This window comes from Stenotrophomonas sp. 86156_Sma (genome assembly GCF_056481625.1).
The window spans coordinates 380001-436940 of sequence record NZ_CM151157.1 but is presented as its reverse complement, the minus strand read 5'-3'; the positions used below and the strand labels follow the sequence as shown (position 1 = coordinate 436940).

At 66.0% G+C, this 56940-nt stretch carries 51 protein-coding genes and 3 rRNA genes (2 of these 54 running past the window's edge); 19 read left to right on the top strand and 35 right to left on the bottom strand.

Annotation, left to right across the window (positions count from 1 at the left end):
- The 9 genes from hglS to ACZK33_RS01905 all read right to left on the bottom strand — a co-directional run.
- On the bottom strand, positions 1 to 626 hold the beginning of the coding sequence (hglS, locus tag ACZK33_RS01945) for a 2-oxoadipate dioxygenase/decarboxylase HglS (RefSeq protein WP_478454040.1). Its footprint begins 739 nt before the window's first position; 626 of the gene's 1365 nt are visible here — the first part of the coding sequence; its start codon is at positions 624 to 626; the stop codon falls past the left edge of the window.
- A 165-nt stretch (positions 627 to 791) separates the two neighbouring features.
- A complete protein-coding gene (locus ACZK33_RS01940) occupies positions 792 to 1280 on the bottom strand; it encodes a hypothetical protein (RefSeq protein ID WP_329811098.1) in 489 nt (162 codons plus the stop codon).
- A 31-nt stretch (positions 1281 to 1311) separates the two neighbouring features.
- Positions 1312 to 2064 (bottom strand): HAD family hydrolase, encoded by a 753-nt coding sequence (locus ACZK33_RS01935; RefSeq protein WP_049412263.1) that lies wholly within the window; start codon positions 2062 to 2064, stop codon positions 1312 to 1314.
- 95 nt (positions 2065 to 2159) lie between these two features.
- Positions 2160 to 2570, bottom strand: coding sequence for an EF-hand domain-containing protein (locus ACZK33_RS01930; RefSeq protein WP_004139214.1), 411 nt, complete (start codon positions 2568 to 2570; stop codon positions 2160 to 2162).
- A 232-nt stretch (positions 2571 to 2802) separates the two neighbouring features.
- On the bottom strand, positions 2803 to 3174 hold the full coding sequence (locus ACZK33_RS01925; protein ID WP_032968343.1) for a hypothetical protein: 372 nt from the start codon (positions 3172 to 3174) through the stop codon (positions 2803 to 2805).
- 210 nt (positions 3175 to 3384) lie between these two features.
- Positions 3385 to 4098, bottom strand: coding sequence for a M15 family metallopeptidase (locus ACZK33_RS01920; protein WP_423174666.1), 714 nt, complete (start codon positions 4096 to 4098; stop codon positions 3385 to 3387).
- Positions 4031 to 5584, bottom strand: coding sequence for a serine hydrolase domain-containing protein (locus ACZK33_RS01915; protein WP_423174667.1), 1554 nt, complete (start codon positions 5582 to 5584; stop codon positions 4031 to 4033). The genes ACZK33_RS01920 and ACZK33_RS01915 overlap by 68 nt, the downstream gene beginning before the upstream one ends.
- Before the next feature lie 55 nt (positions 5585 to 5639).
- The gene (locus tag ACZK33_RS01910; protein WP_423174668.1) at positions 5640 to 8663 is read right to left on the bottom strand and encodes a TonB-dependent receptor; all 3024 of its coding nucleotides are present in this window, start codon (positions 8661 to 8663) and stop codon (positions 5640 to 5642) included.
- A 51-nt stretch (positions 8664 to 8714) separates the two neighbouring features.
- Positions 8715 to 10205 carry a transglutaminase-like domain-containing protein gene (locus tag ACZK33_RS01905; protein WP_423174669.1) on the bottom strand — a complete coding sequence of 497 codons (1491 nt, stop codon included), beginning with the start codon at positions 10203 to 10205 and terminating at the stop codon, positions 8715 to 8717.
- Between the two features lie 132 nt (positions 10206 to 10337).
- On the opposite strand from ACZK33_RS01905, the gene ACZK33_RS01900 reads away from it, so the two are divergent.
- From ACZK33_RS01900 to ACZK33_RS01875, 6 genes are all read left to right on the top strand, one after another.
- Positions 10338 to 11774, top strand: a complete 1437-nt coding sequence (locus ACZK33_RS01900) for a C40 family peptidase (RefSeq protein WP_423174670.1) — start codon at positions 10338 to 10340, stop codon at positions 11772 to 11774.
- Positions 11775 to 12869 (top strand): dipeptide epimerase, encoded by a 1095-nt coding sequence (locus ACZK33_RS01895; RefSeq protein WP_110710846.1) that lies wholly within the window; start codon positions 11775 to 11777, stop codon positions 12867 to 12869.
- 361 nt (positions 12870 to 13230) lie between these two features.
- Entirely contained in the window at positions 13231 to 14079 is an 849-nt protein-coding gene (locus ACZK33_RS01890) for a MurR/RpiR family transcriptional regulator (RefSeq protein WP_423174671.1), read from the top strand.
- Between the two features lie 15 nt (positions 14080 to 14094).
- The gene (locus ACZK33_RS01885) at positions 14095 to 14856 is read left to right on the top strand and encodes a L,D-transpeptidase family protein (protein WP_423174672.1); all 762 of its coding nucleotides are present in this window, start codon (positions 14095 to 14097) and stop codon (positions 14854 to 14856) included.
- Complete coding sequence (locus ACZK33_RS01880) at positions 14853 to 16154, top strand: APC family permease (RefSeq protein WP_043400011.1); 1302 nt, start codon at positions 14853 to 14855, stop codon at positions 16152 to 16154. The genes ACZK33_RS01885 and ACZK33_RS01880 overlap by 4 nt, the downstream gene beginning before the upstream one ends.
- Positions 16155 to 16264: 110 nt before the next feature.
- On the top strand, positions 16265 to 16594 hold the full coding sequence (locus ACZK33_RS01875; RefSeq protein ID WP_423174673.1) for a hypothetical protein: 330 nt from the start codon (positions 16265 to 16267) through the stop codon (positions 16592 to 16594).
- 52 nt (positions 16595 to 16646) lie between these two features.
- On the opposite strand, the gene yiaA is transcribed toward ACZK33_RS01875, so the two are convergent.
- Entirely contained in the window at positions 16647 to 17099 is a 453-nt protein-coding gene (gene yiaA / locus ACZK33_RS01870; protein ID WP_423174674.1) for an inner membrane protein YiaA, read from the bottom strand.
- Positions 17100 to 17269: 170 nt separating this feature from the next.
- Here yiaA and ACZK33_RS01865 point away from each other — a divergent pair, with 170 nt between their 5' ends.
- A complete protein-coding gene (locus ACZK33_RS01865; protein ID WP_423174675.1) occupies positions 17270 to 18436 on the top strand; it encodes a PQQ-dependent sugar dehydrogenase in 1167 nt (388 codons plus the stop codon).
- Between the two features lie 117 nt (positions 18437 to 18553).
- Here the strand turns inward: ACZK33_RS01865 and ACZK33_RS01860 are convergent, their stop codons facing one another.
- The 4 genes from ACZK33_RS01860 to folB all read right to left on the bottom strand — a co-directional run bounded on the left by ACZK33_RS01860 (position 18554) and on the right by folB (position 23218).
- Positions 18554 to 19096 (bottom strand): hypothetical protein, encoded by a 543-nt coding sequence (locus ACZK33_RS01860; RefSeq protein ID WP_423174676.1) that lies wholly within the window; start codon positions 19094 to 19096, stop codon positions 18554 to 18556.
- A gap of 131 nt (positions 19097 to 19227) precedes the next feature.
- On the bottom strand, positions 19228 to 21402 hold the full coding sequence (locus tag ACZK33_RS01855; RefSeq protein WP_423174677.1) for a glycoside hydrolase family 3 N-terminal domain-containing protein: 2175 nt from the start codon (positions 21400 to 21402) through the stop codon (positions 19228 to 19230).
- A 128-nt stretch (positions 21403 to 21530) separates the two neighbouring features.
- Positions 21531 to 22802 (bottom strand): mechanosensitive ion channel family protein, encoded by a 1272-nt coding sequence (locus tag ACZK33_RS01850; RefSeq protein ID WP_423174678.1) that lies wholly within the window; start codon positions 22800 to 22802, stop codon positions 21531 to 21533.
- A gap of 62 nt (positions 22803 to 22864) precedes the next feature.
- Positions 22865 to 23218 (bottom strand): dihydroneopterin aldolase, encoded by a 354-nt coding sequence (gene folB, locus ACZK33_RS01845; protein ID WP_025878255.1) that lies wholly within the window; start codon positions 23216 to 23218, stop codon positions 22865 to 22867.
- A gap of 309 nt (positions 23219 to 23527) precedes the next feature.
- On the opposite strand from folB, the gene ACZK33_RS01840 reads away from it, so the two are divergent.
- Positions 23528 to 24238 (top strand): hypothetical protein, encoded by a 711-nt coding sequence (locus tag ACZK33_RS01840; protein ID WP_317608643.1) that lies wholly within the window; start codon positions 23528 to 23530, stop codon positions 24236 to 24238.
- A gap of 141 nt (positions 24239 to 24379) precedes the next feature.
- Here ACZK33_RS01840 and tsaD read toward each other — a convergent pair whose 3' ends face one another.
- Positions 24380 to 25405, bottom strand: coding sequence for a tRNA (adenosine(37)-N6)-threonylcarbamoyltransferase complex transferase subunit TsaD (gene tsaD / locus ACZK33_RS01835; RefSeq protein ID WP_049421188.1), 1026 nt, complete (start codon positions 25403 to 25405; stop codon positions 24380 to 24382).
- 166 nt (positions 25406 to 25571) lie between these two features.
- On the opposite strand from tsaD, the gene rpsU reads away from it, so the two are divergent.
- The 6 genes from rpsU to ACZK33_RS01805 all read left to right on the top strand — a co-directional run bounded on the left by rpsU (position 25572) and on the right by ACZK33_RS01805 (position 30718).
- Entirely contained in the window at positions 25572 to 25787 is a 216-nt protein-coding gene (gene rpsU, locus ACZK33_RS01830) for a 30S ribosomal protein S21 (protein WP_002808376.1), read from the top strand.
- Between the two features lie 133 nt (positions 25788 to 25920).
- Positions 25921 to 26364, top strand: coding sequence for a GatB/YqeY domain-containing protein (locus ACZK33_RS01825; RefSeq protein ID WP_005415013.1), 444 nt, complete (start codon positions 25921 to 25923; stop codon positions 26362 to 26364).
- A gap of 104 nt (positions 26365 to 26468) precedes the next feature.
- On the top strand, positions 26469 to 27389 hold the full coding sequence (locus ACZK33_RS01820; protein WP_005415012.1) for a YihY/virulence factor BrkB family protein: 921 nt from the start codon (positions 26469 to 26471) through the stop codon (positions 27387 to 27389).
- Positions 27390 to 27450: 61 nt separating this feature from the next.
- Complete coding sequence (dnaG, locus tag ACZK33_RS01815) at positions 27451 to 29190, top strand: DNA primase (protein ID WP_423174679.1); 1740 nt, start codon at positions 27451 to 27453, stop codon at positions 29188 to 29190.
- A 27-nt stretch (positions 29191 to 29217) separates the two neighbouring features.
- On the top strand, positions 29218 to 29718 hold the full coding sequence (locus ACZK33_RS01810; RefSeq protein WP_134951714.1) for a protein tyrosine phosphatase family protein: 501 nt from the start codon (positions 29218 to 29220) through the stop codon (positions 29716 to 29718).
- 28 nt (positions 29719 to 29746) lie between these two features.
- Positions 29747 to 30718 carry a bile acid:sodium symporter family protein gene (locus ACZK33_RS01805; protein WP_293796594.1) on the top strand — a complete coding sequence of 324 codons (972 nt, stop codon included), beginning with the start codon at positions 29747 to 29749 and terminating at the stop codon, positions 30716 to 30718.
- Between the two features lie 117 nt (positions 30719 to 30835).
- Here the strand turns inward: ACZK33_RS01805 and ACZK33_RS01800 are convergent, their stop codons facing one another.
- The 6 genes from ACZK33_RS01800 to ACZK33_RS01775 all read right to left on the bottom strand — a co-directional run bounded on the left by ACZK33_RS01800 (position 30836) and on the right by ACZK33_RS01775 (position 36683).
- Positions 30836 to 31579, bottom strand: coding sequence for a hypothetical protein (locus ACZK33_RS01800; protein ID WP_423174680.1), 744 nt, complete (start codon positions 31577 to 31579; stop codon positions 30836 to 30838).
- 677 nt (positions 31580 to 32256) lie between these two features.
- Positions 32257 to 33063 carry a calcium-binding protein gene (locus ACZK33_RS01795; RefSeq protein WP_423174681.1) on the bottom strand — a complete coding sequence of 269 codons (807 nt, stop codon included), beginning with the start codon at positions 33061 to 33063 and terminating at the stop codon, positions 32257 to 32259.
- Between the two features lie 152 nt (positions 33064 to 33215).
- On the bottom strand, positions 33216 to 34109 hold the full coding sequence (cyoE, locus tag ACZK33_RS01790; RefSeq protein ID WP_423174682.1) for a heme o synthase: 894 nt from the start codon (positions 34107 to 34109) through the stop codon (positions 33216 to 33218).
- Positions 34110 to 34113: 4 nt separating this feature from the next.
- Positions 34114 to 35277, bottom strand: a complete 1164-nt coding sequence (locus ACZK33_RS01785) for a COX15/CtaA family protein (RefSeq protein ID WP_032129725.1) — start codon at positions 35275 to 35277, stop codon at positions 34114 to 34116.
- A 10-nt stretch (positions 35278 to 35287) separates the two neighbouring features.
- Positions 35288 to 35857: a hypothetical protein gene (locus tag ACZK33_RS01780; protein ID WP_032129724.1), complete on the bottom strand. Its 570-nt coding sequence runs from the start codon at positions 35855 to 35857 to the stop codon at positions 35288 to 35290.
- A 109-nt stretch (positions 35858 to 35966) separates the two neighbouring features.
- Positions 35967 to 36683, bottom strand: coding sequence for an SURF1 family protein (locus tag ACZK33_RS01775; RefSeq protein ID WP_125895788.1), 717 nt, complete (start codon positions 36681 to 36683; stop codon positions 35967 to 35969).
- Between the two features lie 57 nt (positions 36684 to 36740).
- On the opposite strand from ACZK33_RS01775, the gene ACZK33_RS01770 reads away from it, so the two are divergent.
- Positions 36741 to 36959 carry a twin transmembrane helix small protein gene (locus tag ACZK33_RS01770; RefSeq protein WP_010484233.1) on the top strand — a complete coding sequence of 73 codons (219 nt, stop codon included), beginning with the start codon at positions 36741 to 36743 and terminating at the stop codon, positions 36957 to 36959.
- Positions 36960 to 36979: 20 nt separating this feature from the next.
- On the opposite strand, the gene ACZK33_RS01765 is transcribed toward ACZK33_RS01770, so the two are convergent.
- From ACZK33_RS01765 to ACZK33_RS01740, 6 genes are read right to left on the bottom strand one after another with little or no spacing between them, the layout of a single operon-like run.
- The gene (locus ACZK33_RS01765) at positions 36980 to 37855 is read right to left on the bottom strand and encodes a cytochrome c oxidase subunit 3 (protein ID WP_005412024.1); all 876 of its coding nucleotides are present in this window, start codon (positions 37853 to 37855) and stop codon (positions 36980 to 36982) included.
- 14 nt (positions 37856 to 37869) lie between these two features.
- Positions 37870 to 38460: a cytochrome c oxidase assembly protein gene (locus tag ACZK33_RS01760; RefSeq protein ID WP_180868821.1), complete on the bottom strand. Its 591-nt coding sequence runs from the start codon at positions 38458 to 38460 to the stop codon at positions 37870 to 37872.
- Positions 38457 to 38657: a hypothetical protein gene (locus ACZK33_RS01755; RefSeq protein ID WP_478454030.1), complete on the bottom strand. Its 201-nt coding sequence runs from the start codon at positions 38655 to 38657 to the stop codon at positions 38457 to 38459. The genes ACZK33_RS01760 and ACZK33_RS01755 overlap by 4 nt, the downstream gene beginning before the upstream one ends.
- An 8-nt stretch (positions 38658 to 38665) precedes the next feature.
- A complete protein-coding gene (gene ctaD, locus ACZK33_RS01750) occupies positions 38666 to 40273 on the bottom strand; it encodes a cytochrome c oxidase subunit I (protein ID WP_004153896.1) in 1608 nt (535 codons plus the stop codon).
- A 59-nt stretch (positions 40274 to 40332) separates the two neighbouring features.
- Entirely contained in the window at positions 40333 to 41295 is a 963-nt protein-coding gene (coxB, locus tag ACZK33_RS01745) for a cytochrome c oxidase subunit II (RefSeq protein WP_189720468.1), read from the bottom strand.
- An 11-nt stretch (positions 41296 to 41306) separates the two neighbouring features.
- Positions 41307 to 41783 (bottom strand): DUF2244 domain-containing protein, encoded by a 477-nt coding sequence (locus tag ACZK33_RS01740; protein WP_004153894.1) that lies wholly within the window; start codon positions 41781 to 41783, stop codon positions 41307 to 41309.
- A gap of 274 nt (positions 41784 to 42057) precedes the next feature.
- On the opposite strand from ACZK33_RS01740, the gene putA reads away from it, so the two are divergent.
- Complete coding sequence (gene putA / locus ACZK33_RS01735; RefSeq protein WP_423174684.1) at positions 42058 to 45276, top strand: bifunctional proline dehydrogenase/L-glutamate gamma-semialdehyde dehydrogenase PutA; 3219 nt, start codon at positions 42058 to 42060, stop codon at positions 45274 to 45276.
- A 119-nt stretch (positions 45277 to 45395) separates the two neighbouring features.
- On the opposite strand, the gene ACZK33_RS01730 is transcribed toward putA, so the two are convergent.
- The 3 genes from ACZK33_RS01730 to ACZK33_RS01720 all read right to left on the bottom strand — a co-directional run bounded on the left by ACZK33_RS01730 (position 45396) and on the right by ACZK33_RS01720 (position 48564).
- Positions 45396 to 46469, bottom strand: coding sequence for an AAA family ATPase (locus ACZK33_RS01730; RefSeq protein WP_478454027.1), 1074 nt, complete (start codon positions 46467 to 46469; stop codon positions 45396 to 45398).
- Complete coding sequence (gene pnuC / locus ACZK33_RS01725; protein ID WP_049421201.1) at positions 46456 to 47055, bottom strand: nicotinamide riboside transporter PnuC; 600 nt, start codon at positions 47053 to 47055, stop codon at positions 46456 to 46458. The genes ACZK33_RS01730 and pnuC overlap by 14 nt, the downstream gene beginning before the upstream one ends.
- Before the next feature lie 141 nt (positions 47056 to 47196).
- The gene (locus tag ACZK33_RS01720) at positions 47197 to 48564 is read right to left on the bottom strand and encodes an outer membrane protein transport protein (RefSeq protein WP_182267109.1); all 1368 of its coding nucleotides are present in this window, start codon (positions 48562 to 48564) and stop codon (positions 47197 to 47199) included.
- Between the two features lie 226 nt (positions 48565 to 48790).
- Between ACZK33_RS01720 and ACZK33_RS01715 the strand changes: the two genes are divergently transcribed.
- Positions 48791 to 49483, top strand: coding sequence for a rhomboid family intramembrane serine protease (locus ACZK33_RS01715; RefSeq protein ID WP_019662230.1), 693 nt, complete (start codon positions 48791 to 48793; stop codon positions 49481 to 49483).
- 83 nt (positions 49484 to 49566) lie between these two features.
- Here ACZK33_RS01715 and ACZK33_RS01710 read toward each other — a convergent pair whose 3' ends face one another.
- Positions 49567 to 51063, bottom strand: a complete 1497-nt coding sequence (locus ACZK33_RS01710) for a S41 family peptidase (RefSeq protein ID WP_478454024.1) — start codon at positions 51061 to 51063, stop codon at positions 49567 to 49569.
- Between the two features lie 108 nt (positions 51064 to 51171).
- On the bottom strand, positions 51172 to 52470 hold the full coding sequence (locus ACZK33_RS01705; protein WP_010484243.1) for a murein hydrolase activator EnvC family protein: 1299 nt from the start codon (positions 52468 to 52470) through the stop codon (positions 51172 to 51174).
- A gap of 95 nt (positions 52471 to 52565) precedes the next feature.
- Between ACZK33_RS01705 and ACZK33_RS01700 the strand changes: the two genes are divergently transcribed.
- On the top strand, positions 52566 to 53228 hold the full coding sequence (locus ACZK33_RS01700) for a DUF4097 family beta strand repeat-containing protein (RefSeq protein ID WP_032129713.1): 663 nt from the start codon (positions 52566 to 52568) through the stop codon (positions 53226 to 53228).
- Positions 53229 to 53314: 86 nt separating this feature from the next.
- Positions 53315 to 55030, top strand: a complete 1716-nt coding sequence (locus tag ACZK33_RS01695) for a M28 family metallopeptidase (protein ID WP_049421206.1) — start codon at positions 53315 to 53317, stop codon at positions 55028 to 55030.
- A gap of 264 nt (positions 55031 to 55294) precedes the next feature.
- Here the strand turns inward: ACZK33_RS01695 and rrf (ACZK33_RS01690) are convergent.
- From rrf (ACZK33_RS01690) to ACZK33_RS01680, 3 genes are all read right to left on the bottom strand, one after another.
- Positions 55295 to 55409, bottom strand: a 5S ribosomal RNA gene (rrf, locus tag ACZK33_RS01690).
- 133 nt (positions 55410 to 55542) lie between these two features.
- A 5S ribosomal RNA gene (gene rrf / locus ACZK33_RS01685) occupies positions 55543 to 55657 on the bottom strand.
- A 127-nt stretch (positions 55658 to 55784) separates the two neighbouring features.
- Positions 55785 to 56940: ribosomal RNA gene (locus tag ACZK33_RS01680) — 23S ribosomal RNA — on the bottom strand; it runs 1724 nt beyond the window's last position.

Here is a 56940-nt window from a genome sequence, read left to right as displayed (position 1 = left end):
TGCGCGTTGTGCAGCGCGTGGTAGGTCGGCAGATCGACGGTGGCATCGCCGTGCCAGCGGAAGGTTTCCAGTGCTTCATCGACGAAGCGCCCGGCGTCGGCCTGCGACAGGCCACCGTCACGCTCGGCCTGATCGATCAGCGCCAGTGCGCCGTCGGTGAAGATGCGGCGGCGAGCAAGGATCTTCGCCGATTCGGCACGCAGCGCTTCGTCTTCGATCAGCTCCAGGCGCAGTAGCGAGGTGAACACGCGGAACGGATTCTGCGCCAGCGCGGCGCCGGTGAGCGGGCGGAACGCGGTGGAATGCACCGGCACGCCGGCCACAGACAGGTCGTAGTAACCAACCGGGTACATGCCCATCACCGCGAACAGGCGGCGCAGCGTGGCCAGTTCCTGCACGGTGCCGACCCGGATCGCGCCGTGGCGCTCTTCATCCAGGCGCGCGCGCTCGTCGTTGCGCTGCAGCTGCGCGGCCAGCGCAGGGTCCTGGTCAAGCACCTGCGCGTTGATCCGCTCCACCAGTTCCACCAGCGTGCCGTACAGCGGCACTTCGGTGCGGTACATGCGGGACATGGCCTGCGCGAACAGGCGGCGGATCACATCAGGCGAAACGAAAGAGGCGCTCATCAGTCACTCGATTACGGGAACGGGGAACAGCTCGAACCCGTATTGTCGCCGGAGCGCAGGGCCGCGGCGATATGCAGAGCAACATGAAGGAAATCGGTAGTGCCGGCCGCTGGCCGGCAACCTCGGGATGCCTGGAAGGGTGCAGTTGCCGGCCAGCGGGCGGCACTACCGCTTGAGCTGGCGCCTCAGGGTGGCATCCAGGGTGATCGGCCGGTCCCAGTGCTGGTAGCTGGCCACGATGGCGTGGCGCAGCGCGCGGTAGTGCAGGTTGTCCGGCTTGGTCGGCATGCGCTTCACCACCGCCTCCCAGCCGCCCTCCGGGTCCTGGCTGAAGGCGCGCACGCTGTCGCGGCAGGTCTGGCCGCTGGCCTTGGCCCAGAAGCAGGCGAAGTAGATATCCCCGGCCTGCCAGCCATGGGTGGTGAACAGCGCGCTGATGTAACCGCGCGGCACCTCGGCATAGCGCGACACTTCGTCGAGGAAGGCGTCGGGGTAGCGTTCGGCGTAGTGGTTGATGTCCTGCAGCTGGGCATCGACCCAGCGGTCACCGGTTTCCACCGTGTAGGCCGCCGAACGCTCGGCGGTCTGCTGGGCCAGCACGGTGGCCGGCACCAGCAGCAAGGACAACAACAGTGCGCGCAGTCGGACGTTCATGCCCCGATTCTGCCGCAGCCGCCGGGTCCTGTCAGGCCGCCGCAGCCGCCTTGGCCTCGATCGCCGCCAGTGCGGCCGGCCAGTCGTGGGCGGTATCGGCGGTGACCATGCGCGGTTCATCGTCGGCCACGCCGTGCTGGGTCTCGTGGGCCCAGGTCACCGCGTACGGGGTATGCACGCCCCAGCCACCCAAGGTCACCACCGGCTCGATGTCCGAACGCAGCGAGTTGCCGACCATCACGAAGCGCTGCATCGGCAGGTCAAACTCGGCCAGCACGCGGGCGTAGGTTTCCGGGTCCTTCTCGGAGACGATCTCGATGCGCGGGAACAACTCGGCCAGGTTGGCGACCTTGATCTTGGCTTCCTGGTGGAACAGGTCGCCCTTGGTGATCAGCACCACCGGGTAGTGCTCGGCGATGGCCGCCACTGCTTCACGCACGCCGTCGATCAGTTCGACCGGGTGGCGCAGGGTGTCGTGGCCGATGTCCAGGATGCGCTGGATGTCCTTGGCCTCGATGCGCTGGCCGGTGATGTCGATGGCCGCTTCGATCATCGACAGCGTCATGCTCTTCACGCCGTAACCGAAGGTGCCCAGGTGGCGCTGCTGCACTTCCAGCAGGTGGCGCGCGGTCTGCGTGTCATGCACGTCGACGTAGCGCGACAGCAGGTCAAGATAATCCTGCTCGGCCTTGCGGTAGTAGTCCTCGCTCTTCCACAGCGTATCGTCACCGTCAAAACCGACCAGGCCGATGGCGCGCGACGGCGCAGGCGTGGGGGTGTTCATCGCACAAGGATACAGGGGTGCTGGTGACGATAAAAACCCGGGCGGCCGCAGCCGCCCGGGTCCCCATGCACCGGTCTTCCCGAATCAGGCGTGGATCAGCGGCCCTGCGCCGCGCCGGCACCTGCACCGGCCTGCTGGGCGGCCACGTAGGCCTTGTACTCATCGGCGCTCAGCTCGCCGTCCTTGTTGGTATCGGCCTGGTCGAACACCTGGGCCAGGCCTGCGTTCACCTGCGCCTCGGTCTTGCTGATGGTGCCGTTGCCATCGGTATCGATGCTGGCCCAGGTCTGGCCACCGCCATTGGCCTGTGCCGAAGCCGCTGCGGCCGCGTTGGTCGCCTGGTCAGCCGCCTGCCCTGCCTGTGCCGCCGACTGCTGCGCCTGCGCGGCCTCGTTCTGTGCCTGCGCGGCCTGCTGCTTGGCCGACTGGGCCATCGCCGGAATGGCCAGCACGCTGCCGGCGGCGACGATCAGGGCGATCAGGGGCTTGCGGTTGCGAATAGTCATCAGGGGTGTCTCCTACCAATTGGGTGGTGTTGCGCGGCGTGTTGTCTCCGCACGGCACCTACCCTGCCACCGCTTTTCTGAATCGATTTTGCCCCGCGACCGGCGTCAACACGCACGATTAACCACTCACCTCCACGCATGCTTTAGCGCGGTGGTTAGCAGCAAGTGAGCAGCTCATAAGATGCGCATTCAGCGCTGCCGGATTTAACCGGCAGCGAACGAAAAACCTGCGTCAGTCGACGTTCTGAGCCGATGACCGCGAACTGAACACCACCCAGCCGAGGGCAACACCAGCGAGCGCGCCGGCGATTTCCAGCACCACGCGGCTGCCGAGTTCGTTCGGATCGTGGATGGTGGCGAGGAAAAGGCGCGCATACAGGGGCGACTCCAGACGCACGATGCCCATGTAGAACAGCTTCCAGGCATCGATGCCGGCGGAGATGATCACGGCGATGACACACGACCAGCCGATGGCGTGGCCGACCGTCCAGTGCAGCAACCGGCACAACTGCGACCACAGGAAGTACACCAGCAGGCCGACCAGCAGGGCGATGGCGCCGGCTTCCAGGGTGCCGAGCAGGCCGAAGTGCAGGGGAAGGTTCATCGGGTGGGCAGGGATGAAGAGGCGGCCAGTGTAAGGGATCTGCCTCGGACCCAATCCGTTAGCCCCGGTAGATCCACGCCATGCGTGGATGAATCCCCATCGAAATCGAATACTCCGATGATTGAACGAAGAGCATCCACGCATGGTGTGGATCTACCGTGTCGACCAAGGTCGACACCTACCAACAGCAGCGCCCCTCTGCCGATGTCCCTACCGCACGGGGACGTCGTATGCGGTGCCCGGGTCCGGTTCGGGCTGCAGGGTGTAGTGCCACCACTCCTGCGGATAGTTCACGAAGCCCCGCCGCGCCATCGCGCGCACCAGCTGCTGGCGATTGGCCTGTTGTGCATCGCTCAATCCGCTTGTCTGCGTGTGCGCACGAGGGCCGAAGAAATCGAAATCCGTCCCCATGTCCAGCGGCGTGCAGGTACCGCTGCGGCAATCGAACAGACCGAGGTCGACGGTGGCACCGCGGCTATGGCCGGAGCGCTCGGCGATGTAGCCGTCGGCCAGCAGCCGTGGCTTGTCCAGATCCGGGTACTGCAGAGCCTTGCGCGAGCGCTCGCGCGGATCGTTCACCCAGGCCATGAAGGCCTGCACCGAGCGCACCGGCCGGTAGCAGTCGTAGAGGCGCAGGCCAAAGCCATCCGCGCGCAGGTCCTGTTCCACCTGTGCCAGTGCCTTCGCCACCGGCGCCAGCAGGTAACAGGACGGCGCCTCGTAACCCGGCACGCGCGCGCCGGTGAAGTTGTTGGCGCCGGCGTAGCGGATGTCCATCTCGATGCCTGGCGACAACGTGCGGATCTCCACGAATCCGGCGCTGGCGGCATCGGTGGCCGGTGAAACACGCGGCGGCTCAGCGGCGCTGGCGCTCGCTGCCAGGGCAGTCGCCAGTACGAGTGAAATGCAGGTCCTGGAAGTCATAGCTGAAGTCGATGTCCGGATCGATGGCACGCAGGTCCAGTGTGGGCGGTGCACCGTCACCGGGCTGCAGCCAGGCCTGTGCGTCTTCGCCCAGCGTATCCCAGCGCAGCAGCCAACGCCCCTGCAACTGCAGCACCGTGGCCTGCAGCCGGGGCGACTTGTCCACGCTGAAGCGCAGGCCGTCCTTGCCCGGGCACAGCGAGGCCGGGCCCAGCCACGTATCCATGTAGCGGCCCTGCCAGCGCTGCAGATCGGAAGCCGTGAGTCGCTGTGCATCCGAAGTCACAGGTCGCTGATGCCCGGTTGCCGCACGAGCGGCCTGGTCCGCCTGCAGTTCGGTCAGGTACTCCATCGCCGGACGCGCATCGTCGGGTGTGGTGAAGCGCTTCAGCGCGGCCTGCATCAGCGCGGTACGCGCATCCTCGCCTTCACCGTTGATCAGCATCACCACACCCACCTTCCGGTCGGGCAGCAGCGCCAGCGACGAGTACATGCCCGACAGCGTGCCGGTATGCGCTACCTTCCACTGCCCGTCCATGTCCGACACACGCCACCCATAGCCATAGCCGTAGAAATGCGCGTTGTCCCAGCGCCGCTGGCGTTCACCCAACGGCATCGGCATGTGCAGGGTCCACAGCGTGCGCCGCTGCTCGCTGCCCAGCCAGTCCGGCACCAGCGCAGGATCCAGCAGCACCTGCATCCAGCGCGTCATGTCGCGCAGTGAACAGCGGATGCCGCCTGCCGCCATCGAGGTCAGGTTCGGGCTGATCGCACCGTCTGCGTTCACAACCTCATGGCGATCACCGCGCCAGGCGTGCGGCTGCGCCACGTTGCCCACGCGCTTCACCGACCACGCCCCTACCTGGCAGCGCGTCATGCCGAGTGGTTCGAACACCTGTTCGCGCATCAACTGGTCGTACGGCTTGCCAGCGGCCGCAGCGGCCACCTCACCGGCCACCACATACATCAGGTTGTCGTAGGCATAACGGCTGCGGAAACTGCTGACCGGCTTCAGGTGTGCCAGCCCGGCGATGATGTCGGCACGGGAGAACGTGTTCGGTTCCGGCCACAGCATCAGGTCACCGGCACCCAGGCCGAGACCGCTGTTGTGGATCAGCAGGTCGCGCACCTGCATCTGCTGGCTCACCCATGCGTCATGCATGCGGAAGCCCGGCAGATGCCGCTGCACCGGATCATCCCAGCGCAGCTTGCCCTGCTGCACCAGCCGCGCCAGCAACGCGCCGGTCATCGCCTTGCTGTTGGAGGCGATCTTGAACAGCGTGTCCTCGTCGATGCGGCCGCCATCGCCACGCTTACCTTCAGCATGGCGATAGACCACCTGTCCGTTCTCGACCACCGCCATCGCAAGCCCGGGGAGATGTTCGGCGCGAACCACGGCGGCGACATCGGCATCAATTGAAGCGGTGTCGATCGCCGATGCGGAGGGTGCGGCCAGTGCCGCTGCGAGGATCAGCAGATGATGCATGCACGCTTCCCTTCCAATGCCCGCGCCGCCCACACAGACGGCACGGGATGCAGCCTCAGAAATTCCAGGTCACCACCAACTGTGTATAACGCGGAGCCTGCCAGCGCGTCCCGGTGGCGAACGTCGCCTCGCGGTACTGGCCGGGTTGCGCTTCATAGCGCTGGTGCACATTGATGGTCTTCTGATTGTTGAACAGGTTGTAGACCGACAGCCGTGCGCTGAGGTCGATGCCCTCCACCGGCAAACGCCACGTCACATTGGCGCCCATGGTCCACGTCCATGGCAGGCGACCGAACGCGCCGCGCGGACTGTACTCGAACTGTCGCTGGTTGTATGGGCCGGAGCAGTTGGCCACGCACAGCCAACCGGTGCCACCGCCACTACCTTCACTGGAGGTACTGCCACCGGCGATGGAGTCGTTTGGCCACATCACGCCATACGCAGTGATCGGGCCACCGGACTGCACCTGCAACGTGGTGCCGAAGGACCATTGCTTGTTCAGTGCGTACGCAGCTCGCAGCTTGAACTGGTGGCGGAAGTCGTTGAACAGTACGCCGTAGCGCTCGTTGGTGGCGGGGTGGTCCCAGAACTGGACCATGCCGGTATCACCGTAGTTGGTATCGGAGTTCACCGGCCCTTCGAAGTTGCCCTCGCTCTTGGACCACAGATAGGACGCATTGAACATCCACTTTTCGTCCCACGCGCGGTCGATCTGGAACTCCAGCGCCTTGTAGGTGCGCTTGGGCTTGGAGTAACCGATCACCTCGCCGCTGCCGCCCTTGCGATAGCCGCTGTTGGCGGTATCGATGGTGATCCAGCCCTCGTTGGCACAACCGATGCTCTTGTCGCCCCAGATCGTCAGGCTTTCGCCCGGATTGGCGATCGGCCACAGCGTGCTTGGGGTCGGGCCGCACGGGGTGTAGTTGATGCGGATGTCATCCAGGGCGCGGGTCATGCGCCGGTAGGTGGCATTGACACCCCACGACCAGGCTTGGTTGATCATGTTCTGGAAGCCGAGGATGTACTCGTCCTGGTAGACCGCCTTGAGATCGCGGTCCACGCTCTGGCGCAGGTCGGCACCGCCGGTGTTCATGCGGGTGTCGGTCGGCCCGATCTGCTGGCCGACGATCGGTGCCATGTACGGCGAGCCTGTCGGCGAGCTCTTCTGCTCCCAGCCGTTGAGCACGTAATAGCTGTATTCGTCGGTGAGACCACCGGCGAAGTTCACGTTGATGTTGTTGGTAACCGGCAGGTAGTAGCGGCCGGCGTTGCCGAAGAGCTTGGTGCTGCCATCACCGCGCATGTCCCACGAGAAGCCCACACGCGGCGCGACCAGGTCGTCCATCTTGATGAACGCCTTGCCGGCGGCGGTGCGGTTTTCGAAACGGTCCCAGCGCACGCCGAGGTTGAGCATCAGGTTCGGAGTGATGTTCCAGATGTCTTCCACGTAGAAGGCATTGGCTTCAGTCTCGAACGTGCCTCCCGACTTGCGGTTGCGCGCACGCAGCATTTCGGTAACGCCTGCTGGCACGTAGGCATTGGCACCGTCCCAGACTTCATCGCCAGGTCGCGCTACGTAGGCCGTGTAGCTCAACTCGGTCGGACCGGGGTAGCGGGTGGACTGCTTTGTGGTCATCAGCTCACGGTCGACACCGAAGCGTAGCAGGTGATCACCCAGCTGCCATTCGAAGTCCAGTCGCGCCACGTCACGGGTATCGTCACGCTCGGCCACTGCCGTGCCGGTGGGGTGGCAGCCTGCGCGCAGGCCCTGCAGCTTGCCCAGGCGCGGGCCGTAGGTGCTGTCGGTGAACACCGGGCTGCACGCCTGATCCAGCGACGAATTGGTGAACGCACGCTGGTTGTTCTGGCCGACCATGGCGCGGGCGGTGAAGTTCTGGCCGAAGTGGCCGGTATAGGTGGCCGACCAGTTGCGACCACCCGTCTCGGTGACCGAATCACCGCCCCATGCACCGAGCTGGTCTGCGTTCCAGTTGTAGCCATACGAGGCGTTGGTGACGTCACCTTCGTCGGAGAACGCCAGCAGCGCCAGGCTGTGGTTGTCGTTGATGTTCCAGTCCAGCTTGGTGCCCCAGAAGCCGTTGCCGGAATCATTCTTGAACCAGGTACTGCCATCGGACGAGGTGTTGTGCCCTTTGTCACTGCGGTCTTCGTACATCGCGAACAGGAACAGCTTGTCCTTGATGATCGGACCGGAGCCCCACACGTTGGTCTTCAGGAAGGAGTTGTTGTCGCGGCTGCCATACGAATGCGGGGTTCCATCACGATGGAAGTGGTCGCCGCCGCTGGAGCGCCATGCACTGGGCTCAGCGGTGACTTCCACGCCGCCTTCGAACTCGTTGCTGCCCGAACGGGTCACCGCATTGATCACGCCACCGGTGGAGCGGCCGAACTCGACCGAGTATCCGCCGGTCTTGACCTGAAACTCCTTGAAGAAGGCGAACGGCGCGGTACTGAAGCCGCGACGGGTGTACATGTCGGTGACATTCAGGCCATTGATGAAGACGGCATTTTCAGCCACCGACGAGCCGGCGAAGGACAAGCCACCAAAGGACGAGTTGCCGCCGACCACGCCAGGCGCCATCAGTGCGACCGCAGACAGGTCCTGCGCCACAGGAAGGCGCGAGATTTCCTGTCGATTGATGTTGAAGGATGTTTCGGTGGAATAGACATCCACGCGATTGACCACGCGTGTGCCGACCACCTGCAGTGCATCGAGATTGGTGACGCCGCCGCCGCTTGCCAGATTGACCGTGGTGGTGCCGCCGATCGCGACGCTGACAGCAACCTGATCACCCAGCTTCTGGCCATCACGGCTGAGCTGCAACTGGTAGTCGCCCACCGGTAGCTGGCCAAGGCGATAGCTGCCATCGGCACCGACCGTGACAGAGCGGGTCAGGCCCGTGCTGTTGCTGACCACGGTCACCTGATCACCGGCGGTGGCGCGGCCCGCCACCGCGCCGCTCACGTTCTGCGCCATTGCGGTGCCGGGCAGCATCACGCCCAGACACGCCCCGAGGGCGACGCACAACGCCGCCCGCTTGATGCTGTAAGCCTTCATCCCCTGCTCTCTCCTGCAAGAATTGAATGGTGTGGAGTGCGATGTGTCGCGCTAGCGTTGCCCGGCTGGCAGTACCCGCCACTGGAAGTCGTAGCTCCATTGGTCGAAGTACAGGTTGCCGCCTGCCCACTCGGCCTCGCCGCGCTGCGAGTCGACCGTTTCCGAGCGGAAGTGCTGCTTGGCCGGCGCGAAGCGCTGGCCGAAATCGTCGTTGAAGGCGATGCGGTAGCCGTCGAGGCCACCCAGGTAGAAATCGCGCAGGGCAGGCACGTCGCTGGCCAGCGCGCCGGTGGTCACATCCATCGGCAGCCAGCCATACGGCGCCAGGTAGACCTGCCCCCAGTCATGCAGGTTGTTGTAGCCGCTGCCATCGTCGGAGAACACCATGCCCGACTGCCAGCGCGCGGGAATGCCGTTCATGCGCAGCAGCGCGATCAGCAACAGCGTCTGCTGGCCGCAGTCGGCATGTCCGGCACGCAGCGCGTAATCGCTGATGTTGCTGATCGTGGAGTATTCGCGCGCACCGGCCCATGGAATGCGATCCACGGCAGCAAACAGCTTGCGCACCACTTCATACGGGCGGGTTTCCCCCTGCAGCACCTGGTCGGAGAACAGCTTCAGTGCCGGCGTGAATCGCACGTGCGGCGGCTGCTCGGCCAGGTAGGGTTTCAGCGCCGGATCGGCCGGTGTCGGCTGCACCTTGGCCGGATCGATCGCGGTATGCCGGGCCAGGATCGTGACCGCGTAGCGGACCTCGAAGCGGGTCGGCTGCCCGGCCACCGCTTTGGCTTCCAGATAGGCCGTGCGCTGCAGGGTGCTGGCTGGCGCCACGCGCGCCTTGCCCGGGGTGCTGCCCAGCCACTGCACCTGCTCCTGCTGGCCGGGTATCTCGCGCGGGTACGGAATCCAGGCGCGTACGGTCTCGCCGGCCGGCACCGCATCGGCTTTCACCGTGAGCGACTGGGTGAATTCAATGCGCTGCGGCAGTACCGACGCTTGGCCACTTTGTTCCGCTGCGGCAAGCACGCGCGCGTGGTGCGCGTTGAGCACCTCGTTCGGGCCCGGCGGCGACATCGGTGCATCCGCGCGGCGGCGTGCGCGTGCCTCATCGCTGAGCAGGAACAGGTTCGACGGTGCGCGCTTGAAGTACCAGCGCGTGCCATCGATGTCGAGGTGTTCGATCAGTCCAAGCTGGTCCCAGCGTGCGAATTCCTCGTCGGTCAGGTCGGGAATCCAGCGGCGCACGGCAGACTTTGCGGCGGTTTCGTCGAGGGAAAAATCCAGGCGGATGCGGCGCATGCGTTCTTCCTGGAACGCGATGTCGTCGAAACTGACGCCAGGCTCCGCCGCGTCCGCAGCCGACCAGGTGTTCAGTTCGCTGCCGGCTTCGGAGAACCGTCCCGCGTCGATCATCTGCACGACCCGCGCAAACTGGATGGCCGAGGGTGGCGGCTCCGCTCCCGCCGACCACGCCCACAGCAGCAGCGCGGCACACAGGCCGGCAGTGGCAGGCAGACGTGGTTTGCGAACGGCAGGATCCACAGCGACACTTCCCCAGCGCGGGTGGTAACGGCTGTGTAACACGGGCCGGGATGCCGGTCAATAATTTATTCTTGATTTCGGTGCCAAAAGGAATAAATATTCCAACAGGCATTCGAGGAGGGTGTGCAGCGCATGATCCTGGCTTCCCGCGAACGGCATCGGCATTGGCCACGCCGCTTGACCCTGGCCCTGTGCCTGCTGGCCGCACCGGCCTTTGCACAGGCGGCCCCGCCGCCCGACCCGGGCGCGCCGCTGCCCTATGTGATCGGCCTGCACGAGGCCTACCTCACCCCGCAGTACTGGACCGCGCGCCTGGACAACGCAGACGTGCCGATCCTGGACCGCAGCCAGATCGAGGCACAGAACGCACGGATGCGCTCACAGGACAGCCACATCCAGGACATCGCCGCACTGCCCGAGCAGCTTGATGCGGCGGCGGTGCGTGCCAGCATCACCGCGCTGTCGAGCTGGCCCACCCGCACTCTGTACAACGACAAGGGCCAGGCCATTGCGCCGGCACTGCGCAGCGCGACTGAAGCCAATCTGGGCCTGCAGTCCATTCCCGCGCAGACGACACCGCAATATGGGCTGGTGGTGAAGCGCGCGGCGCTGCGCACCTTCCCCACCCGCGAGCGCGTCTTCAGCAGCATCGGCGACACCGACATCGATCGCTTCCAGGAATCGGCGCTGTTCCCCGGCGACAAGGTTGCCGTGGTCCATCGTAGCGCCGACGGCCGCTGGCTGTTCGTGCACAGCGAGCGCTACAGCGCATGGATCGAGGCCGATGCCATCGCCAGCGGCGACAAAGCCACCGTGCTCGGCTACGGCGCGAAGGGACCGTACCGGATCGTCACCGGCGCCACCGCACAGACCGCCTACACCCCGGAAGAACCGCGCGTCTCGCGCCTGCAGCTGGACATGGGCGTGCGCCTGCCGGTGCTGGCCGACTGGCCGGCGTCAGAGCCGGTGAACGGCCAGCAGGCGCACGCCTCGTGGGTGGTGCAGTTGCCGGTACGCGAAGCCGATGGCCGGTTGAAGCTGGTGCCGGCGCTGCTGCCGCGCTCGCAGGACACCGCCGCTGACTACCTGCCGCTGACCCCACGCCTGCTGCTGCAGCAGGCCTTCAAGTTCCTCGGCGAGCGCTACGGTTGGGGCCACGACTACGACACCCGCGACTGCAGCGGTTTCGTTTCCGAGATCTACCGCAGCTTCGGCGTGCTCCTACCGCGCAATACCAGCGCGCAGGCGGTCAGCCCGGCGCTGGACCGCGTGCCATTCACCGGCAAGGACGGCAAGGCCGTGCGCGACCGCGCCGTCACCGACCTGCAGGTGGGCGACCTGGTCTACATCCCCGGCCACGTGATGATGGCCATCGGCCACGTCGACGGCCGCACCTGGGTCATCCACGATACGGCGGGCGGCAGCTGGTTTGGTGCTGACGGCACGCGCGTGCAGGCCCACCTCAATGGTGTTTCGGTCACCCCGCTGGAGCCGATGATGGCCAGCGACAGCGTCCGCTACATCGACCGCATCACCAACATCCAACGCCTGCGTGCCAAGACCCCCTGAATGAAGATCACTGCCATCGAACTGGGCATGCTGCGCGTGCCGCTGAAAACACCGTTCAAGACTGCCCTGCGCACGGTGGAAACCGTGGAAGACGTGGTGGTGCTGATCCGCACCGACACGGGCAACACCGGCTACGGTGAAGCCCCGGCCACGGCGGTGATCACCGGCGATACGCACGGCTCGATCATCGAAGCGATCCGTCACTTCATCGCGCCGCGCCTGATCGGCCAGGACGTGGCCAACCTCAATCGCCTGTGCGGTCTGGTGCAGACCGCGATGGAGCGCAACACCAGCGCCAAGGCGGCGGTGGAGATCGCGCTGTACGACCTGTGGGCACAGCTGCATGGCGCGCCGCTGTACCAGATGCTGGGCGGCGGCGACCCGGTGATCACCACCGACATCACCATCAGCGTGGACTACATCGACAAGATGGTGGCCGATTCGCTGTCGGCGATCGAACGCGGCTTCGAGTCGCTGAAGATCAAGGTCGGCAAGGACATCGGTCTGGACATCGAACGGGTCAAGGCGATCCACGCCGCCGTGGAAGGCCGCGCCCTGCTTCGGCTGGACGCCAACCAGGGCTGGACCGCCAAGCAGGCCGTGCACGCAATGCGCACGCTGGAAGAAGCCGGCGTGGTGCTGGAACTGCTGGAGCAGCCGGTAAAGGCGGCCGACATCAGTGGCCTGAAGTACGTGACCGACCGCGTCAACACGCCGGTGATGGCCGACGAAAGCGTGTTCAGCCCGAGCCAGGTGATGGACCTGATCCAGCAGCGCGCGGCCGACATCATCAACATCAAGCTGATGAAGACCGGCGGCCTGTCCAACGCGATCCGCATTGCCGACATCGCCGGCATCTACGGCGTGCCCTGCATGATCGGCTGCATGATCGAATCCAGCATCAGCGTGGCTGCGGCGGTGCACCTGGCGGTGGCCAAGAGCGATGTGATCACCAAGGTCGACCTCGACGGCCCCTCGCTGGGCCAGTTCGACCCGGTCAGTGGCGGCGTGCACTTCAACGAATCGGAGATCAGCATCAGCGACGTGCCGGGGCTGGGCATCACCGAAGTGCGCGGGCTGGAGATGCTGGGTTGATCTCTGCCTTGCGGCTGGCCTGGCGTACAACTGACTTTGGGTCGGGCGTTACTTTTCTTTTCGCGAAAAGAAAAGTAACCAAAAGAAACGCTCCGCCGGCCGCGAGCCGGCGTGCTGCGCACGTCGGTGCCCTGTGCTCCTCGGTCCGGCGAGGGACGGCGCGGAACTCGCTGCGCTCAGACACCCGCGCCTCTTCGCCCTCGCCGGACCTGCGGTGCTCGGCTCGCTTGAAGGCGGACTCAACGTCAAAGGCGATAACTGCACTCCGTATCCCCTTCGCGGCTGGCACGCGCGCGACCCATTCCATGAAACGCTCTACGCTGCCAACCGCAGCGCGCCTACATATGCCCGGACTCCCCGCATGCCGCCCCTGCTGAAGATCCGTTCCGAGCGCGGGCAGATGTCGGCCATCGAGCGTCGCATCGCCGACTTCATCCTCGACAACGCTCACCTGCTGCGCGACTACTCGTCCCAGCAGCTGGCCAACGCGTTGGGCATCAGCCAGTCCAGCGTGGTGAAGTTCAGCCAGAAGCTCGGCTTCAAGGGCTACCCGGACCTGAAGTACTCGATCGGCCAGGATGTGGCTCGCGCCGGTGCCGATCCGCAGCAGGCGCCCAGCGAACCCGACAGCGGCGATGACTACCTGCGCCTGGGCGAGGCCCTGCGCCGCAGCAAGGCACAAGCCGAGGAGGAAACCCGCCAGGCCAATCCACGCGGGGAAATCGAGCGCATCGTGCAGCTGATCGACGGCGCGCCGAAGCTGTTCGTGTACGGCCTGGGTGATGACGGCCTGTACGCGCGTGAGTTCGCCATGCGATTGTCGCTGCTCGGCCTGCTGGTGGTGCCGCATACCGACCCGATCCTGATGCTGGCCAACCTGTCGGCGGCACGCCCGGGTGACGTGCTGTTGATGTTCTCCGAGTTCGGCAACCTGCCCCAGCTTTCGCAGCTGTCGCGCCAGTTCCAGGACATGGGTGGCAAGGTGATTTCCATCACCCGCCACACCGCCAACCCGCTGCGCGCGCATGCTGATGCAACACTGGTGGTGTGTGCGCACGACCGCACGCCGCAGGTCGCGCAGCTGCTGTACCGTAGCGCCATGCACGCGCTGCTCGATTTCCTGTTCGTGCTGCTCTGCCACGCCAATCCGGACCGCCAGCAGCAGCTCGCGGTGAACCTGGAGCGGATCGACCACCTGCTGGATTCCTGACCGGAGCGCACGTTGATGAAATCGCTGGTCCGCCTTGCCACCACTGCCGTGCTGCTTTCTGCAGCGATATCCGCCCACGCCGCGCCGCTGGATGGTGCGCGCCAGCTGATCGTGGTCACCAGCGAAAGCTGGGGCAGCACCGAGGGGCAACTGCAGGCCTATGTGCGCGATGGCAACGGCTGGCATGCGCATGGGCAGGCGTTCCCGGTGGCGCTCGGCCGTACCGGCAGCGCGTGGGGCCTGGGCCTGCATCCGGCACAGGGCGAAGGCCCGCAGAAGCAGGAAGGCGATGGCCGCAGCCCGGCCGGCGTGTTCGCGCTCGGCAGCGCCTTCGGCTATGCCATCACCCGCCCCGGCACCGCGATGGCCTACCAGCCCATGCTTGAAAGCAGCTACTGCATGGATGTGCCCGGCTCTCCGTTCTACAACCGCATCGTGGATGAAAAGAAGGTCGGCAGTGCAGCGGTCAAGGGCTCCACCGAGCCGATGCGGCTGGACCTGCACAACCAGGGCGACGTGCGCTACCGGGAAGGCTTCGTCATCGCCCACAACCCGGACAACCAGCCCGGCAAGGGCAGCTGCATCTTCGCCCACCTGTGGCGCCAGCCCGGCGAGGCCACGGCCGGCTGCACCGCCATGCCGCAGCCACGCATGCAGGCGCTGCTTGACTGGCTGCGGCCGCAGGATACGCCGCGCTTCGTGCTGCTGCCGCGCGCCGAGTACACGCGCCTGCAGGCCCAGTGGCAGCTGCCCGCACTGAGCGGAGACGCCCGTTGAGCGCGCAGGACGAACCGCAGCTGCAGCGCGCGGTCAGCCGCTGGCAGATCGTCGGCCTGTCGATCAACGATGTGATCGGCAGCGGCATCTACCTGCTGCCGGCCGCCACCGTCGCCCTGCTCGGCCCCTTCAGCCTGTGGGGCGTGGTCGCCGCCGGCATCGTCGTTGCCCTGCTGGTGCTGTGCTACGCGCAGGCCGCCAGCTACTTCGATGAACCCGGTGGCAGCTACCTGTATGCCCGTGAGGCGTTCGGGCGATTCGCCGGGTTCGAGATCGGCTGGATGATCTGGTTGACCCGCATCAGCTCGGCGGCCGCATTGAGCAATGCACTGGCCGATGCGGTCGCGCGCTTCTGGCCGTGGGCCGGCGCCGGCATGGGCCGCATCGCAGTGATCGTGGTGTCGCTGGGCTTCCTCACCGGCGTCAACATCATCGGCGTGCGCTCGGCCGCGCGCACCGGCGTGGTGCTGGTGATCGGCAAGATGCTGCCGCTGCTGCTGTTCGTGGCCATCGGTGCGTTCTACATCGATCCGCAGCTGGCCTTCTCCGGCCAGCGCCCGGACCCGCATGACCTGCAGCGCATGGGCGAAGCCGCCTTGCTGCTGCTGTACGCCTACGCCGGCTTCGAGAACATTCCGGCGGCCGCCGGCGAGTACCGTAATCCGCGCCGCGATATTCCATTCGCCCTGATCACCATGATCATCACCGTCACCGTCATCTATGGAGCGGTGCAGGTGGTGGCGCAGGGCACGCTGGCCGGGCTGTCCAGTTCGGCCACGCCGCTGGCCGACGCCGCCGCAGGCTTCGGTGGTGAGGCACTCGCGCTGATCCTGACCGTGGGCGCGACCATTTCCATCCTCGGCACCAACAGCAACACGATGATGATGGGCCCGCGCTTCCTGTTCGCGCTGGCGCGCGATGGCTACGGGCCGAAGATCCTGGCGCAGGTGCATCCGCGCTTCCATACGCCGGCCGCATCGATCCTGTGCCAGGGCCTGATCGCACTCGGCCTGGCGCTGTCCGGTTCGTTCGTGCAGCTGGCGCTGCTGTCGATGACCACGCGCCTGTTCGCCTACATCGGTACTGCCGCTGCAGTACTGGTGCTGGCCAAGCGCTATGCCGACCGCCCTGGTGCGTTGAAGCTGCCGGGCGGCCCACTGATTCCGGTATTGGCGCTGCTGCTATGTGTTGCCCTGTTCGCCAGTGCGAGCTGGCAGAACATTGCCGCTGCACTGGTCGCGTTTGCCATCGGCGCGGTGATCTACAAGCTGCCGCGCAAGGATGCCGACGCCGGGTGAGCGGAGCGCCGGGCCATGCCCGGCGGATTGATCTGGCGATCACGCTGCCGGACCGGGCCATTAACCACCGCACAGGCACGATCAGGCTTCGTCAACAACGGAGCCCTTCCATGGCCGAATACCAGATCCCCGGCCGCGTGCCGGATGACAGCACGCCGCGTGATGCAATCTCCAACTTCTGGCGCGAGCGCTATACCTCTGAACCGTACTATGACGATCAGCTGTTCTTCGACGACTACGAACCGGCCTACCGTATTGGCCACTCGGCCCGCGCGCAGGACATGATCCGCGCCTACGAGGAAGTGGAAGGCGAGCTGGAATCACGCTGGGCCAGCGAACGTGGCAAGAGCCGGCTGGAGTGGGCGCAGGCCCGCAATGCCGTTCGCCGAGGCTGGGAGGAAGCGCAGCAGGTGGAACCTCGCCTGGTACGCGGCCCCTGACGGACCCGTTATGCGGCAACGCCGGGGATGGCCCGGCGCTACCGTTGCTGCATCATTCCTGTTCCGGCAGCGGCGGCACGGCCGTGCTGCGCTTGCCTTCAGCGCCACCGGCGGCGATCAGGTCGCGGGTGTTCTTCTGCACCGCCACCGCACCGAACAGCGACAGCGCGTAGGCCATGCCGTAGAAGCCCTTCTCGCTCGACGCCAGGGTGGCATTCCACAGCCCGACCAGCAGCAGCATCAGCGCCGACAGCAGCGCGAACCAGCACAGCGCGTAGTACAGGCCACTGACCGGAATGCCCTCGACGCGGTCGCGCACGCTCTTCTGCAGCGACACCGCCGCGAACAGGCCGAACAGCAGCAGTGTCAGGTAGTAGCCCTTCTCGTTGAGCGCCATCGTGGCGTTGAACAGGCCGATCAGGTAGGCCGCCGCACCCAGCAGCAAGGCCACCCACGAGGCGGCGATGAAGGCAGTGGACGGCTTGTGGGGCATGGCTGTGCTCATTGCAGATCCTTGGCAGGCAGAGGCGGGCACGCTTTGCCCGGGCGTGCCCACCCTAGACGATCCCGCTGCCGCCGCACAGGGGGCGCGGGACCTTCGGGCCACGACGATGACCGTGCAAGTGGTATACAAGGGAGGGCCTGGCCATCCGCATCCCCGCCCTGGAGATACCCATGACCCGCATACCCCTGCTGCTCGCCCTCGGCCTGGTGCCGATCCTCGCCACCTCCGCCTGCAACGCCGCCGACCCGGCCGCCAGCGGCACCCAGGCCACGGCCACGGCATCCACCGCCGCCGATCAACGCCCGTTCACCGCCACCGAGGTCAGCCGCTTCGACCAGCCGTGGGCAATGACCTTCCTGCCCGATGGCAGCCTGCTGGTCACCGAAAAGCGCGGCAAGCTGCAGCATCTGGACCTGGCCAGCGGCCAGAAACACGAGATCACCGGCGTTCCGAAGGTCGCCTACGGTGGCCAGGGTGGTTTCGGTGACGTGATCCTGCACCCGCAGTTCGCAAGCAACCACGTGATCTATCTCAGCTATGCCGAGGAAGGCACGCTGGACACCCGTGGCGCTGCCGTCGCACGCGCCACGCTGGCGCTGGATGCCAAGGGTGGCGGTGAGCTGAAGGACCTGAAGGTGATCTGGCGACAGACGCCCAAGGTCAGTGGCGAGGGCCACTACGGCCACCGCCTCGTCTTCGGCCCGGACGGCAAGCTGTGGATCAGTTCCAGCGAGCGCCAGAAGTTCGATCCGGCGCAGGACATGGGCGGCAATCTCGGCAAGATCATCCGCCTCAACGACGACGGCAGCCTGCCCGCCGACAACCCGTTCGCCTCGCAGGGCGGTGTTGCTGCGCAGGTGTGGTCGCTGGGCCACCGCAACATCCTCGGCATGGCCTTCGACGCCAACGGCAAGCTGTGGGCGCACGAGATGGGCCCAGCCGGCGGCGACGAACTGAACCTGATCGTGCGCGGCGCCAACTACGGCTACCCGATCGTCTCCAACGGCAACCACTACGACGGCCGCCCGATTCCCGACCACGATACCCGGCCGGAATTCGCCGCCCCGAAGGTGACCTGGACGCCGGTGATCTCGCCGGCCGGCTTCGTGATCTACAGCGGCACCCTGTTCCCGCAGTGGAAGGGCAGCGGCTTCATCGGTGGCCTGTCCTCCACCTCGCTGGTGCGCGTGGCCTTCGATGGTGACAGCGCGCGCGAAGCCGAACGCTTCAACATGGGCGAGCGCATCCGCGAAGTGGAACAGGGCCCGGATGGCGCGCTGTGGCTGCTGGAAGACGGCAGCAAGGCGCGCCTGCTGAAGCTCACCCCGAAGACCTGATGTACTGGTAGTGCCGGCCGCTGGCCGGCACCCTGGGTTCTTCCGGCATCCTGCGGTTGCCGGCCAGCGGCCGGCACTACCCATACGAAGCGGCCCCGCACGCGGGGCCGTTCGCATTCATTGAATGGTGATGACCTTCACCTCGGTCTTCGTGCAAGCCTGGTCCAGGCACTGCCCGTTCAGCCACACCTGGCCATCGCCGCTCATCACGCCCTGCTGGTTGACGAACACCTTGCCGAAGTCCTGTTCGGACACCGCCTTGACCACCGCCGGGGTGATGATCTGCTCGTAGTTGCGCTGGAACTCACCGGGGCCGGTGATCTTCCTTCCGTTAGCGATATTCAGCGGGAAGCGCACTTCCTCCACCACCGCAGCGCGATCACCGCCGACCACCGCGGTCTTGAACGCGTTGAACACCTTCTCGTACTGCGCGGCGTCGCCGAGCAGCGTCTCAATGCGTGCACGCGCGTCTTCCGCGGGCGCATCCGTCGGTGCGGCGCCGGCCGGCTCGGCAGCAGCCTTCGCCGGTTCAGCCGCAGGCGTTGCCGCAGCACTGGCCTCCATCGGCGGCGGTGCGTCCACCGCAGGCTCGGCCGGCGGTGCCGGATGCGAACAGGCCGCCAGCAACAGGGCGGGAATCAACACAGCGATCGTGCGCATGCGCGGGCATCCATCGGTTCAAGAACACCGATGGTAGCGCCGCCCCAGTGAGGACAACAAAAAAGGGGACGGAGGGGATTAAGTCGTTAGTGGCACAAACGACTTAATCCCCTCCGTCCCCTTTTTCTCGATCAGGCCTTCAGCAGCTCGAACTGCACGGCTTCGCCTGCTGCCGACGAGGCGCAGACCCACAGGTCGAACTGGCCCGGCTCGGCACGCAGCACGCCGTCGCGGCCGGTGAACGCCAGCTGCTCGCGGGTCAGGGTGAACACCACTTCGGTCGACTCGCCCGGCTGCAGCGCCACTTTGCGGAAGTCCTTCAGTTCGCGCACCGGACGTACGCGGCTGGCCACGCGGTCGTGGATGTACAGCTGCACAACTTCCTCGCCGGCCACGTCGCCGCTGTTGGTGAGCGTGGTGGTGATGGTCAGGGTGTCGTCCCAGCCGAGCTGGCCCGCACTCAACTGCGGCACGCCATAGGCGAAGGTGGTGTAGCCGATGCCATGCCCGAACGGGTACAGCGGCTCGTTCGGAATCTCGCGCCAGCGGGCCTTGAACTCCGACATGGTCGGCAGTTCCGGGCGGCCGGTGCGCGGGTGATTGTAGAAGTACGGCTGCTGGCCGGACACCTGCGGGAAGCTGACCGGCAGGCGGCCGGACGGGCTGTAGTCACCGAACAGCACATCGGCCACGGCATGGCCGGTCTGGGTGCCCAGGTACCAGGTCACCGCCACGGCCTGTGCATTGCGCACCGCGCCCTGCAGCGCCAGCGCGCGGCCATTGCGCAGCAGCACCACCAGCGGCTTGCCGGTCATCGCCACTGCCTCGGCCAGCGCCTGCTGTGCCGGCGGCAGGGTGATCTCCACGCGCGACTGCGCTTCACCGCTGTAACGCTGCGGTTCGCCCAGCGCCAGCACCACCACATCGGCGCGCAGCGCGGCGGCCACGGCCGCTTCGGTACCGCCCGGAATCGCGGCTTCCAGATCGCAACCCGGCACGATTTCCAGTAGCGCTTCATCGCCGATGGCGGCGCGCACGCCGGTTTCCAGATCCACGTAGCGCTGCTTGTCGCCGAACAGCGTCCAGCAGCCTTCGATGTTTTCGCGGTCCTGCACGAACGGGCCGATCAGCGCGATCTTCTGCCCACTCTTCTGCAACGGCAGCACGTTGTCGCGGTTGTTCAGCAGCACGATCGAACGACGCGCGGCATCGCGCGACAGCGCGTCATGTGCGGCAATGTGCGAGGTATCGGCTTCGCGCGCCGGGTCCAGCGAACGGTACGGGTCGTCGAACAGGCCGATGGTTTCCTTCAGCCACAGGATGCGGCGCACGCCTTCATCCAGCACCGCCATCGGCACCTCGCCGCTCTCGACCAGGCCCGGCAGGTGCTCGGCGTAGAAGCCGCTCTGCATGCTCAGGTCGAGGCCGGCGGTGAACGCCTTGGCGGTGGCATCGCGGTCGTCGGCGGCATAACCGTGCGCGACCAGTTCCATGTCGGCGGTGTAATCGGAGATCACCACGCCCGGGAACTTCCACTCACCGCGCAGGATGTCGGTCAGCAGTTCGGCGTTGGCGCTGGCCGGCACGCCGTTGATGTCGTTGAACGAGGACATCACGGTGATCGCGCCCGCATCGAAGGCGGCCTTGAACGGCGGCAGGTGCACGTCGCGCAGGGTCTGCGGCGAGATGTCCACCATGTTGTATTCCATGCCCGCCATCACCGCGCCATAGGCGGCGAAGTGCTTCGGCGTGGCCAGCAGCGAATCGGCAGCGCGCAGGTCGCTGCCCTGGAAGCCGCGCACGCGGGCGGCGGCGAACGCACACCCCAGCACCACGTCCTCACCGGCACCTTCGGCACCACGGCCCCAGCGCTGGTCGCGGGCGATGTCCACGGCCGGCGCATAGGTCCAGTGCAGGCCAGCAGCGGTGGCTTCGATGGCGGTGGCGCGTGCGGTGCGCTCGGCCAGCGCCGGTTCGAAGCTGGCGGCCTCGCCCAGCGGGATCGGGAACACGGTGCGCATGCCGTGGATGACGTCGGCGGCCAGGATCACCGGAATGCCCAGGCGGCTCTCTTCGGTGGCGACCTGCTGGATGCGGCGGCCCAGCTCGGCGCCCACGCCATTGAACAGCGAGCCGACCTTGCCCTCGCGCACCTGCTGCAGCACCTGGTCGGCATTGCGCACATTGGCTTCCGGGTTCACGTCCGGGGCGAACGGGCGGACCATGTCCGCGAAGACACCCAGCTGGCCGACCTTTTCCTCGACGGTCATCTGGGCAATGAGGGATTCGATGCGATCGGAGGCCACCGGCAGTCCTTGATGAAAACGTTTACAAGCCCGGCATTCTAGCGATCCCGGGCGATTTGGCGAGAGGTTTCTTCATTCAGTTTCAGCCACCAGCGGGGTCCGTATGGCCCCGCCAGGGGCACCGCAGCTTACTCCGAGCCGGCCAACTGGCGCTGCCCGGCCATCAACATGGCGTCGCTGGAGGCCTGGAACACGCGCAGGCCGAAGGCCGGCAGGATCGCCAGCAGGTGGTCGAAGATGTCCGACTGCACCGCCTCGTACTCGCCCCAGGCGGTGCTGCGGGTGAAGCAGTACAGCTCCAGCGGCAGGCCTTCGGTGGTCGGCTGCAGCTGCCGTACCAGCAGGGTCATGTCGGTATGGATGCCCGGGTGGTTGCGCAGGTAGCGCTCCACATAGGCCCGGAAGGTACCCAGGTTGGTCACCCGGCGGCTGTTGACCTCGGCCACGCCCTGTTCGCGCAGGCGCCCGTTCCACTGGCCAAGCTCCTGCTCCTTGGCCTGCAGGTAATCCCGCAGCAGCGCGACCTGGCCAAGGAAGGCCAGGTCGCCCTCGTCCAGGAAGCCGACACTGTGCTGGTCCAGATACAGCGCGCGCTTGATGCGGCGGCCACCGGCCTCCTGCATGCCGCGCCAGTTCTTGAACGACTCGGTCACCAGCTTCTTGGTCGGGATGGTGGTGATGGTCTTGTCGAAGTTCTGCACCGTGACGGTATGCAGCGCGATATCGATGACGTCACCATCGGCGTTCTGGCTGGGCATTTCGATCCAGTCGCCGATGCGCACACGGCCATCGCCACTGATCTGCACACTGGCCACCAACGACAGGATGGTGTCCTGGAAAATCAGCATCAGCACCGCCGTGGCCGCCCCCAGGCCGGTCACCAACGGCCCCAGTTTCACCCCCAGCAGCGTGGCGATGATGGACAGGCCGGCGGCCACGAACACCACGATCTTGACCACCTGCAGGTAGCCCTTGATCGGCTTGTTGCGCGCATCGGGCTTGCGCTCGTACAGGCTGTTGGCCGCGTCCAGCGCATGTGAGAACGCCATCGACACCGTCAGTACGGCCCATACGATGCACAGCTTGATGATGACGTTGACCAAGCCGGGTGGCAGGTCGGGAATGAGGGTGATGCCCGAGGCGATCACCTGGCTGGGCACCACGTTGGACAGGCGTGAAATGACCCGCATCAAGTGGCTGCCGCGCCCGGACTCGGCGCCCGGCAGGCGCTGCAGCAGGCGCCGCAGGCCACGCACCAGGATGCGCTTGGTCACCCAGTTGGCCAGGCCCGCTGCGATCAGCAGGGCTGAGATCATCAACGCCAGGTAGGCGCCGGGATAGGGTTCCAGTGTGTTCTGCAGCTTTTCCAGCCACTGTACCGCCACCACCGCGTCCACCATCAGTTGTCTCCTTGCGTTGTCGTTGTTGTTGGGGGTGCCGGCCAGCGGCCGGCACTACCGGATCAGTCCCGCGAGCGCTCGATGATCACGCCCACCGCGCGCGCGCCACGCACCGCGCCCGGCTTGCTCAGCTTCAGGCGCAGCCACTTCACGTCGAATTCGTCCAGCACGATCTGTGCGCAGCGCTCGGCCAGGGTTTCCACCAGGCCGAATTCCGACTCGCGCACGAACTGCTCCAGGCGCTTGCTCACCGCCTTGTAGTTCAGGGTATGGGCGATGTCGTCGGAGGCCGCGGGACGACGGTTGTCAAAGCCCATTTCCAGGTCGAACACCAGGTCCTGGCGGATCCGTCGTTCCCAATCGTAGATACCGATCAGGGCGTCGATCGTCAGCCCCTCGATGAAAACCTTGTCCATTGCGCTTAACCAGCCCGAATACAGGGGGCCATGGTAACGGCACGACGGTGAGCCTGCCCGGAACGGGCGGTGGGTGGCCGGCAGGAACGCGGCTCCAGAAAAGACAAAGGGCCCTGCTAGCGGGGCCCTTTGGTACCGCTCAACGTCCCCAGGGGAAGCTGGAATTCAGCCGCGAGTCCCGGAGCACACGCCGCAAGGTTAGGAGTGCCCCCCTGACCAGTCAATTGGCAAATGCGTCACGGCAGACGACCGGGTGAAAAACCGAGCCGATCCACGAAAGAACACTGACGATCATGATGCCGTTTTCTGATGTTCCTGCATCGTTCCCAGGGTCAAGGTGAAACCACGTTCCCTGGGAGTGAGTTGATGAAGGAAAGCAGGATCCTGCAGGCAGCTCTATCCAGGCAGAGATGGTCGACCTACGAGCGCATCGCTTCTCGTTGCGTAGCCGATCCAGCCACGCTCTATGCCTGGAACATGCAGATGTGTGCTGCTCTCCTGCCACCGTTGCACATCTGTGAAGTCGTGATCCGCAATGCAGCAGCTACGGCGCTGGTGCATCGCTATGGTCGATGCTGGCCCTGGCATCCAGCGCTGCTGCGCAGCCTTCCTGCCGAAGGCGCCCTTGCCTCGCTATGCGATGTCCGCGGCAGCGCCGGAGCTCCACGGGATGTACCGGAGGTCATCGCCAAACTGCGATTCGGCTTCTGGCAGCAATTGTTCGCTCGACGGTTCGAGCATTCGATCTGGGCCGGGACCATGGGCCTGGCGCTGCCACACGCACCCTCGGTGCCGCTGTCCGTCCTGCGTCGGTCCATCCATGCCGACCTCGACCGCATCCGCCTCCTGCGCAATCGGATCGCCCACCACGAACCCATCCTGGAACGCGACATCGGTGCCGACCTGGCGGCGATCGGACGGCTGATCCACGCCCGCTGCCCGCATACGCTGGGCTGGCTGCAGCGCCATGAGCGGGCGACAACGGTGTTGGCGGCGTCGCCGTTGGCAGGGCGTCCGTAATGTGTAGCCGGGCGTGGCCCGGCGCTACGGAGGCCTGCCTGTAGAGTCGAGCTTGCTCGACTGCTCTGTGTTCGTCATTGCGCCCAGTCGAGCAAGCTCGACTCTACAAACGCCGATCGAGCGGTTCGCGCGGCCGGGGGCTCAGACCGCAGGCAGGGTCGCCATGTCCCAGCGCGGGGTGACCTCGACCTTTGGCGGGCTGTGCTGGCCAGCCTGCAGGCGCAGCGCGCCGGCGAAGGCGATCATCGCGCCGTTGTCGGTGCACAGTGCCGGCCGCGGGAAGCAGGCACGGCCGCCGAGACGCTCGGCCATCTGCTGCAGGCGGGCGCGCAGACGCTTGTTGGCGCCGACACCGCCGGCCACCACGATCACGTTGGTGCCGGCCGCTTCCAGCGCGCGCTCGCATTTGATCGACAGAGTCTCGACCACGGCGTCTTCGAAGCCCCGAGCGATGTCGGCGCGGGTCTGTTCGCTCTGGTCACTGTCGCGCCAGGCCATCAGGACCTGGGTCTTCAGGCCGGAGAAGCTGAAATCCAACCCCGGGCGGTCGGTCATCGGCCGCGCGAAGCGGTAGACACCCGGCGTGCCCTGCTCGGCCAGCCTGGCCAGCTGCGGGCCGCCCGGATAGGGCAGGCCCATCATCTTGGCGGTCTTGTCGAAGGCCTCGCCGGCGGCATCGTCCAGGGTTTCGCCCAACAGGCGGTACTGGCCGATCGCGTCCACCGCCACCAGCTGGGTATGGCCACCGGACACCAGCAGCGCCACGAACGGCGCTTCCGGCGGGTCGTCCTCCATCAACGGGGCCAGCAGGTGGCCTTCCATATGGTGTACGCCCACCGCCGGCACCTCCAGCGCCCAGGCCAGCGACCGCGCCACGCCGGCGCCGACCAGCAGTGCGCCGACCAGGCCGGGACCGGCCGTATAGGCCACGCCGTCGATATCACCTACACCCAGGCCGGCGTCGGCCAGGGTCTGGCGCACCAGCGGCAGCAGCTTGCGGACGTGGTCGCGGCTGGCCAGTTCGGGCACCACACCACCGTATTCGGCGTGCAGGGCGATCTGGCTGTAGACCGCATGGGCGCGCAGGGCCGCGCTGCCGGCCAGGTCGGTGTCATACACCGCCACGCCGGTCTCATCACAGGAAGATTCGATGCCAAGGACTCGCATGCCTGCTATTATGACGCCCCTGCCGCCCCCTCGGGGGACGCGCAGGTCTCACTGCTTTCGAACCTCTGGCCCGTATTCAGGGTTGGCCGCTTGCAGTTTGTCGTTTCGCCGCTATAATGTGCGGCTCGCCGGGCGTGACCCGGTTCTACTGTGTCCCGGAGATTCCATGCCCAGCGTCAAAGTCCGCGAGAACGAGCCCTTCGAGTTTGCTCTTCGCCGCTTCAAGCGCACTTGCGAAAAGGCCGGTGTGCTGGCCGAAACCCGCAAGCGCGAGTTCTACGAAAAGCCGACCCAGGAGCGCAAGCGCAAGGCCGCCGCTGCTGTGAAGCGTCAGCTGCGCCGCTCGTCGCGCGACGTCACCAAGCGTCAGCGCCTGTACTGATCGGACGCATCTTCATTGCGATGGGCTTGCCTGTCGCGATGGAGCCGAAGCCGGCACGCGCGAGCGTCGCCGGCTTTTTGCGTTTCCGGGTTCGGGCATCCGCCCCGCCCCACCTACCACCACGAGGTTCCTCATGAGCATGAAGCAGCAGCTCACCGAAGACATGAAGGCCGCCATGAAGGCGGGCGAGAAGCACAAGCTGGGCGTGATCCGCCTGATCAACGCCGCCATCAAGCAGCGCGAAGTGGACGAGCGCATCGAGCTGGATGACACTGCCGTGATCGCCGTGCTCGACAAGATGGTCAAGCAGCGCAAGGACTCGGTCAGCCAGTACGAAGCGGCCAACCGCGAAGACCTGGCCGAGATCGAGCGCGCCGAGATCGTGGTCATCGAAGCCTACCTGCCGGCCAAGATGGGCGAAGCCGAGATCGTGGCCGCCATCCAGGCTGCCATCGCCGAGACCGGCGCTTCCGGTCCGGCCGACATGGGCAAGCTGATGGGCGCATTGAAGCCCAAGCTCGCTGGCCAGGCCGACATGGGTCTGGTCTCCAAGCTGGTCAAGCAGCAGCTGGCGTAAGCCATTGCCGGGGTCGGATCCCTTTCGCATCGCGGAAGGGCTCTGACCCCATTGATGCACCCGCTTCACCGCACCTTCGTCGCTCGCCTGCTACAACCACACCCATGGTTGAACCCGAGCCCAACGTTCCCGTGTCCCTGCACAAGTACCTCAAGCGCCTGCAGGACAGCTTTCCGATGGCGGTGGCCAAGCGCTTCATCGACGTCGACGTGCTGACCCAGGCCGCCTCCGTTTCCTTCTACGCCCTGCTGTCGATGGCCCCGCTGCTGGTGCTGCTGCTGTGGTTGACCGCTTCGCTGTACCCGCCGGCACAGCAGGCGCTGATCGACCAGATCAGCTCGGTGGCTGGCAGCAGCGCGGCTACGGTGGCCGAAACCGTCCTGAAGAACGCCGACAACCAGCCCGACGTCGGCTCGTTGGCGGGGCTGTGGAGCACGCTGCTGCTGTTCGTCGGCGCCACCGCCGTGTTCGCGCAGCTGCAGAACGCGCTCAACCTGATCTTCCGCACCAGTGGCGAGCGCCTGGAGGGCATCAAGGCATGGCTGCGCAAGCGTGTGTTCTCGTTCGGCGTGGTGCTGGCCCTGGGCTTCCTGCTGATCCTGTCGATGACCGCCACCACGGTGCTGCAGGTGGCCTTCGCGCAACTGCCCTCGATCCTCCCCGCGTTAGGGTACGTCACCAGCCTGCTGCTGTACGCGGTGGGGTTCGCCTTCATGTACCACTACCTGCCCGACCGCCGCGTGGCGTGGCGCCAGGCCTTCATCGGCGGCGTCATCACCTCGGCACTGTTCGCACTGGGCCGCTACGGCATCGGCGTCTACATCGCCACCGTGGCCCCCGGCAGTGCCTACGGCTCGATGGGCGCGCTGGTGATCTCACTGGTCTGGATCTATTACGCGACCGTGGTCTTCTTCGTTGGCGCGCTGATGACCGCGGTGATCGATGAGCGCCTGCGCGCGCGCCATCACCTGGCCGCCGCCGGCATCGATCCGGCCACCGCCAGCCAGGTGCCCGACAGGGGGTAAACTAGGGCAACCGCCCCCGGTTCCGTCGCGTGGTCCTGTACCGCGCCCTGCCCTGTTGCCCATGGCCCGTATCCCCGACGCTTTCATCGACGATCTGCTCGCCCGCTCCGACATCGTCGAGGTGGTGGGCAGCCGCGTGCCGTTGAAGCGACAGGGCAAGGAATACGCAGCGCGTTGCCCGTTCCATGACGAGCGCTCGGCGTCGTTCACGGTCTCGCCCACCAAGCAGTTCTATCACTGCTTCGGCTGTGGCGCGCACGGCACCGCGATCAGCTTCCTGATGAACTACGACCGCCTCGAATTCCTCGACGCGGTGGATGAACTGGCCAAGCGCGCAGGCATGGAAGTGCCGCGCAGCGAGAATCCGCGCAGCCCCCAGCAGCAGGACGACAGCCGCGAGCTGTACTCGGCGCTTGAGGCGGCCACGAAGTTTTTCCAGAGCAACCTGCAGGGCAGCGACAAGGCCCGCAGCTACCTGGATGGCCGCGGCGTGGATGAAGAGAACCGCGCGCGCTTCCAGATCGGCTACGCGCCGGATGGCTACAGCGGCCTGCGCGATGCGCTGGGCAAGGACGAGCGGCGGATGAAGCTGCTCGACCGCGCCGGCCTGTTCTCCAAGAACGATCGCGGTCACGTCTACGACAAGTTCCGCGACCGGGTGATGTTCCCGATCTTCGACCGCCGCGGCCGGGTGATCGCCTTCGGTGGCCGCGTGTTCGAAAAGGACGACGGCCCCAAGTACCTCAACTCGCCGGAAACCGCGCTGTTCCACAAGGGCCGCGAACTGTACGGACTGTGGCAGGTGCGCCAGGCCAACCAGAAGATCGAGCGGCTGATCGTGGTCGAGGGCTACATGGACGTGGTCTCGCTGTTCCAGTTCGGGGTCACCCAGGCGGTGGCAACGCTGGGTACCGCAACCACGCCGGACCATGCCGAGCTGCTGTTCCGCAACGCACCGGATGTGTTCTTCTGCTTCGACGGCGACGCCGCCGGCCGCCGCGCCGGCTGGAAGGCGCTGGAGTCGGTGCTGCCGCGCATGAAGGATGGCCGCCAGGCCTTCTTCCTGTTCCTGCCCGACGGCGAGGACCCGGACACCATCGTGCGCAAGGAAGGCGCCGAGGCCTTCAACGAACGCCTGAAGCAGGCCACCCCGCTGTCGCAGTTCTTCTTCGACGAACTGACCCGCGAAATCAACCTGGGCACGCTCGATGGCAAGGCGCGCCTGGCCGAGCGCGCAAAGCCGATGCTGGCGCAGATTCCCGACGGTGCCTTCGGCGACCTGATGAAGCAGCAGCTGGCGCAGCTGACCGGCCTGGGCGGTACTGCCCAGGCCACGCGCGCGCCGATGCCGCAACGCCAGCCGCAGCGGACGATCCAGCCCGTGGCCAAGCGCAGTCTGGTGCGCGGCGCGATCGCCGTGCTGCTGCAGCAGCCGTCGCTGGCGCTGACGCTGGGCGGCAAGCATCACTTCCAGGGCCTGCGCCTGCCCGGCGTGGAACTGCTGCTGGAGCTGCTGGGACTGGTCGAACAACGTCCGGACATCAGCACCGGCGCACTGCTGGAGCACTTCGACGGGCGTGAGGAACAGACATCACTGCACACGCTGGCTGCGCAGACACTGCCTGGCACCGAGGCCAGCTGGACCCAGGAACTGCACGACGCCGTGGCCCAGCTGGAGAAACAGCTGCTGGTGCAACGTCTGGAGGAGTTGTTGGCAAAGCAGCGCCAGCAGGGCCTGGACGATACTGACAAGTACGAACTGCGCGAGCTGCTGAAGGCGCGCGCCGGACTGCGCCTGTAGCGGCAGAACGTTTTCACGGAGAGGACCATGCTGCTGCGCCTGACCTGCCTGCTGTTGTTGTCGCTCTGCCTGCCGCTGACGGCCCTGGCCGAAGACGCGCCCCTCAACGAAGTCCGCCCCGGCCTGTACGCCGGCGGCCAGCCCAGCGCTGTACAGCTGCAGGCCTTGGCCACGCAGGGCGTGCGCACCGTGATCGACCTGCGCCAGCCCGACGAAGACCGCGGCTTCGATGAAACGCGCGTGGCCGAATCACTGGGTCTGCGCTACGTACGCATTCCGGTGGCCGGCGCCGAGGGGCTCGATGCCGCCAACGTGCGCGCCGTGCATCAGGCCCTGCAGCAGAGCCAGGGGCCGGTGCTGCTGCACTGCGCCTCCGGCAACCGCGCCGGTGCCGTGCTCGGCCTGGTCAATGCACGCTACGAACACGCCAGCCCCGAACAGGCCCTTCAGCTGGGCCAGCGTGCTGGCCTGAAGTCGCTGGAAGCCGCCACCCGCCAGCGCCTGGCCACGCCGGTCACCTCGCCCTGAACCCTCCGCACCAAGGACTCTGCCCACCATGACCCGCTGGTGGTCGCGCCTGCGACCGGACAACTTCACCCTCGCCCTGCTGTGCACCGTCGGCCTGGCCTCGCTGCTGCCGATGAAGGGCGCCGCCGCCATCGTGCTCGATGATGTCACCACCGTCGCCATCGCCGCGCTGTTCTTCCTGCATGGTGCGCGCCTGCCGCGCGAGTCGATCATCGGCGGCATGCTGCACTGGCGGCTGCACCTGACCATCCTGGCCTGCACCTTCATCCTGTTCCCGCTGCTGGGGCTGATGTTCAAGCCACTGTCGGGCTGGCTGCTGACCCCGGAGCTGTACCTGGGCGTGCTGTTCCTGTGCACCCTGCCCTCCACCGTGCAGTCGTCCATCGCGTTCACCTCGATGGCACGCGGCAACGTGCCTGCCGCGGTATGCAGCGCGTCGCTGTCGAGCATCCTCGGTGTGTTCCTGACGCCGCTGCTGCTGACCGCACTGGCCGGTACCTCCGGCGGCGTGCACGACCCGCTGCATGCGATCGGCGGCATCATGCTGCAGCTGCTGGTGCCGTTCGTGGCCGGCCACCTGCTGCGGCCGTGGATCGCCGGCTGGGTGGAGAAGCAGCGCGCGCTGCTGCGCTATACCGACCAGGCCACCATCCTGCTGGTGGTGTACTCCGCGTTCGGCGAAGCGGTGACCGAAGGGCTGTGGAGCAAGACACCGCTGCTGTCGCTGCTGGCCGTGGCGGTCGTGGCCGCCGTGCTGCTGGGCATCGCGATGCCACTGATCACCTTCATCGCGCGTCGCCTGCGCTTCAATCGCGAGGACGAGATCGCCATCGTCTTCTGCGGCTCGAAGAAGAGCCTGGCCACCGGCGTGCCGATCGCCAAGGTGCTGTTCGCCGGTGGAAGCCTCGGCGCGATCGTGCTGCCGGTGATGATCTACCACCAGATCCAGCTGATCGTCTGCGGTGTGATCGCGCAGCGGTATGCGAAGCGCGCGCCCTGATTGGGCGCGCGGGTTTTTGTAGAGAGCCCATCCACGCGCGGCGTGGATCTACCAAACCGCGGATGGCGTGAACCCACAGTAGATCCACGCCATGCGTGGATGACGCATACGCCGCCGCTAATCCACGATGGCCGCGGCGATGTCGTGCAGCACTCGGGCGTTGCGCTCCACGTCGCTGCCCGGCTCGCCCGTGACGGTCAGACTGTAGCTCTTGCTGTCTCCCGTCCAGGCAAGCTCAACCCGAGTACGGCCGACACTATCCACAACCTTCCCGAGGTGAGCGGGCTTGCCGTCCACCACGGTGTTCTGCGCCTCCGCGATGACCTCGATCTGCATGCCCGCAGCGAGGAAGTTGTTCTCGCTGAACTCCACGATGCCGACACCCTCCAGCCGGTAGAAACGGCTCAAGCCCGAGGACTTTCCACCCTCCAACGCACCACTGGGCTCCATGCCAATCATCTCGGCTGCGCCCAGCAGGCTGCTTTCCAGCCTGCTGGGTGGCTGCGGCAGGCGCTGGCGTAGTTCTGGAGTTGAGCGGTGAGTCCGCGGCACGGCAGCCAGCATTTCGGCCTGCGTTGGGATGCTCCCTGCTGCAACCCGCACGACACCGTTGGATCGTTCGATGTCATCGCGAAGCTGCCGCTTCACTTCTCGGGGGGCATCAAGGTCTGCCAGTTTCACCATCTGGTAGCTGCCCACTCTGGCGGACGATCTTCCCATTGCCGAGGCCTCCTGCATTGCAGCCTGCATGGCACGTTGGTGTAGCCAGCTCCCTACCGCATCGGGAGCAGGTTCATTCTGGGATGCTTGAGCTGACATCGACATGGCCAGCGAGAATGCGATAAAGCAAAGAATCTTCATGATGCTCACCACCCCGAAAGTTGGCAATCGACCGCACTCGTGGATTGCGTAAATACGCGACCGCCCAGCACCCATGTGTGATATCCGTGAACAACCATTCGTTCTGGATCACTGCCATCGCCTGCGTAAAATCGCCAGGAGTACAGTCCATTGTTAGGCGCACCGAAAGCATGCTTCGGCTCAATGTTCCCGAGGGGAACGTGCCTGGTTACGGCCGACCCCTGAAAATTGCGAAACTGGGGCCGTTCATAGGTCACGGATTCGTTGATGAATCCAATGCAGTTGGCCCGACTCAGTGCTTTTACTTCTGCTGCTGCATTGCCAGCCAGGCAGGTAAGCGCGGCACACAGAACGATGGGCAGAGAAACATGACATCTCATTGATTGCTCCACAGAATTGCGAGTCATCCCGCAATACCTGTGTATCTACTGTTGATGATCCGGTCTGGTGGAACAGTCGGTATCTGTGACGCCTTGCGTGCAGGAAGCTGACAGCGCGGCAAAACCCTACAGCGCGACGGCTTGGTCGATGGGCGCAGTTGCAGCCCTCCCGGGAGAAACCCGACACTGGCTGCGCCGGGTTCCATGAGAGCCCATCCACGCATAGCGTGGCTCTACTCCCACCGATGGCGTGAACCACCAGTAGATCCACGCCATTCGTGGATGGGTTGCCTGCCGTTACGGGCCCACCAGCGTGCCGACGCTCAGCTCCGGCATCCACACCCACAGGTCGTACGGCCGTTTCGCATCGGCATCGACCCGCGGCGCCGTGGCCACCTGCTCTGGAAGTGACCGCGCCACGCAGCGGCCCGCGCATCCCCACACCTGACCACGCTGCGCGCCCAACCGCACGCTGTAGATCTCCAGATCCCGCAGCTGGGAGGCCATCGGGTGCAGCTGCATTTCCGGCGGCATGCCCTGCGGCCGCTGCAGCATGGCGTGCACGTTACCGGTCAGCACCAGCATGCGTGCGTCAGCCGGCAGGCGCCGGTACAGGCGCCGCAACTCGGTAGCCATGCGGTCATCGCGTGCCTGGTTGCCGCCATCGCTGTTGTCGACGTCATAGCCGACCACATCGATGGCACGACCCTGTGCCTTCAGCGCACGCAGGTCTTCGATCATCGCCAGCATGTCGCGGCTGCGACGGCCGTCATGCTGGTCATCGCGCACGGTCCAGAACGCGCGGCCATGCAGGTGCTGGCGCGCCGCGGCCCCGCCATCGGATTCCAGATAGTCGTGCAGCGCAGGGTTCTCTGCACGCGGCAGTTCCAGGGCCAGCAGGACAGGGCCGTTACGGCTGTAGTCGTCCACCAGCTGGCGTACCAGCAGCGGTGTCTCGCGGGTACCGTGAAATTCACCCAGCACCAGCAGGCGATGCTCACCGGCGTGCTGGCGGATCTGCACGGCGGTGTCGTCGGCATGCGCATTGAGGGCCATGCCGAGCGCCAGCAGCAGCGCGCTGGTCCAGCGGAAGATCGAATTCATCCCTGCGCCTTCCTTTCCTTGAGGTCAGGAACAGCAATGGCGACACAGCAACCGCGGTTCAAGTAGATCCACGCCATGCGTGGATGCGCCCACCATCAGACCGGGTCAGAGCCCCGACGGGGATCCGGCCCCGAGTCGAGCATGGCTCGACTCTACAACCAGGGCAGGATCCAGTGGTCCACCAGCAGGAAGGCGAACAGCGCCATCAGGTAGACGATGGAGTAATAGAACATCTTCATCGAGAACAGTTCGTCCGGCGGATTGAGCATGCGCCAGGCGTACCAGAGGAACACGGCGTTGAGCACGATCGCGCCGCCCAGGTAGAACGCACCGCTCATGCCCACCAGGTACGGCAGCAGGCAGACCAGCGCCAGCACCACCGAATACGCCATGATCTGCTTGCGGGTATGCACCACGCCATGGGTCACCGGCAGCATGGGGATCTCCGCCTTTGCGTAGTCCTCGCGGCGGAAGATCGCCAGCGCCCAGAAGTGCGGCGGCGTCCAGATGAAGATGATCAGCACCAGCAGCGACGAGTACGCCCAGTCCGACGAGCCCTGCATGCCGGTCACCGCGGCCCAGCCCAGCATCGGCGGCATTGCGCCGGCCAGGCCACCGATGACGATGTTCTGCGAGGTCGCACGCTTCAGGTACACGGTGTAGATGACCGCGTAACCGATCAGCGAGGCGAAGGTCAGCACTGCGGTGATCAGGTTCACCCACAGCACCAGGATGACCATCGACAGCACGATCAGCACGCCGGCGAACACCAGCACCTGCCACGGCTTGACCTTGCCCACCACCAGCGGACGCCACGAGGTGCGGGCCATCTGCGCATCGATGTGCGCATCCAGCAGCTGGTTGATCGCCGCGGCCGCCGAAGCGGCCAGCCAGATGCCCAGGAAGCCGAGCACGCCTGCGCGCACCTGCTCCCAGCTGGGCACGCCGGGGATGGCCAGGACCATGCCGACCAGGGCGGTGAAGACAATGAGGGCAACGACCTTGGGCTTGGTCAGGTCCCAGTACTGGCGGTAATTGGAAAACATGGAATCAGTCCGGGGCACGCAGGCGGGCCAGCAGGCTGACCAGCACGAACAACAGGGCAACGGCCACGCCGTTGTGGGCCACCGCCACTTCCAGCGGCAGCGCCAGCTTCACATTGAGGATGCCGAGGGTGACCTGCAGCACCAGCAGCGCGATCAACGCGCTGGCCCAGCCACGCATGCTCGGCAACCGGAACAGGCGCACGCCCAGCCACAGCAGGTAGACGGCCACCACCACCGCGAACAGGCGGTGCGCCATCTGGATGGCGATACGCGAGGCGCCATCCAGCACGCCGCCTTCGTAGTCCACGCCGATGCCACGCCACAGGGTGAAGCCTTCGACGAAGTTGTGCTGCGGCCACCACTGGTTGGCGCAGCGCGGGAAGTTGTCCAGCGAGGCGCTGCCACCGCCGCAGGCCAGCGCCGCGTAATTGGCGCTGACCCAGCCCCCCAGCGCGATCTGGGTGACCAGCACCGCTACGCCGATGCGCAGCAGCCACTTCAGCTTCGGCGCCTCGGCCAGGGTGATCGGCATGTGCGTCGCGCGCCAGGCCATCCACACCAGCAGGCCGAACATCAGCATGCCACCGAGCAGATGGCCCATCACTACGATGGGTTTGAGCAGCAGGGTCACCGTCCACATGCCCAGCAAGGCCTGGAAGATCACCACCGCCAGGGTCAGCAATGCAGCGCGCGCCAGGTCGATGTTGCTCCAGCGCAGCGCGGCGATCAGCAGGATCGCCTCACCGATCAACGCCAGCACGCTGGCCGTGCCATGCCAGCCCATCATGTACAGCGGTATGCCGGCGGCCACCAGCACGCAGGCGGTCACCACCGCCGTGCTTCCGAATCGCCGCTTGCGCGTGGCCAGCAGCGCCAGGGTCAGGATCTCGATGCCCAGCGCGCCGGCCAGGAAGCGGTGCACCTGCTCACGCCAGGCCTTGTGGGTCTCCAGCGGGCGGATCTCCGCCGCCGGGTGGCCGATGGTCTCTTCCACGTGCTGCGGCCAGGTGGCCTGGCCATAGCAGGTCGGCCAGTCCGGGCAGCTCAGGCCGGCATCGGACAGGCGCACGAAGGCGCCGAACATGATCGTGCTCGCGGTCATGATCATGGCGAACCACGCCAGGCGGTGGAAATTGCGGTGCAGCGCCGGACGCGCGGAAAGGCTCATCAAACGGGACTCACTTCAGTTTCAGCAACGTGGCCATGTCCTTGCGCAGGCCACCCAGGTCGGTGCCCGGGGCATGACGCATGATCACGAAGCCGTTCGGATCGATCACGTAGACCGGCAGGCCAGCCGGATCGTCGACGCCGGGCAGGGCCGCGCGCAGTGCTGGCGACGGAGCCAGCGGCCGCAGCGCGGGCAGCGAGGCGATCGACGCCGGTGGCGTTCCCAGCCACAGGATTTCGACATTATCGGCGTTATGGCCGAACAGCTGCCACACCTTGCCCAGCCCCTGCGACAAAGTGACGCACTGCGCGTCGCAGGCACCGGCCGGCGCCACCAGCAGGCGCCAGGTACGGGCCTCGGGGTTCCAGGCGTAGGGCTGGCCGCTGGCCAGGGTCGGCGCCTGCTGGCGCAGGTCCACCGGCGGCTTCAGCAGCTGGCCGGCATTGCGGTGCCCGGTCGGTTGCCAGCCGGAGAAGCGCAGCACGGCGGCCAGTGCCATCGCACCGAAGAACACGGCAAACAGCAGCACCAGGGTCCGGCGGCCGGAGCCGCGCGCCTGCGGGGACGTAGCAGTGTTCATGCGGGGCATTTTCTCATGGTTGGGTAAGGGATGCGGGTGTGGTGCCCCGGTAGTGCCGGCCGCTGGCCGGCATCCAGGAATCCGAGGGGATGCCGGCCAGCGGCCGGCACTACCGGGCCACGGCACGTCTCCTGCGCCACTCCAGCACCAGCGCGACCACCAGCACGGTCAGGGCCAGGCCGAACCACTGCACGGCGTAGCCCAGGTGACGCTGCGGCGGCAGCGTGTTCGGCAGCAGGTCCAGATCGCGTTCGTCGCCGAATGGCAGTGCCGGGTCCAGGCGCAGGACGCGGTCGGGCAATACCGGTAGGCCAAGCGCCGCCGCCAGGCCTTCGGCGGGCAAACGGCTGGCCAGCCAACGCCCGGCCTCATCGGTAGCGGAGAACGCCGGGCCCAGTGCCAGTCCCGCCGACGGCGGCGGCGCCAACAACCCACGCACCGCCACCGGCGAAGGCGGCGCCGGCACATCCGGCAGCGTGCGATCCGGCGGCAGCGCGCGCCAGCCGAGGTCGACCAGCAGCACGCTGCCTCCGTCACTGCGGAACGGACGATAGATCTTCACCCCGGCGCGACCATGCCGGGTCTGGTTGTCCAGCAGCACCACGCCGGGCAGGAAGCGGCCGTGGTCGGCCACGCCGTGCAAGGCGCCGGGCGCCGCCAGAGCCTGCGCCAGTGGCAGCGCCTGTGCCACGGCTGGACCTTGTGCATCCAACATTGCCTGTTTGGCATGCATGCGCTGCAGCTGCCACAGCCCCAACGCGGTGAAAGCAGCCATCGCCAGCAGCGCCAACAGCCAGCCGATCAGGCGCGTGTGCTGGCGCATCATGACAAGTCCGCGCAAACGCGGTCAGATAGGCCCATCCACCCTGCCCTCGAGCCGCGCATGAGTGATTCGCTGAAGACCCTGCTGGTAATCGCGTTTCTAATCGTCATCGTCTGGAATCTGGGCGCCGGCCTGTATTACCTGCTGGTCGACCGCGGCCAGACCAAGCGCACGGTCAACGCACTGACACGCCGCATCGGGGTGTCGGTGGCCTTGATCGTACTGGTGATCGTGAGCATCTACATGGGCTGGATCAAACCGCACGGCATCGGCGGCTGAGGCCACCGATACGTGCGCGGTCAAAGCACGTAGACGAACATGAAGAGCATCAGCCACACCACGTCGACGAAGTGCCAGTACCACGCGGCGGCTTCGAAACCGAAATGGTTGTCGCGGGTGAAGTGCCCCTTGGCCGAACGCAGCCACATCACGATCAGCATGATCGTGCCCAGCAGCACGTGCGCGCCGTGGAAGCCGGTCAGCATGAAGAACGTTGAACCGTAGATGCCCGAACCGAGCGTCAGGTTCAGTTCCTTGTAGGCGTGGATGTACTCCTCCGCCTGCAGGGTCAGGAAGCCGAGGCCGAGCACCACGGTCAGGCCCAGCCAGATCAGCAGCTGGCGACGGTTGCCCGCCTTCAGCGCGTGATGGGCAATGGTCAGGGTCACGCCGGAGGTCAGCAGGATCAGCGTGTTGATCAGCGGCAGGCCCCAGGCCGGAATGGTCTGGAACGCGCCACCGATCGCCGCCGGGCCATTGGTGGGCCAACCCGCCGAGTAGCCCTGCCAGAGCAGCTCGTTGGTCATCACCCCGCGGCCTTCGCCGCTGAGCCACGACAGGCCCAGGTTGCGGGTGTAGAACAGCGCGCCGAAGAACGCACCGAAGAACATCACTTCGGAGAAGATGAACCAGATCATCCCCATCCGGAACGAGCCATCGACCTGATGGTTGTAGTTGCCGGCCTGCGATTCGCGCACCACGTCGCTGAACCACCAGAACAGGGTCAGCACCAGCATCGCGATGCCGATGTAGAACGTCCAGCGTCCCCAGCTGGCATCGTTGAGCCAGCTGGCCACGCCTACCATGGTCACCATCATCGCGATGGAACCCACGAACGGCCATTTGCTCTGGGCCGGGACGAAGTACACGTTGGCGTCGGTCGGTGTCTGGGCCATGTCGGTATCCGGGGTCAGGGTGCGGCGTGCGCGCCTTCCGAGGTGGCGGCCGGAGCCAGCCGATCGGACAGCGCGTCGTTGCGGTAGAAGGTGTAGGACAGCGTGATCGTCTTGATCTCCGGTGGCAGGTCCGGATCGACGATGAAGCGCACCGGCATGTCGCGCTTCTCGCCGGCCTGCAGCGTCTGCGCGGTGAAACAGAAGCACTCGGTCTTGCTGAAGAAGCCCGACGCACGCGCCGGTGCCACCGAAGGCACCGCGCTGCCGACCACTGCCTGCTGGCTGTCATTGCGGGCGAAGTACAGCGCTTCGTTGAGTTCGCCGGGCACCACGTCCATGGTCAGCTGCTCGGGATGGAACGACCATGGCAGCCGTGAGTTGACCCCGCCATCGAATTCCACGCGCACGGTGCGCTTGCCGGCCGCCGCGCCGGTACTGGCCTCGCTGCCGGGACCGCGTTCCAGGCGCACGCCGAACACCTTTTCGCAGGCGATGCGGTACAGCGGTACCAGCGAGAACGTGAGCAGGAACACCGCCACCGCCACGCCGATCAGGCGCGGCAGCCCCGCACTGCGTGACGGTGTGCTGGCCGGCGCCTCGCTCATCGGCCGATCACCCCGCTGAGGATGAAACCGACGTAGACCAGCACGGCGATGGCGCCGACCCACATCGCCGTGCGCCTGGCGCGCTGGCGTTGCTGCTCGATGCTTCCACCCTGGTAGAGCCGACCGCTGGTCGGCTGCTTTTCGTCAGTCGAGCATGGCTCGACTCTACCGATCGGGAGCGGGCTCTCGTTATGCATGCCCCACCTCAATGCGTGATGTCGTCATGCGCCAGATCCCCCGGGCGGATGGTCGGCGGCGTGGTGAACGTATGCGCCGGTGCCGGCGACGGCAGCGTCCATTCCAGGCCGCGCGCACCTTCCCACGATCGGGCCTCGGCCTTCTCGCCATTGCGCAGCGAGGACAGCAGGATCGCGGCCATCATGAACGGGGTGACAAACATGCCGAACGCGCCGATCGAGCTGATCAGGTTCCAGTCGGCGAAGGCCACGCTGTAGTCGGGAATGCGGCGCGGCATGCCGGCCAGGCCGAGGAAGTGCTGCGGGAAGAACAGCAGGTTGACGAACACGATCGACCACCAGAAGTGCACCTTGGCCCACTTCTCGCTGTACATCCGCCCGGTCCACTTCGGCCACCAGTAGTACACCGCCGCGATCAGCGCGAACACCGCACCGGTCACCAGCACGTAGTGGAAGTGCGCGACCACGAAGTAGGTATCGTGGTACTGGAAGTCAGCCGCCACGATGGCCAGCATCAGGCCGGAGAAGCCACCAATGGTGAACAGGATGACGAAGGCCACCGACCACAGCATCGGTGCCTCGAACGTCAGCGAGCCACGCCACATGGTGCTGACCCAGTTGAACACCTTCACGCCGGTCGGGATCGAAATCAGCATGGTGGCGAACATGAAGTAGATCTCGCCGCCCAGCGGCATGCCCACGGTGAACATGTGGTGGGCCCAGACGATGAACGACAGGAACGCGATGGCGGCGGTGGCGTACACCATCGCCTGGTAGCCGAACAGCGGCTTGCGGCTGAAGGTCGGGATGATTTCGCTGACCACGCCGAAGGCCGGCAGGATCATGATGTAGACCTCGGGGTGACCGAAGAACCAGAAGATGTGCTGGTACATCACCGGGTCACCGCCACCGGCGGCGTTGAAGAAGCTGGTGCCGAAGAACTTGTCGGTCAGCAGCATGGTCACCGCACCGGCCAGCACCGGCATCACCGCAATCAGCAGGAAGGCGGTGATCAGCCAGGCCCAGCAGAAGATCGGCATCTTCAGCAGATCAATGCCGGGCGCACGCATGTTGAGCACGGTGGCGATGATGTTGATCGCGCCCATGATCGAACTGATGCCGGCCACGTGGATGGCGAACACGCTGAAGGCCACGTTGTAGCCACCCTGCAGCGACAGCGGCGGATACAACGTCCAGCCACCGGCCGGCGCCCCCCCAGGCAGGAACAGGGTCAGCAGCAGCAGGCTGAAGGCCACCGGCAGCAGCCAGAACGACCAGTTGTTCATGCGCGGCAGCGCCATGTCCGGCGCGCCGATCTGCAGTGGGATCATCCAGTTGGCGAGGCCGACGAAGGCCGGCATCACGCCGCCAAAGATCATCACCAGCGCATGCACGGTGGTCATCTGGTTGAAGAACTCGGGCTTGACGAACTGCAGGCCCGGCTGCGCCAGCTCGGCGCGGATCACCACGCTCATCGCCGCACCGATGATGAACATGATGAAGCTGAAACCCAGGTACAGCGTGCCGATGTCCTTGTGGTTGGTCGAGAAGAACCAACGCTCGAAGAAACTCTGCTGGTGATGGTGATCGTCGTGCCCAACTGCCGAGTGCGCCATTGCAAAACACCTCTCAGAATCGGTTGTCACCACGGCCGCGAACGGCCGCGGGCTTTACATCACGCGCCGCTGGCCACGGTGGCAGGCGCGCTGCCCGCTTCTGCAGCAGCAGGCGCAGCCGGTGCCTCGCTCGCCGGTGCAGTCGGTGCCGCCGGTTCGGCAGGTGCCGCCGGCGTTGCCGGCTCGGCGGGCGGCGCCGGCTTGCGCTGCGCCAGCCACTGCTTGAACTCTTCCTTGGACACCGCCTCGACCACGATCGGCATGAAGCCATGGTCCTTGCCGCACAGCTCGGCGCACTGGCCGCGGTAGACGCCGGGCTGCTCGATGCTGGTCCAGGCTTCATTGATGAAACCGGGGATGGCGTCCTGCTTCCAGCCCAGCGCCGGCACCCACCAAGCGTGGATCACGTCATCAGAGGTGATGACGAAACGCACCTTGGTATCGACCGGCAGCACCAGGCGGTTGTCGACATCCAGCAGGTAATGCGGGTGAGTCTCGCGGGTCGGCACGATGCCACTTTGCCGCACGCGGTCGGACTCGCGGTCCAGGCGGCTGGTGAAGGTGACGTTCTCGCCGAGATACTCGTACTTCCACATCCACTGGTAGCCGGTGACCTTCACCGTCATCTCGGCATCGCGGGTGTCGTACATCTTGATCAGGTTGGCCGTGGCCGGCCATGCCATCACGATCAGGATGATCACCGGGATCACCGTCCAGATGATCTCGGCCTTGGTGTTGTGGCTGAAGGTGGCGGCGACCGCGCCCTTGGATTTGCGGAACTTGAAGATGGCGTAGGCCATCGCCCCGAACACGATGACGCCGATCACCGTGCAGATGATCAACGAGAGATTGTTCGATTCCCAGGCCAGGCGCGAGGTCTGGGTCACCCCCTTGCCCATGTTCAGCTGCCACGGCTTGGGATCGGCCGCCTGGGCCCAGGCCAACGCCGGCATCAGTCCCCCGGCCACCATGGCGGCGACCGCTGCAACGCACTTCGTGCCCCACCTGCTGCTTTGCTTCATTGCCTAGACCCTTAGCGTCGTCGGTTGCCGCCATCGCTGGCGGCGAGCAAGCTTTCAAGTGTCTCTGCGAGCGTCTGACGTTCGGCCGGCGCGAGGAAACTCCCCACCTCCACCTGCCGGCCGCTGGATGCCAGCCGGACCCTCTCGTCGTCGGTGAGCAGGCGCACCCAGTGGGGGTGGGCCCGGAACACCGGCGATCCACCGGGTACGGGGATGACCTCCACGTACGCCGGCACTACCCGGATCTCCTCCTGCCGTTCACCACTGCGCCACAAGGCACGCAGTGCCGCCGCCAGCACCAGGCTGTACAGCAGCGCGAACAGGGGGGCGAATGCATTGCCGGCCAACCACCCGAGGGCGGACACCAGCCACATCGCACCCGACAACACGGTGAACAACAGGACGAACTGCCGGGCATCGAGCGCCCGTGGGGGACGCAGCCGCAGCTGCGTACCTGACCCATCCGGAGCTGGAAGCACCTCGATCATGTCGCAACCGCGTTCCTGCCGCGGGAAACGTCTCGATGGTAGCCCCGCCCTCTCGCCGGTAGCAAGGGTGCATTCACACTTTTTACCATGCTGCAACACAGCATGAGGTCGGCGGCACGAATGACGAATTCAGCACAAATTCTGCCGAGCTTGCTGAACACGCTGAATCCACCGCAGCTAGGGGCTATCAGCGCTTCACGAAGGTGGCTGATGGGCACTTCCGCAACCCGCAAAAATGATTAAAATCGCCAAGTTTTCCACTGGCCGGACCGGCATGAACGCACCTTCCTCCTCCCCTGCCGCCCACGACGCTCCGCGTCCCGGCGCGCTGCTGTCGCCGGAACTGCCGGCGCCCCCCAACCCGTTCCGCCAGGCCATCACCGATGGCTGGTTGAAGGACGAGGCCAGCCACGTGCGCGAGCTGCTGGCGCAGGCCCGCCTGCCCGCCGAAGAGCAGGCCAAGGTGCAGGCGCTGGCCGCCGACCTGGTCGGCCGCGTGCGCGTGCGTGCCAAGGACCAGGGTGCGATCGAAGCCTTCATGCGCCAGTACGACCTGGGCAGCGAGGAAGGCGTGCTGCTGATGTGCGTGGCCGAGGCGCTGCTGCGCATTCCGGACCAGGACACCGCCGACAAGCTGATCCGCGACAAGCTGGCCGATGCCGACTGGGAAAAGCACCTGGGCGGCAGCGACTCCGTGCTGGTCAACGCCTCCACCTGGGGCCTGATGCTGACCGGCAAGCTGGTGCAGATGAACGACGCCACCCGTGCCGATGCGCCCAGCGCGTTCAAGCGCCTGGTCGGCCGCGTCGGTGAGCCGGTGGTGCGCCTGGCCGTGCGCCAGGCGATGAAGATCATGGGCCACCAGTTCGTCATGGGCCGCACCATCAGCGAAGCGCTGTCGCGCTCGCACAAGGGCGACAACGCGAACTACCGCTACTCGTTCGACATGCTGGGCGAAGGCGCGCTGACCATGAAGGACGCGCTGCGCTACCTGGAAGACTACCGTCGTGCGATCCACGCCATCGGCGGCGACCACAAGGCACGCGGCGGCCGTCCGGACGGCGACGTCAACAACGCGCCGGGCATCTCGATCAAACTGTCGGCGCTGTACCCGCGCTACGAGCACGCCAAGCGCGAGCGCGTGCTGAAGGACCTGGTGCCGGGCGTGCTGGAACTGGCTCAGCTGGCCAAGAGCTATGGCATCGGCTGCACCGTCGACGCCGAAGAGTCCGACCGCCTGGAACTGTCGCTGGACATCATCGAGCAGGTGTTCTCCGACGCCTCGCTGGCCGGCTGGGATGGCTTTGGTGTGGTCGTGCAGGCCTACCAGAAGCGCACGCCGTACACGATCGACCACCTGGCCGACATGGCGCGCCGCGCCGGTCGCCGCCTGCAGGTGCGCCTGGTCAAGGGCGCCTACTGGGACGCCGAGATCAAGCGCGCGCAGATCGAAGGCTACCCGGGCTACCCGGTGTTCACCCGCAAGCAGAACACCGATGTCTCCTACCTGGCCTGCGCCAAGCGCCTGTTCACGCATGCCGACGCGATCTACCCGATGTTCGCCACGCACAACGCGCACACCATCGCGGCCGTGCGCAGCATCGCCAATGGCGGCGTGTACGAGCACCAGAAGCTGCACGGCATGGGCGACGACCTGTACGCCGAAGTGGTGCCGGCCGACCGCTTGAACCTGCCCTGCCGCGTGTATGCGCCGGTCGGTTCGCATGAAGACCTGCTGCCGTACCTGGTGCGCCGCCTGCTGGAAAACGGCGCCAACTCCAGCTTCGTCAACCGCATCACCGACGAACGCGTGCCGATCGCCGACCTGATCCGCGATCCGGTCGAGATGGTCGCTTCGTTCGAATCGATTCCGCATCCCAAGATCCCGCTGCCGGTTGACCTGCTGCGCAGCCAGAACCACGACAGGAAGAACTCCATGGGCGCCAACCTCGCCAACGACAACGAACTGCGCGCCCTCGCCGAGCAGATCAACGCTGCAGTGAAGCCGTGGCAGGCCGCCCCGCTGGTGCCGGGTGCGAACCCGGCCGGCGCCGCGCTGCCGGTGACCAACCCGGCCGACATCCGCGAAGTGGTCGGCCAGTGGCTGGCCGCCGATGCCGCCACCGTGCAGAAGGCCCTGGCCAACGCCGTGGCCGCGCAGCCGGCCTGGAACCGCACCCCGGCCGCCAGCCGCGCCGCCATCCTCGAGCACGCCGCCGACCAGCTGGAAGCGCGCATGCCGGAGTTCATGGCGCTGTGCGTGAAGGAAGCCGGCAAGAGCCTGCCCGACAGCATCGCCGAAGTGCGCGAAGCGGTGGACTTCCTGCGCTACTACGCCAAGCAGGCGCGCGAGCAGTTCAGCCACGCCGAGAAGCTGCCGAGCCCGACCGGTGAGTCCAACGAGCTGCAACTGCACGGCCGTGGCGTGTTCGTCTGCATCAGCCCGTGGAACTTCCCGCTGGCGATCTTCCTGGGCCAGGTCGCTGCCGCCCTGGCCGCCGGCAACAGCGTCATCGCCAAGCCGGCCGAGCAGACCAACCTGATCGGCTACTACGCGGTGAAGCTGCTGCATGACGCCGGCGTGCCGGCCGAGGTGGTGCAGTTCCTGCCGGGCGACGGTGCCACCGTCGGTGCCGCGCTGACCGCCGACCCGCGCGTGGCCGGCGTGGCCTTCACCGGCTCCACCGACACCGCCCGTGCGATCAACCGCGCGATGGCCGCACGTGACGCCGCCATCGGTGTGCTGATTGCCGAGACCGGTGGCCAGAATGCCTTCATTGCCGACTCCTCGGCACTGCCGGAACAGCTGGTCAAGGACGCGATCGGTTCGGCCTTCACCTCTGCCGGCCAGCGTTGCTCGGCCGCGCGCGTGCTGTTCGTGCAGGACGACATCGCCGACAAGGTGATGACCATGCTGGCCGGCGCGATGAAGGAACTGAAGGTCGGCAACCCCGGCCTGCTGTCCACCGACGTCGGTCCGGTGATCGACGCCGATGCGCTGAAGATCCTGCAGGACCACGCGGAGCGCATGGACCGCGAAGCACGCCTGATCGCCGCTGCCGAACTGTCAACCGAAGCCGCCAATGGCACCTTCTTCGCACCGCGCGCGTACGAACTGAAGGACCTGGGCCAACTGCAGAAGGAAGTGTTCGGTCCGGTCCTGCACGTCATCCGCTGGAAGGGCGACCAGCTCGACGCGGTGATCGACCAGATCAACGCCACGGGCTACGGCCTGACCCTGGGCGTGCATTCGCGCATTGACGAGACCGTCGACCGCATCAGCAACGGCGTCCACGTCGGCAACGTCTACGTCAACCGCAACCAGATCGGTGCGGTGGTCGGCGTGCAGCCGTTCGGCGGCCAGGGCCTGTCCGGCACCGGTCCGAAGGCCGGCGGCCCGCACTACCTGCTGCGCTTCGCCACCGAAAAGACGGTGACGGTGAATACCACCGCCGCCGGCGGCAACGCCTCGCTGCTGACCCTGGGCGACTGATCGCCTGCGTCCTGCGGTGAACGAAAAACCCCGCGAAAGCGGGGTTTTTTTGTGCCTTTTATTCCTGTAGAGCCGAGCCCACGCTCGGCCTGCATGGTGCAGCGGGCACTGGATCGGCTCTACAGTGGCGGGGTGACACTGAACCGGTTGTCCGCCCGCTTCGCCAGCTCGCCCTGCACGCGTACGATGCGCGTCTCCAGATCGCCTTCCAGCAGCACGTACTCGACACCCTCTGCCTGCAGCTGCGCCAGGTACCACGCATGCTGCTGCGACCGGAAGGCTTCGCCCACGCGCGTACCATCCTGGTCGAACGGAATATCCGGCGCGCACAGGAACAGCAGGTCGTAGCGTCGTCGTGCCGCCTGCCGCAGCGGCTCCGGCGCCGTGCCGAACATCCAGCCGCTGTACCCCAGCGTTACCCACGGCGTGGTATCGCAGAACAGCCAGCGATGCGCGCGCCGCGCGGCCTCGTCTTCGTGCTGTGGCTGTGTCATTGCAATGCGAAGCAGATCGTCCGGCGTCAGTTCTCCCCCCTGCTGCTCCCACAGGGTGCGGCCATACTCCGGCACCCAGGCGGTCTGCAGGCGCTCGGCCAGCACGCGCGCCAGCGTGGTCTTGCCGCTGGACTCGCCACCGATGAAGGCCACGCGCTGCACATGGTCGGCATACACCTGCGATGCGAGGCCATGGCGATGCGCATGCGGATCGGTGCGCAGCTGGGTGCCACAGGCCTGCCCGACGTCCAGCGCGCGCTCCAGCCGCTCATGGCGCACCGGTGTGCCGAAGTGCGTGGCCAACGCCTGCCCGAAGCCGTCTCCATAGTCCTCACCGGTGTACACCGCCTGCACCGGCCCACCGAACAGGTTCAGGCACAGCCAGGCGGTGAAGTCGCGCTGCACCTGTTCGTCATCACTGTCCTGCGGCAGCGCTCGCACTGGCAAGCCATGCTGCATGCACAATGCCGCCAGTCGCGCGTCGTCAAGCACTGCTACCGTCGCCTGCGGGAAACGCGCACGCAGCCAGCGCTCACGGCGCTCGGCGCTGTAGCCGGCAAAGCCCGGCTGCGACCAGCCGATCACCAGCAGCTGCTGGCAGCGCGTGGCGGCGAAGTCGATCAGTCGTTCATGGCCGAGGTGCAGCGGGCAGAACTTGCCCACCACCAGCCCCCGCGCAGCACGCTCAGGCAGCGGCATCGGCCGCCCTGGCCTCGTTGCGCATCAGGTGCCGCCAATGGCGCAAGGCCACCAGCGCGTTGATCCAGAAGCCCACATACAGGATCGAGGTCAGGTGCAGGCCACGGCTGTAGTACAGCGGCACCGCCACGGTGTTCACCAGCAACCACACCCACCACGATTCCAGCTTGCGCCGCATCATCAGGATCTGCGCGATCACGCTCAGCACCAGCACCGCCGAATCAATGTACGGGGCGTAGGCGTTGGTCAGGCGGGTCAGCATCCAGCCGTAACCGAAGGTCGCCACCACCGCCAGCGGCGCCAGCCAGGCCCATGCACGCGGTCGCAATGAGGTGATCGGCAGCGGCGCACCGTGATCGCCGCGCAACCACTGCCACCAGCCCAGCACGCTGATGGCAATGAAGAAGAACTGCAGCACCATGTCCGCGTACAGATGCGAGCGCTCGAACACCGCGGCAAACAGCGCACAGCCGACGATGCCCAGCCACCAGGTGTGCACGTTGTTGCGGCCGGCCAGCAGGATCGAGCCGGCGACGGCGATGTTGGCAGCCAGCTCCAGCTGGAAGTTCGGATCGGACAGGTTCATGGCGCTATTGTCGTGGATCCACGCCGTGGATGGCTGCGCTCTTCAGTAGATCCACGCCACGCGTGGATGGCCCGTGGCCACAGAAAAGAAAGCCCCGCTTGCGCGGGGCCTTCCGTGTGCTGCGTCAGGCCGAGGCCCGAATCAGAACTTGTACTGGAACGAAGCGGCCAGCACGTCGCCACGGACCTTGTACTTGCCCGACAGCGAGTTGCCCTGGTTGTTGTTGCCAGCCGGCACGTAAACGTTCGGGTCGCTGGTGAACAGATGGGTATAGCCCAGGTTGTACTCGGTGTTCGCCGACGGGGTCCAGCCCACGCCCAGCGACAGCCACTTGCGGCTGGTATCCGGCACACGCACGTCGCGGTGGGCGTCGGTGGTCGGGGTCTGGTCCAGCGCCACACCACCACGCAGGGTGACGGTATCGCTCAGCTTGTAGTCGGCGCCCAGCGACACGAAGGTGGTATCGCGGTAGCCGAACTTCAGCTCTGAATTCGGCTGCGGCGAGGCGTAGTCGACGGTGACGTTGTCAAAGGCGGTCGACCAGGCGGTACGGGTCACGTCGCCCATCACGGTCCAGCGGTCGTTGACCTTGTGGGTCACGCTCAGGGTGGCCGAGGCCGGCATGGTGACGTTGGCCTTGCCGCTGGTGTCCATGAACCAGCCGCGGGTGTTCGGCGAGTTGGTCAGCAGGGCACGGGCACGATCGGCGCCGCTGAAGGTCGCATCACCACCGGTGATCTTGTGCTTGACCTTGGAACGGTAGCTCAGGCCGATGTGGGTGTTCTCGTCCAGCGAGAACAGGCCACCGACGGTCCAGCCCACGGCATTGTTGTCGCCTTCGATCTTCAGGGTGCCATCCGAGCTGCCCGGGGTGAAGCCCGGAGCGCCAGCACCGGCCAGGATGCTGCCGTAGTCGATGGCGTTGCTCAGCTCGATGGTCAGGTGTTCAACAAACACCGACGCGCCGAAGGACACGTATGGGTTGACGTCATACGACGCGGCGAAGCCGAGGTCGATGGCCTTCAGGTCGGTCTTCAGGCCGCTGTAGCGACCGACCCAACCGTTGTCGTATTCGGTCTTGAAGCCGAACGGAGCGGTCAACGACACACCGAAGTGGGCCTGCTCGCCGATCGGCATGTGGAAGTACGCAGCCGGAACCGGGGCGATCATGCCGGCGTCGCCGCCGTTGCCGCCCTGGGCCGGGAAGCCATTCGGGGTCCGCTGGCTGACGCCGGTACGGCCGGTGCCTTTGTACTTGGCACCGAAGCTGATGGCGCTCAGGTCGCCCTGGACCATGGTGCCTTCCAGCTGGCGCATGCCGGCCGGGTTGACGGCGATGATGGAGGCGTCGCCTTCGGCGCTGCCGGAACCGGCGAACGCGCGGCCGAGGCCCTTGGCGCTGTTTTCCTTCAGCTGGAAGGCAGCAGCGTTGGCGTCGGCGGCGGCCAGCGCACCGGCAACGCCGACGGCCAGCAGGGTCAGACGGGCAATGGTGGAAGCGGTTTGCATCGTAGTTCTCTCTCCGGTAAGCGGTGATGGTGCTCTGAGTGCGCCTGCGCCCGGCAGGCCTTGGGGCCCTTCGGAGCGCGCCGGATTCCCCTCCCGACATACGACGCCGTATGCGAGTATTACCCAGAGCTGTTAATGAAACAATAACAGCGCAGGCGCTTTTTTCGTCCCAGAAGCTGAACAGGACAATCCCCGCCGTAAGCGCCCGCACGCTAGGCTATTGCCCATGTTCGTCTCCCTCCCGTCGCGCAAGAAGGCGGCCCTGCGCTGGGCCACGCCCGTGCTGTTTGCGGCACTGTGGCTGGCGTTCCTGTGGTCGATCTCGCGTCCGGACGACGCCCGGGGCAGCCTCTGGCTGGACTGGGGCGCCCTGTCCACCGGCCTGACCCACCCGCTGGACTGGTGGGCGACCCTGCAGGACGGCAGCGTGCTGCGGCTGTTCACGGCTCTGTTCCTGCACGCGGACTGGTCACATCTGCTGGGCAACCTGGTGTTCCTGCTGATCTTCGGCCTGCCCGCCGAGCGGGTGCTGGGGCCGTGGCGGCTGCTGCTGCTGTTCCTGGTCGGCGGTGCGGTGTCCAACCTGGTAGCGATCTACACCATGGGCAGCCCGGACCAGATCATCATCGGTGCCAGCGGCGCGGTGTCCGCACTGATCGGCGCCTATCTGGCCCTGTTCCCGGGCGCCCGGCTGGGCGTGGTCATTCCGCTCGGCCTGTTCCTGGAGTTCGTGCGCGCCCCGGCCTACCTGCTGATCGGCGTCTGGGCCGCCCTGCAGGTGGTGTTCGCCCATATCGGCCCAAGCTTCGGCATGGTCGCTTGGTGGGCGCACATCGGCGGCTTCGTGTTCGGCGTGGTGTACGGGGTCTACGTGCGGGCGGCCATCGCCCGCCGCCTGCGCAAGCGCCACGGCTTCTGACCCCTGGTAGTGCCGGCCGCTGGCCGGCTCCACGCGCACCCGCTCGTTCGTGGATCAGTCGAGCACGGCTCGACTCTACAGAATCAGGGCGTGGCCGGGACGGGTGCGGGCTTCGCTTCTGGCTTCGCTTCTGGCTTCGCTTCTGGCTTCGCTTCTGGCTTCGCTTCTGGCTTCGCTTCTGGCTTCGCTTCTACCTTCGCCTCCGGCTTCGCGGCAGCGGCCTTCGCAGCCTTGGCCGCATCCGCTTTTGCCGCTTCGGCCTTCAAGCGTGCAGCCACCGAACCCGGGGTCTTCAGCTCGGCCAGCGCGTCGTTGATCGGGCCATCGCCCGGCAGTACCGCACCTGCGTGATAGCCCTCGGTGCCCTCGTCGTCACCGCGCAGATGGCCCGGCAGGGTCGCTTCGCTGTAATCGCTCAGGCTGGCCGGCAGTGCATCCTCGGCCGGCGTAGCGGCCGGCTTCAGTTCGACCTCCGGCACGATGCCCGTGGCCTGGATCGACTTGCCGCTGGGCGTGTAATAACGCGCGGTGGTCAGCTTCACCGAGTCACCGTTGTCCAGCGGCAGCACGGTCTGCACCGAGCCCTTGCCGAAGGTGCGGCTGCCAACCACGCGGGCGCGCTTGTTGTCGCGCAGTGCGCCGGCCAGCACTTCCGAGGCACTGGCCGAACCGGCGTCGACCAGCACCACCACCGGTGCGCCCTTCAGCAGGTCGCCCGGCGTTGCATCGAAACGTGCATCGCTGATGCTGATGCGGCCGCGGGTACTGACGATGTTGCCCTTGTCGAGCAGGTCGTCGGCCACCTGCACGGCAGCAGTCAGCAGGCCACCCGGGTTGCTGCGCAGATCCAGCACCAGGCCCTTGAGCTGGCCACCGGACTGCTTCTGCAACTGCTGCACGTGCTTCTGGAAGTCCGAACCGGTGTCGGCCTGGAACGTACTCAGGCGGATGTAGCCATAGCCCGGTTCCAGCAGGCGGCTGCGCACGCTGGTCACGCGGATGGTCTGGCGGGTGAGGCTGACATCGAACGGCTTGGGCTTGCCTTCGCGCACGATGGTCAGCACCACCTTGCTGCCGGCCGGGCCGCGCAGCGGTTCGCTGGCATCGATCGCGCTGATCGGCTTGCCGTCGATGGCGATGATCAGGTCACCGGCGAGGATGCCGGCCTTGGCCGCCGGCGTGTCGTCGATCGGCGAGATCACCTTCATGCTGGCGTTGTCTGGCTGCTGCTGCAGCTCCACGCCGATGCCTTCGTAGGCGCCGCTGGCCTGTTCGTCGAAGGCCTGCGCGTCTTCCTTGTTGAAGTAGGTGCTGTGCGGGTCGAGGTCGAGCAGCAAGCCACGCACCGCTGCCTGCATCAGCTTCTTGTCATCGACCGGATCGACGTAGGCGGCCCGCACTGCGTTGTAGACGGCCACGAAGCGGCGGATGTCCTCCAGCGGCACCTTCGAGGTCACCGCCTCCTCGCTGCTCGCTGCCTGCCCGCCGGTTTCCTGGCTCGGGGCGGGCGCGGTCTGCTGCGCCCAGGACAGCGCTGGCAACAGGGCCAGCAAGAGGGTGGCGGTACGGGCTGCGCGCATGGATCACTCCTGTCGACGGTGGCATGGTGCCCAAGGCACATGCACCGATTATGCGCGAAGCACAGCTAAATTCCCGTTGAATCCGGCCCGCACGTGGCGAGCCGGGATTCAGCGCCGCTGCAGCCAGCTGTCCGGATTCACCGGTTGCCCGCCACGACGCAGCTCGAAGTACAGCGCGGTGACCCCTTGGCCCCCCGAGTTGCCGACCTTGGCCACCGCATCGCCACGGCTGACCCGTGCACCGGCGTCCTTGAGCAGGGTGTCGTTGTGGGCGTACAGGCTCATGTAGCCATTGCCGTGGTCGACGATCAGGATCATGCCGTAGCCGGTCATCCAGTCGGAGAACACCACGGTACCGTCGGCCACAGCGGTGACGGTGCTGCCGGCCGGTGCGCCGATCAGCACGCCGCTGCTGGTACGCCCGTCAGGCAGCTTGCCGCCGTAGCGGGCCAGCAGGTTGCCGGACAACGGCCAACCCAGGCCCCCCACCTTCGGCGCCGGTGCGGAAGCCACCGCCGGCGGAACCTTGGTGGGCGGTGGCGGCCGTCCCTGTGCCGCGGCCTGGCGTGCAGCACGTTCGGCAGCGGCCTTCTCCGCTGCCGCACGGCGCGCAGCCGCGCGACGCTCGGCCTCGGCACGGGCGGCGGCCGCACGCAGATTGGCCAGCAGTGTTTCCAGCGCCTTGGCATCCTGGCCCAGCGCCTGTTCCTTCTCGCGCTGGTCCTTGAAGCGCTCGTCCAGCGAGGCCACGGTCTTTGCGCGATCGCGGCGGTCGGCTTCCAGCGCCGCTGCCTGCTGCTTCTGGTCCTGCTGCGCCCCCTGCAGCTTCTGCTTGCGCTCGGCGATCTGCGCCTGCAGCGCTTCCAGTTCCTTCAGGTCGGCGGTCAGCGTGGTGATGCGCTGGGCCCGCTCACGCTGCAGGTAGCGGTGGTAGGCCAGGGCGCGATTGGCATCGGCCACCGTGTCCTGCGACAGCAGCAGCTTCAATGGTGCGTGGTTGCCCAGCTGGTAGGCCGCACGCAGCAGGCCGGCCAGCTCGCGATGCTGCTGGGCGAGATTGGCCTGCAGCGTGCTGCGGCGTTGTTCGGCCTCGGCCAGGGCCCGTCCCTGCTCGCGCAGCGCGGTCTCGGTCTGCGCAAGCGCGCGGCCGGTGCGGGCCACCTTCTCGTCGGCCTCACGCAGCTGCTGCGAGGCCTGGCCACGCTGGCCCTCGATCTGCCGGCGCTCCTGCGCCACGCCCTTCAGTTCACTGCGCAGTTTCTGCAGCTTGCGCTCGGTCTCGCGCGTGGTCTGCGCGGCCCCCGGCAGCGGCAACGCCAGTGCCAAGGCCAGCCCCAACAGCAGGCAGCGCCCGCCGCGAGCAGCGGCGATGTGATGTCGGCGTGATGGGAAGGCGTTGTTGCGCAAGGGCTTTCCAGTGACTTCAGGCAGTTGCAGGGGGTACCGGGGAATGGTGACATCTCCGCACGCGGCCTGCCAGCCGCACATCCATCGAGGTCCCCATGAAAGCTCTCTCCATTCCGCTGCTGTTGGGCGTACTGCTGGTCACCGGGCCAGTGGCAGCGCAGGAAAACATCAGCAAGGTCAACGGCAGCATCAGCGCCGAACCCGGCCAGCGCTACGGCAAGCTGGACACCGTCAACGGCGGCATCCGCGTCGGCGAAGGCGTCGAGACCGGCAGCATCGACACCGTCAACGGCGGGGTCAAGGTCGCCGATCGCGCGCGCACCGGCAAGATCGAAACGGTCAACGGCGGCGTACGCCTGGGCCGCGAAGTGATCGCCCACGGCAGCGTCAGCACCGTTAACGGCAGCATCTTCAGCGATCGCGGCAGCCAGATCGAAGGCGGCGTTGAAACCGTGAACGGTGGCATCGGGCTGGTCGAAAGCCGCGTCGGCAACGACGTAGAAACCGTCAACGGTGACATCACCGTGGGCATCGGTTCGCAGGTCAAGGGCGGTGTGCACGTGCGCAAGCCAAACTTCAGCGTCTCGCTGACCGCCAGCCGCAAGCCACGCGTGATCATCGGTCCGAATGCCGTGGTGGACGGCCCGTTGCAGTTCGAACGCGAGGTGGTGCTGTACGTGCACCGCACGGCCCGCATCGGCCCGGTCACCGGCGCCGAGCCGATCCCGTTCGACACCGAAACCGCTCCGGCGGACTGAGCACACCGCGCCCATCGGTTCGGTGATACTCGCTGTTACCGGTCGTACACGTGGTGCGGCCGCCCTTTGTTTTCCAGGAATCGACGATGCCCCGCAAACTCCTCCTGTGCCTGGCCGCTGCGGCCGCGCTCAGTGCCTGCAAAGGCGAAGACACTCCGGCGCCCGCGCCGGCCACCGACACCGCCGCTGCCAAGCCGGCGGCCCATGCGTTCTCGCCGGAGATCAACGCCGGCGACTTCGCCGAGATGGTCAAGACGCTGGCTTCGGATGAATTCGAAGGCCGCGCCCCAGGCAGCAAGGGCGAGGAACTGACGGTCAACTACATCCGCGACCAGATGCAGCGCATCGGCCTGCAGCCCGGCAACGGCGACAGCTGGTTCCAGGATGTGCCGATGACCGAGACCACGGCCGACGAATCGACCGTGCTGAAGATCACCCAGGGCGGCAAGACCACCGAGCTGAAGTTCGGCACCGACATGGTGGTGGGTACCCGTACCGGCCAGGCCGAGGTGAAGGTCGATGCCAGCGACCTGGTGTTCGTCGGCTACGGCGTCGACGCGCCGGAGCAGAAGTGGAACGACTACGCCGGCCAGGACTGGAAGGGCAAAACGGTCGTCATGTTCGTCAACGACCCGGGCTTCCATGTCGATGACGCGAAGCTGTTCGACGGCAAGCGCATGACCTACTACGGCCGCTGGACCTACAAGTTCGAGGAGGCCGCACGCAAGGGCGCCGCCGCCGCGCTGATCGTGCACGACACCGCCGGCGCCTCCTATGGCTGGGACGTGGTGAAGAACTCCTGGGCAGGCCCGCAGTACGACCTGCCGGCCAAGGATGACCCGGAAGCCCGCATTCCGGTGCAGGGCTGGCTGAGTGCCGACGCTGCCAAGGCGCTGTTCGCCGGTGCCGGCCTGGACCTGGCGCAGGCCTACAAGGACGCCAGCAAGCGCGGCTTCAAGCCGGTGCCGCTGAAGGCCACCGCTGCGGTCGATCTGAAGAGCCAGATCGCGCAGAAGCAGTCGCGCAACGTGGTGGGCGTGCTGCCGGGCAGCAAGCGTGCCGACGAGGCCGTGCTGTACATGGCGCACTGGGATCACCTGGGCAAGCACGAGGGCGAGACCGGCGACAACATCTACAACGGCGCGGTCGACAACGCCACCGGCGTGGCCGGCATCCTCGAGGTGGCTGAAGCCATGGCCCACCAGGAGCCGAAGCCGGAGCGCTCGGTGGTGTTCCTGGCGGTGACCCTGGAAGAATCCGGCCTGCTGGGTTCGAAGTACTACGTTGCCCATCCGACCTTCCCGCTGGACAAGATCGCCGGCGTGATCAACATCGATGCGATGTCGGTGGCTGGCCGTGCCAAGGACGTGACCGTCACCGGCTTCGGCAGCTCGGAGCTGGAAGACATCCTCAAGCCGCTGGCCGCGGCCCAGGACCGTACCCTGCACGGTGAGACCTCGGTGCAGAGCGGCTTCTACTTCCGTTCCGATCACTTCAACTTCGCCAAGGCCGGTGTGCCGGCCCTGTACGCCGATGGCGGCGAAGACCTGCGCGAGGGTGGCGTGGACGCGGGCCGCAAGGCTGCAGCCGACTACGGCGCCAACCGCTACCACGGCCCGAAGGATGAGTTCGATGCGGCCACCTGGAAGCTGGACGGCACCGTCGAAGACCTGCAGCTGATGTACGGCGTCGGCAAGGAACTGGCCGGTGGCGATCGTTGGCCGAACTGGTACGAAGGCAACCCGTTCAAGGCAGCCCGCGACGCGATGATGAAGGACAAGGCCCCGGCTGCGGCGAAGTAGCGTCGAGCCTGCTCGACTGAGTACTGAAGCAAGCCAAGGCGGCGCCCGCAAGGGCGCCGCTTTTTTGTGTGTGATCGCGCCCTGCAGTTTTAGATGCCAACCTTGGTTGGCGCCGTGGTTCCATGCAGAGAGCATCCACGCATGGCGTGGATCTACCGGGCGATGTAACGCCGTCGGGTTGCCGGCCAGCGGCCGGCACTACCCGCATTTCGCGCGCACAAAGAAAAACCCCCGCTGCGCGAGCAGCGGGGTTTTGGGTGTAAACCCTGGCGATGACCTACTCTCGCATGGCTTGAGCCACACTACCATCGGCGCAGCTGCGTTTCACTTCCGAGTTCGGGATGGGATCGGGTGGTTCCACAGCGCTAATTTCACCAGGGAGACGGTTGCAGCAGCGCTTGCAGCGCCAGCTTCGCGATCTTGCCCTTGGGGCGGAAGGCACCCGGAAAATGCAGTGCCTTCACTTAATAAGAAAAACCCCGCTGCGTAAGCAGCGGGGTTTTGGGTGTAAACCCTGGCGATGACCTACTCTCGCATGGCTTGAGCCACACTACCATCGGCGCAGCTGCGTTTCACTTCCGAGTTCGGGATGGGATCGGGTGGTTCCACAGCGCTAATTTCACCAGGGAGGCGGTTGGAGCGTCGCCATCCGATACAGCTGGATAAGGCGCCTGCCTCTCGTAGTTCTTGTGACGTAGCGTGCACTTGGATGCTCTTACGACGCTGTCGTAAAGCCAAGGCAACTTGAGGTTATATGGTCAAGCCTCTCGGATCATTAGTATCAGTTAGCTCAATACATTGCTGTACTTACACACCTGACCTATCAACCACGTAGTCTACATGGTTCCTTCAGGGGGCTTGTGCCCCGGGAGATCTCATCTTGAGGCGCGCTTCCCGCTTAGATGCTTTCAGCGGTTATCGCTTCCGAACATAGCTACCCGGCAATGCCACTGGCGTGACAACCGGAACACCAGAGGTTCGTCCACTCCGGTCCTCTCGTACTAGGAGCAGCCCCTCTCAAATCTCCAACGCCCATGGCAGATAGGGACCGAACTGTCTCACGACGTTCTGAACCCAGCTCGCGTACCACTTTAAATGGCGAACAGCCATACCCTTGGGACCGACTACAGCCCCAGGATGTGATGAGCCGACATCGAGGTGCCAAACACCGCCGTCGATATGAACTCTTGGGCGGTATCAGCCTGTTATCCCCGGAGTACCTTTTATCCGTTGAGCGATGGCCCTTCCATACAGAACCACCGGATCACTAAGTCCTAGTTTCCTACCTGCTTGATCCGTCGATCTTGCAGTCAAGCACGCTTATGCCTTTGCACACAGTGCGCGATGTCCGACCGCGCTGAGCGTACCTTCGAGCTCCTCCGTTACTCTTTAGGAGGAGACCGCCCCAGTCAAACTACCCACCATACACGGTCCCCGACCCAGATAATGGGCCCAGGTTAGAACGTCAAGCACGACAGGGTGGTATTTCAAGGATGGCTCCGCTGCAGCTAGCGCCACAGTTTCATAGCCTCCCACCTATCCTACACAGACGAACTCAACGTTCAGTGTAAAGCTATAGTAAAGGTTCACGGGGTCTTTCCGTCTTGCCACGGGAACGCTGCATCTTCACAGCGATTTCAATTTCACTGAGTCTCGGGTGGAGACAGCGCCGCTGTCGTTACGCCATTCGTGCAGGTCGGAACTTACCCGACAAGGAATTTCGCTACCTTAGGACCGTTATAGTTACGGCCGCCGTTTACTGGGGCTTCGATCAAGAGCTTCGCCTTGCGGCTGACCCCATCAATTAACCTTCCAGCACCGGGCAGGCGTCACACCCTATACGTCCACTTTCGTGTTTGCAGAGTGCTGTGTTTTTGATAAACAGTCGCAGCGGCCTGGTTACTGCGACC

Coding starts and splice junctions, on each gene's coding strand:
- ACZK33_RS01915 (WP_423174667.1), bottom strand. CDS start 5,584: ATGCATCATCTGCTGATCCTCGCAGCGGCACTGGCCGCACCCTCCGCA.
- ACZK33_RS01885 (WP_423174672.1), top strand. CDS start 14,095: ATGAAATCGCTGGTCCGCCTTGCCACCACTGCCGTGCTGCTTTCTGCA.
- ACZK33_RS01895 (WP_110710846.1), top strand. CDS start 11,775: ATGAAGATCACTGCCATCGAACTGGGCATGCTGCGCGTGCCGCTGAAA.
- ACZK33_RS01700 (WP_032129713.1), top strand. CDS start 52,566: ATGAAAGCTCTCTCCATTCCGCTGCTGTTGGGCGTACTGCTGGTCACC.
- putA (WP_423174684.1), top strand. CDS start 42,058: ATGAACGCACCTTCCTCCTCCCCTGCCGCCCACGACGCTCCGCGTCCC.
- cyoE (WP_423174682.1), bottom strand. CDS start 34,109: ATGTTTTCCAATTACCGCCAGTACTGGGACCTGACCAAGCCCAAGGTC.
- ACZK33_RS01875 (WP_423174673.1), top strand. CDS start 16,265: ATGGCCGAATACCAGATCCCCGGCCGCGTGCCGGATGACAGCACGCCG.
- ACZK33_RS01935 (WP_049412263.1), bottom strand. CDS start 2,064: ATGAACACCCCCACGCCTGCGCCGTCGCGCGCCATCGGCCTGGTCGGT.
- ACZK33_RS01765 (WP_005412024.1), bottom strand. CDS start 37,855: ATGGCCCAGACACCGACCGACGCCAACGTGTACTTCGTCCCGGCCCAG.
- ACZK33_RS01925 (WP_032968343.1), bottom strand. CDS start 3,174: ATGAACCTTCCCCTGCACTTCGGCCTGCTCGGCACCCTGGAAGCCGGC.
- tsaD (WP_049421188.1), bottom strand. CDS start 25,405: ATGCGAGTCCTTGGCATCGAATCTTCCTGTGATGAGACCGGCGTGGCG.
- ACZK33_RS01755 (WP_478454030.1), bottom strand. CDS start 38,657: ATGCATAACGAGAGCCCGCTCCCGATCGGTAGAGTCGAGCCATGCTCG.
- coxB (WP_189720468.1), bottom strand. CDS start 41,295: ATGAAGCAAAGCAGCAGGTGGGGCACGAAGTGCGTTGCAGCGGTCGCC.
- folB (WP_025878255.1), bottom strand. CDS start 23,218: ATGGACAAGGTTTTCATCGAGGGGCTGACGATCGACGCCCTGATCGGT.
- ACZK33_RS01775 (WP_125895788.1), bottom strand. CDS start 36,683: ATGATGCGCCAGCACACGCGCCTGATCGGCTGGCTGTTGGCGCTGCTG.
- ACZK33_RS01780 (WP_032129724.1), bottom strand. CDS start 35,857: ATGAACACTGCTACGTCCCCGCAGGCGCGCGGCTCCGGCCGCCGGACC.
- ACZK33_RS01695 (WP_049421206.1), top strand. CDS start 53,315: ATGCCCCGCAAACTCCTCCTGTGCCTGGCCGCTGCGGCCGCGCTCAGT.
- ACZK33_RS01910 (WP_423174668.1), bottom strand. CDS start 8,663: ATGAAGGCTTACAGCATCAAGCGGGCGGCGTTGTGCGTCGCCCTCGGG.
- ACZK33_RS01740 (WP_004153894.1), bottom strand. CDS start 41,783: ATGATCGAGGTGCTTCCAGCTCCGGATGGGTCAGGTACGCAGCTGCGG.
- ACZK33_RS01710 (WP_478454024.1), bottom strand. CDS start 51,063: ATGCGCGCAGCCCGTACCGCCACCCTCTTGCTGGCCCTGTTGCCAGCG.
- ACZK33_RS01930 (WP_004139214.1), bottom strand. CDS start 2,570: ATGACTATTCGCAACCGCAAGCCCCTGATCGCCCTGATCGTCGCCGCC.
- ACZK33_RS01800 (WP_423174680.1), bottom strand. CDS start 31,579: ATGAAGATTCTTTGCTTTATCGCATTCTCGCTGGCCATGTCGATGTCA.
- ACZK33_RS01720 (WP_182267109.1), bottom strand. CDS start 48,564: ATGCAAACCGCTTCCACCATTGCCCGTCTGACCCTGCTGGCCGTCGGC.
- ACZK33_RS01920 (WP_423174666.1), bottom strand. CDS start 4,098: ATGACTTCCAGGACCTGCATTTCACTCGTACTGGCGACTGCCCTGGCA.
- ACZK33_RS01715 (WP_019662230.1), top strand. CDS start 48,791: ATGTTCGTCTCCCTCCCGTCGCGCAAGAAGGCGGCCCTGCGCTGGGCC.
- ACZK33_RS01760 (WP_180868821.1), bottom strand. CDS start 38,460: ATGAGCGAGGCGCCGGCCAGCACACCGTCACGCAGTGCGGGGCTGCCG.
- ACZK33_RS01785 (WP_032129725.1), bottom strand. CDS start 35,277: ATGAGCCTTTCCGCGCGTCCGGCGCTGCACCGCAATTTCCACCGCCTG.
- ACZK33_RS01850 (WP_423174678.1), bottom strand. CDS start 22,802: ATGGTGGACGCGGTGGTGGCGGTACAGTGGCTGGAAAAGCTGCAGAAC.
- ctaD (WP_004153896.1), bottom strand. CDS start 40,273: ATGGCGCACTCGGCAGTTGGGCACGACGATCACCATCACCAGCAGAGT.
- ACZK33_RS01795 (WP_423174681.1), bottom strand. CDS start 33,063: ATGAATTCGATCTTCCGCTGGACCAGCGCGCTGCTGCTGGCGCTCGGC.
- ACZK33_RS01805 (WP_293796594.1), top strand. CDS start 29,747: ATGACCCGCTGGTGGTCGCGCCTGCGACCGGACAACTTCACCCTCGCC.
- ACZK33_RS01730 (WP_478454027.1), bottom strand. CDS start 46,469: ATGCCGCTGCCTGAGCGTGCTGCGCGGGGGCTGGTGGTGGGCAAGTTC.
- rpsU (WP_002808376.1), top strand. CDS start 25,572: ATGCCCAGCGTCAAAGTCCGCGAGAACGAGCCCTTCGAGTTTGCTCTT.
- ACZK33_RS01865 (WP_423174675.1), top strand. CDS start 17,270: ATGACCCGCATACCCCTGCTGCTCGCCCTCGGCCTGGTGCCGATCCTC.
- ACZK33_RS01860 (WP_423174676.1), bottom strand. CDS start 19,096: ATGCGCACGATCGCTGTGTTGATTCCCGCCCTGTTGCTGGCGGCCTGT.
- ACZK33_RS01820 (WP_005415012.1), top strand. CDS start 26,469: ATGGTTGAACCCGAGCCCAACGTTCCCGTGTCCCTGCACAAGTACCTC.
- ACZK33_RS01940 (WP_329811098.1), bottom strand. CDS start 1,280: ATGAACGTCCGACTGCGCGCACTGTTGTTGTCCTTGCTGCTGGTGCCG.
- ACZK33_RS01770 (WP_010484233.1), top strand. CDS start 36,741: ATGAGTGATTCGCTGAAGACCCTGCTGGTAATCGCGTTTCTAATCGTC.
- yiaA (WP_423174674.1), bottom strand. CDS start 17,099: ATGAGCACAGCCATGCCCCACAAGCCGTCCACTGCCTTCATCGCCGCC.
- ACZK33_RS01810 (WP_134951714.1), top strand. CDS start 29,218: ATGCTGCTGCGCCTGACCTGCCTGCTGTTGTTGTCGCTCTGCCTGCCG.
- dnaG (WP_423174679.1), top strand. CDS start 27,451: ATGGCCCGTATCCCCGACGCTTTCATCGACGATCTGCTCGCCCGCTCC.
- pnuC (WP_049421201.1), bottom strand. CDS start 47,055: ATGAACCTGTCCGATCCGAACTTCCAGCTGGAGCTGGCTGCCAACATC.
- ACZK33_RS01890 (WP_423174671.1), top strand. CDS start 13,231: ATGCCGCCCCTGCTGAAGATCCGTTCCGAGCGCGGGCAGATGTCGGCC.
- ACZK33_RS01900 (WP_423174670.1), top strand. CDS start 10,338: ATGATCCTGGCTTCCCGCGAACGGCATCGGCATTGGCCACGCCGCTTG.
- ACZK33_RS01825 (WP_005415013.1), top strand. CDS start 25,921: ATGAGCATGAAGCAGCAGCTCACCGAAGACATGAAGGCCGCCATGAAG.
- ACZK33_RS01840 (WP_317608643.1), top strand. CDS start 23,528: ATGTTCCTGCATCGTTCCCAGGGTCAAGGTGAAACCACGTTCCCTGGG.